General features: G+C 69.6%; 53 protein-coding genes and 1 pseudogene (1 of these 54 running past the window's edge). 22 read left to right on the forward strand and 32 right to left on the reverse strand.

All coding sequences use genetic code 11. From position 1 onward, the window contains the following. Nucleotides 1–197: 197 nt before the first annotated feature. The 4 genes from ACFQ4H_RS24520 to ACFQ4H_RS24535 form a co-directional block, all read right to left on the reverse strand. Nucleotides 198–1,097 (reverse strand): serine hydrolase, encoded by a 900-nt coding sequence (locus tag ACFQ4H_RS24520; RefSeq protein WP_377574579.1) that lies wholly within the window; start codon nucleotides 1,095–1,097, stop codon nucleotides 198–200. 291 nt (nucleotides 1,098–1,388) lie between these two features. Continuing rightward, the gene (locus ACFQ4H_RS24525) at nucleotides 1,389–2,150 is read right to left on the reverse strand and encodes a succinate dehydrogenase/fumarate reductase iron-sulfur subunit (protein ID WP_377574582.1); all 762 of its coding nucleotides are present in this window, start codon (nucleotides 2,148–2,150) and stop codon (nucleotides 1,389–1,391) included. Beyond that, entirely contained in the window at nucleotides 2,147–4,084 is a 1,938-nt protein-coding gene (locus ACFQ4H_RS24530) for a fumarate reductase/succinate dehydrogenase flavoprotein subunit (protein WP_377574585.1), read from the reverse strand. Before ACFQ4H_RS24530 ends, ACFQ4H_RS24525 begins: the two co-directional genes overlap by 4 nt. Before the next feature lie 2 nt (nucleotides 4,085–4,086). Then, nucleotides 4,087–4,764, reverse strand: coding sequence for a succinate dehydrogenase cytochrome b subunit (locus tag ACFQ4H_RS24535; protein ID WP_377574588.1), 678 nt, complete (start codon nucleotides 4,762–4,764; stop codon nucleotides 4,087–4,089). Between the two features lie 80 nt (nucleotides 4,765–4,844). On the opposite strand from ACFQ4H_RS24535, the gene ACFQ4H_RS24540 reads away from it, so the two are divergent. Beyond that, the gene (locus ACFQ4H_RS24540; RefSeq protein WP_377574591.1) at nucleotides 4,845–5,789 is read left to right on the forward strand and encodes a LysR family transcriptional regulator; all 945 of its coding nucleotides are present in this window, start codon (nucleotides 4,845–4,847) and stop codon (nucleotides 5,787–5,789) included. Between the two features lie 5 nt (nucleotides 5,790–5,794). Here the strand turns inward: ACFQ4H_RS24540 and ACFQ4H_RS24545 are convergent, their stop codons facing one another. From ACFQ4H_RS24545 to ACFQ4H_RS24555, 3 genes are read right to left on the reverse strand one after another with little or no spacing between them, the layout of a single operon-like run. Continuing rightward, entirely contained in the window at nucleotides 5,795–6,940 is a 1,146-nt protein-coding gene (locus ACFQ4H_RS24545) for a hypothetical protein (protein ID WP_377574594.1), read from the reverse strand. Nucleotides 6,941–6,964: 24 nt separating this feature from the next. Beyond that, nucleotides 6,965–8,416, reverse strand: a complete 1,452-nt coding sequence (locus ACFQ4H_RS24550) for a nitronate monooxygenase (protein ID WP_377574598.1) — start codon at nucleotides 8,414–8,416, stop codon at nucleotides 6,965–6,967. After that, nucleotides 8,416–9,042: a biotin transporter BioY gene (locus ACFQ4H_RS24555; protein WP_377574601.1), complete on the reverse strand. Its 627-nt coding sequence runs from the start codon at nucleotides 9,040–9,042 to the stop codon at nucleotides 8,416–8,418. The genes ACFQ4H_RS24550 and ACFQ4H_RS24555 overlap by 1 nt, the downstream gene beginning before the upstream one ends. Nucleotides 9,043–9,593: 551 nt before the next feature. On the opposite strand from ACFQ4H_RS24555, the gene epsC reads away from it, so the two are divergent. After that, nucleotides 9,594–10,166 (forward strand): serine O-acetyltransferase EpsC, encoded by a 573-nt coding sequence (gene epsC, locus ACFQ4H_RS24560; RefSeq protein ID WP_377574603.1) that lies wholly within the window; start codon nucleotides 9,594–9,596, stop codon nucleotides 10,164–10,166. Continuing rightward, nucleotides 10,163–11,119: a cysteine synthase A gene (gene cysK / locus ACFQ4H_RS24565; RefSeq protein ID WP_377574606.1), complete on the forward strand. Its 957-nt coding sequence runs from the start codon at nucleotides 10,163–10,165 to the stop codon at nucleotides 11,117–11,119. Before epsC ends, cysK begins: the two co-directional genes overlap by 4 nt. On the opposite strand, the gene ACFQ4H_RS24570 is transcribed toward cysK, so the two are convergent. The 3 genes from ACFQ4H_RS24570 to ACFQ4H_RS24580 all read right to left on the reverse strand — a co-directional run bounded on the left by ACFQ4H_RS24570 (nucleotide 11,079) and on the right by ACFQ4H_RS24580 (nucleotide 13,408). Then, nucleotides 11,079–11,543, reverse strand: coding sequence for a hypothetical protein (locus ACFQ4H_RS24570; RefSeq protein WP_377574609.1), 465 nt, complete (start codon nucleotides 11,541–11,543; stop codon nucleotides 11,079–11,081). The genes cysK and ACFQ4H_RS24570 overlap by 41 nt on opposite strands. Nucleotides 11,544–11,708: 165 nt before the next feature. Further along, complete coding sequence (locus tag ACFQ4H_RS24575; RefSeq protein WP_377574611.1) at nucleotides 11,709–12,248, reverse strand: putative zinc-binding protein; 540 nt, start codon at nucleotides 12,246–12,248, stop codon at nucleotides 11,709–11,711. Then, on the reverse strand, nucleotides 12,245–13,408 hold the full coding sequence (locus ACFQ4H_RS24580) for a TIGR04053 family radical SAM/SPASM domain-containing protein (protein ID WP_377574715.1): 1,164 nt from the start codon (nucleotides 13,406–13,408) through the stop codon (nucleotides 12,245–12,247). Before ACFQ4H_RS24580 ends, ACFQ4H_RS24575 begins: the two co-directional genes overlap by 4 nt. Nucleotides 13,409–13,741: 333 nt before the next feature. On the opposite strand from ACFQ4H_RS24580, the gene ACFQ4H_RS24585 reads away from it, so the two are divergent. After that, nucleotides 13,742–14,164 (forward strand): pyridoxamine 5'-phosphate oxidase family protein, encoded by a 423-nt coding sequence (locus ACFQ4H_RS24585; RefSeq protein ID WP_377574614.1) that lies wholly within the window; start codon nucleotides 13,742–13,744, stop codon nucleotides 14,162–14,164. Between the two features lie 54 nt (nucleotides 14,165–14,218). Here ACFQ4H_RS24585 and ACFQ4H_RS24590 read toward each other — a convergent pair whose 3' ends face one another. The 3 genes from ACFQ4H_RS24590 to ACFQ4H_RS24600 all read right to left on the reverse strand — a co-directional run bounded on the left by ACFQ4H_RS24590 (nucleotide 14,219) and on the right by ACFQ4H_RS24600 (nucleotide 17,040). Next, complete coding sequence (locus ACFQ4H_RS24590; protein WP_377574617.1) at nucleotides 14,219–14,863, reverse strand: hypothetical protein; 645 nt, start codon at nucleotides 14,861–14,863, stop codon at nucleotides 14,219–14,221. Beyond that, entirely contained in the window at nucleotides 14,860–16,266 is a 1,407-nt protein-coding gene (locus ACFQ4H_RS24595; protein WP_377574619.1) for a selenium-binding family protein, read from the reverse strand. Before ACFQ4H_RS24595 ends, ACFQ4H_RS24590 begins: the two co-directional genes overlap by 4 nt. A gap of 327 nt (nucleotides 16,267–16,593) precedes the next feature. Then, nucleotides 16,594–17,040: a hypothetical protein gene (locus ACFQ4H_RS24600; protein ID WP_377574622.1), complete on the reverse strand. Its 447-nt coding sequence runs from the start codon at nucleotides 17,038–17,040 to the stop codon at nucleotides 16,594–16,596. Nucleotides 17,041–17,297: 257 nt separating this feature from the next. Between ACFQ4H_RS24600 and ACFQ4H_RS24605 the strand changes: the two genes are divergently transcribed. Next, nucleotides 17,298–17,669 (forward strand): DUF4190 domain-containing protein, encoded by a 372-nt coding sequence (locus tag ACFQ4H_RS24605; RefSeq protein WP_377574624.1) that lies wholly within the window; start codon nucleotides 17,298–17,300, stop codon nucleotides 17,667–17,669. Nucleotides 17,670–17,695: 26 nt separating this feature from the next. Here ACFQ4H_RS24605 and ACFQ4H_RS24610 read toward each other — a convergent pair whose 3' ends face one another. The 4 genes and pseudogenes from ACFQ4H_RS24610 to ACFQ4H_RS24625 all read right to left on the reverse strand — a co-directional run. Beyond that, nucleotides 17,696–18,448 carry a class F sortase gene (locus ACFQ4H_RS24610; RefSeq protein ID WP_377574627.1) on the reverse strand — a complete coding sequence of 251 codons (753 nt, stop codon included), beginning with the start codon at nucleotides 18,446–18,448 and terminating at the stop codon, nucleotides 17,696–17,698. Between the two features lie 26 nt (nucleotides 18,449–18,474). After that, nucleotides 18,475–19,794 carry an endonuclease/exonuclease/phosphatase family protein gene (locus ACFQ4H_RS24615; protein WP_377574630.1) on the reverse strand — a complete coding sequence of 440 codons (1,320 nt, stop codon included), beginning with the start codon at nucleotides 19,792–19,794 and terminating at the stop codon, nucleotides 18,475–18,477. Nucleotides 19,795–19,944: 150 nt separating this feature from the next. Beyond that, nucleotides 19,945–23,292, reverse strand: coding sequence for an ATP-dependent RNA helicase HrpA (gene hrpA / locus ACFQ4H_RS24620; RefSeq protein ID WP_377574718.1), 3,348 nt, complete (start codon nucleotides 23,290–23,292; stop codon nucleotides 19,945–19,947). 60 nt (nucleotides 23,293–23,352) lie between these two features. Next, nucleotides 23,353–24,126 (reverse strand): annotated as a pseudogene (locus ACFQ4H_RS24625) (DEAD/DEAH box helicase); the annotation flags it as partial. A 147-nt stretch (nucleotides 24,127–24,273) separates the two neighbouring features. Between ACFQ4H_RS24625 and ACFQ4H_RS24630 the strand changes: the two are divergent. The 4 genes from ACFQ4H_RS24630 (at nucleotide 24,274) to ACFQ4H_RS24645 (ending at nucleotide 27,648) form a co-directional block, all read left to right on the forward strand. Next, entirely contained in the window at nucleotides 24,274–24,852 is a 579-nt protein-coding gene (locus ACFQ4H_RS24630) for a MauE/DoxX family redox-associated membrane protein (protein ID WP_377574633.1), read from the forward strand. A gap of 9 nt (nucleotides 24,853–24,861) precedes the next feature. Continuing rightward, entirely contained in the window at nucleotides 24,862–25,398 is a 537-nt protein-coding gene (locus tag ACFQ4H_RS24635) for a TlpA family protein disulfide reductase (protein ID WP_377574636.1), read from the forward strand. Nucleotides 25,399–25,402: 4 nt separating this feature from the next. After that, complete coding sequence (locus ACFQ4H_RS24640; RefSeq protein ID WP_377574639.1) at nucleotides 25,403–27,277, forward strand: ABC transporter ATP-binding protein; 1,875 nt, start codon at nucleotides 25,403–25,405, stop codon at nucleotides 27,275–27,277. Nucleotides 27,278–27,429: 152 nt separating this feature from the next. Next, entirely contained in the window at nucleotides 27,430–27,648 is a 219-nt protein-coding gene (locus tag ACFQ4H_RS24645) for a hypothetical protein (protein ID WP_377574641.1), read from the forward strand. A 158-nt stretch (nucleotides 27,649–27,806) separates the two neighbouring features. Here the strand turns inward: ACFQ4H_RS24645 and ACFQ4H_RS24650 are convergent, their stop codons facing one another. Both ACFQ4H_RS24650 and ACFQ4H_RS24655 read right to left on the reverse strand, forming a co-directional pair. Further along, complete coding sequence (locus tag ACFQ4H_RS24650; protein WP_377574644.1) at nucleotides 27,807–28,367, reverse strand: histidine phosphatase family protein; 561 nt, start codon at nucleotides 28,365–28,367, stop codon at nucleotides 27,807–27,809. A gap of 39 nt (nucleotides 28,368–28,406) precedes the next feature. Beyond that, a complete protein-coding gene (locus ACFQ4H_RS24655; protein ID WP_377574647.1) occupies nucleotides 28,407–28,784 on the reverse strand; it encodes a VOC family protein in 378 nt (125 codons plus the stop codon). Nucleotides 28,785–28,957: 173 nt separating this feature from the next. Between ACFQ4H_RS24655 and ACFQ4H_RS24660 the strand changes: the two genes are divergently transcribed. The 8 genes from ACFQ4H_RS24660 to ACFQ4H_RS24695 all read left to right on the forward strand — a co-directional run bounded on the left by ACFQ4H_RS24660 (nucleotide 28,958) and on the right by ACFQ4H_RS24695 (nucleotide 37,070). Continuing rightward, complete coding sequence (locus ACFQ4H_RS24660) at nucleotides 28,958–30,004, forward strand: FecCD family ABC transporter permease (RefSeq protein ID WP_377574649.1); 1,047 nt, start codon at nucleotides 28,958–28,960, stop codon at nucleotides 30,002–30,004. Next, on the forward strand, nucleotides 30,001–31,068 hold the full coding sequence (locus tag ACFQ4H_RS24665) for a FecCD family ABC transporter permease (protein ID WP_377574652.1): 1,068 nt from the start codon (nucleotides 30,001–30,003) through the stop codon (nucleotides 31,066–31,068). The genes ACFQ4H_RS24660 and ACFQ4H_RS24665 overlap by 4 nt, the downstream gene beginning before the upstream one ends. A gap of 75 nt (nucleotides 31,069–31,143) precedes the next feature. After that, nucleotides 31,144–31,995: an ABC transporter ATP-binding protein gene (locus ACFQ4H_RS24670; protein ID WP_377574655.1), complete on the forward strand. Its 852-nt coding sequence runs from the start codon at nucleotides 31,144–31,146 to the stop codon at nucleotides 31,993–31,995. Next, nucleotides 31,941–32,885 (forward strand): ABC transporter substrate-binding protein, encoded by a 945-nt coding sequence (locus ACFQ4H_RS24675; protein ID WP_377574658.1) that lies wholly within the window; start codon nucleotides 31,941–31,943, stop codon nucleotides 32,883–32,885. Before ACFQ4H_RS24670 ends, ACFQ4H_RS24675 begins: the two co-directional genes overlap by 55 nt. Before the next feature lie 136 nt (nucleotides 32,886–33,021). Further along, nucleotides 33,022–34,311 carry a sensor histidine kinase gene (locus ACFQ4H_RS24680; RefSeq protein ID WP_377574721.1) on the forward strand — a complete coding sequence of 430 codons (1,290 nt, stop codon included), beginning with the start codon at nucleotides 33,022–33,024 and terminating at the stop codon, nucleotides 34,309–34,311. Then, the gene (locus ACFQ4H_RS24685; protein WP_377574660.1) at nucleotides 34,308–34,991 is read left to right on the forward strand and encodes a response regulator; all 684 of its coding nucleotides are present in this window, start codon (nucleotides 34,308–34,310) and stop codon (nucleotides 34,989–34,991) included. Before ACFQ4H_RS24680 ends, ACFQ4H_RS24685 begins: the two co-directional genes overlap by 4 nt. Nucleotides 34,992–35,073: 82 nt before the next feature. After that, nucleotides 35,074–35,967: an ABC transporter ATP-binding protein gene (locus ACFQ4H_RS24690; protein ID WP_377574663.1), complete on the forward strand. Its 894-nt coding sequence runs from the start codon at nucleotides 35,074–35,076 to the stop codon at nucleotides 35,965–35,967. Further along, entirely contained in the window at nucleotides 35,964–37,070 is a 1,107-nt protein-coding gene (locus tag ACFQ4H_RS24695; RefSeq protein WP_377574666.1) for an ABC transporter permease, read from the forward strand. Before ACFQ4H_RS24690 ends, ACFQ4H_RS24695 begins: the two co-directional genes overlap by 4 nt. Before the next feature lie 99 nt (nucleotides 37,071–37,169). On the opposite strand, the gene ACFQ4H_RS24700 is transcribed toward ACFQ4H_RS24695, so the two are convergent. Together ACFQ4H_RS24700 and ACFQ4H_RS24705 are read right to left on the reverse strand one after the other, a co-directional pair. After that, a complete protein-coding gene (locus ACFQ4H_RS24700; RefSeq protein WP_377574669.1) occupies nucleotides 37,170–37,838 on the reverse strand; it encodes a hypothetical protein in 669 nt (222 codons plus the stop codon). 41 nt (nucleotides 37,839–37,879) lie between these two features. After that, nucleotides 37,880–38,575: a TetR/AcrR family transcriptional regulator gene (locus tag ACFQ4H_RS24705; RefSeq protein WP_377574671.1), complete on the reverse strand. Its 696-nt coding sequence runs from the start codon at nucleotides 38,573–38,575 to the stop codon at nucleotides 37,880–37,882. A 76-nt stretch (nucleotides 38,576–38,651) separates the two neighbouring features. Between ACFQ4H_RS24705 and ACFQ4H_RS24710 the strand changes: the two genes are divergently transcribed. Then, on the forward strand, nucleotides 38,652–39,059 hold the full coding sequence (locus tag ACFQ4H_RS24710; RefSeq protein ID WP_377574674.1) for a RidA family protein: 408 nt from the start codon (nucleotides 38,652–38,654) through the stop codon (nucleotides 39,057–39,059). A 127-nt stretch (nucleotides 39,060–39,186) separates the two neighbouring features. Here ACFQ4H_RS24710 and ACFQ4H_RS24715 read toward each other — a convergent pair whose 3' ends face one another. From ACFQ4H_RS24715 to trmB, 3 genes are all read right to left on the reverse strand, one after another. After that, nucleotides 39,187–39,576, reverse strand: a complete 390-nt coding sequence (locus tag ACFQ4H_RS24715) for a VOC family protein (protein WP_377574676.1) — start codon at nucleotides 39,574–39,576, stop codon at nucleotides 39,187–39,189. A gap of 155 nt (nucleotides 39,577–39,731) precedes the next feature. Next, entirely contained in the window at nucleotides 39,732–42,236 is a 2,505-nt protein-coding gene (locus ACFQ4H_RS24720; RefSeq protein WP_377574679.1) for a DEAD/DEAH box helicase, read from the reverse strand. A gap of 250 nt (nucleotides 42,237–42,486) precedes the next feature. Beyond that, a complete protein-coding gene (gene trmB, locus ACFQ4H_RS24725) occupies nucleotides 42,487–43,173 on the reverse strand; it encodes a tRNA (guanosine(46)-N7)-methyltransferase TrmB (RefSeq protein ID WP_377574724.1) in 687 nt (228 codons plus the stop codon). Between the two features lie 79 nt (nucleotides 43,174–43,252). Here trmB and ACFQ4H_RS24730 point away from each other — a divergent pair, with 79 nt between their 5' ends. Both ACFQ4H_RS24730 and ACFQ4H_RS24735 read left to right on the forward strand, forming a co-directional pair. Next, nucleotides 43,253–43,855 carry a hypothetical protein gene (locus ACFQ4H_RS24730; RefSeq protein ID WP_377574682.1) on the forward strand — a complete coding sequence of 201 codons (603 nt, stop codon included), beginning with the start codon at nucleotides 43,253–43,255 and terminating at the stop codon, nucleotides 43,853–43,855. Nucleotides 43,856–43,895: 40 nt separating this feature from the next. Beyond that, the gene (locus ACFQ4H_RS24735; RefSeq protein ID WP_377574685.1) at nucleotides 43,896–44,627 is read left to right on the forward strand and encodes a class F sortase; all 732 of its coding nucleotides are present in this window, start codon (nucleotides 43,896–43,898) and stop codon (nucleotides 44,625–44,627) included. Between the two features lie 88 nt (nucleotides 44,628–44,715). On the opposite strand, the gene ACFQ4H_RS24740 is transcribed toward ACFQ4H_RS24735, so the two are convergent. The 4 genes from ACFQ4H_RS24740 to ACFQ4H_RS24755 form a co-directional block, all read right to left on the reverse strand. Further along, on the reverse strand, nucleotides 44,716–45,048 hold the full coding sequence (locus ACFQ4H_RS24740) for an antibiotic biosynthesis monooxygenase family protein (RefSeq protein WP_377574687.1): 333 nt from the start codon (nucleotides 45,046–45,048) through the stop codon (nucleotides 44,716–44,718). 430 nt (nucleotides 45,049–45,478) lie between these two features. Beyond that, nucleotides 45,479–45,793: a hypothetical protein gene (locus tag ACFQ4H_RS24745; RefSeq protein WP_377574690.1), complete on the reverse strand. Its 315-nt coding sequence runs from the start codon at nucleotides 45,791–45,793 to the stop codon at nucleotides 45,479–45,481. A gap of 222 nt (nucleotides 45,794–46,015) precedes the next feature. Beyond that, the gene (locus tag ACFQ4H_RS24750; protein WP_377574693.1) at nucleotides 46,016–46,819 is read right to left on the reverse strand and encodes an exodeoxyribonuclease III; all 804 of its coding nucleotides are present in this window, start codon (nucleotides 46,817–46,819) and stop codon (nucleotides 46,016–46,018) included. 118 nt (nucleotides 46,820–46,937) lie between these two features. Further along, entirely contained in the window at nucleotides 46,938–47,858 is a 921-nt protein-coding gene (locus tag ACFQ4H_RS24755; protein WP_377574696.1) for a proteasome assembly chaperone family protein, read from the reverse strand. 584 nt (nucleotides 47,859–48,442) lie between these two features. Here ACFQ4H_RS24755 and ACFQ4H_RS24760 point away from each other — a divergent pair. Further along, on the forward strand, nucleotides 48,443–49,267 hold the full coding sequence (locus tag ACFQ4H_RS24760) for a peptidase M23 (protein WP_449289031.1): 825 nt from the start codon (nucleotides 48,443–48,445) through the stop codon (nucleotides 49,265–49,267). 119 nt (nucleotides 49,268–49,386) lie between these two features. Further along, a complete protein-coding gene (locus ACFQ4H_RS24765; RefSeq protein ID WP_377574702.1) occupies nucleotides 49,387–50,265 on the forward strand; it encodes an EcsC family protein in 879 nt (292 codons plus the stop codon). An 81-nt stretch (nucleotides 50,266–50,346) separates the two neighbouring features. On the opposite strand, the gene ACFQ4H_RS24770 is transcribed toward ACFQ4H_RS24765, so the two are convergent. The 4 genes from ACFQ4H_RS24770 to ACFQ4H_RS24785 form a co-directional block, all read right to left on the reverse strand. Continuing rightward, nucleotides 50,347–51,210 carry a GDSL-type esterase/lipase family protein gene (locus ACFQ4H_RS24770; protein WP_377574704.1) on the reverse strand — a complete coding sequence of 288 codons (864 nt, stop codon included), beginning with the start codon at nucleotides 51,208–51,210 and terminating at the stop codon, nucleotides 50,347–50,349. A 137-nt stretch (nucleotides 51,211–51,347) separates the two neighbouring features. Then, nucleotides 51,348–53,447, reverse strand: a complete 2,100-nt coding sequence (locus tag ACFQ4H_RS24775; protein WP_377574707.1) for a hypothetical protein — start codon at nucleotides 53,445–53,447, stop codon at nucleotides 51,348–51,350. 33 nt (nucleotides 53,448–53,480) lie between these two features. Beyond that, entirely contained in the window at nucleotides 53,481–54,875 is a 1,395-nt protein-coding gene (locus tag ACFQ4H_RS24780) for an alkaline phosphatase family protein (protein ID WP_377574710.1), read from the reverse strand. 210 nt (nucleotides 54,876–55,085) lie between these two features. After that, nucleotides 55,086–55,640 carry the 3' portion of an NAD-dependent epimerase/dehydratase family protein gene (locus tag ACFQ4H_RS24785; protein ID WP_377574712.1) on the reverse strand. It continues 372 nt past the right edge of the window, so the window shows 555 of its 927 coding nt (coding positions 373–927); its start codon lies off the right edge, out of view; the stop codon is at nucleotides 55,086–55,088.

Genomic DNA, 55,640 nt, shown 5'->3' on the forward strand with positions numbered 1-55,640 from the left:
GTCCCGGACCGCCCAGACCGCAGCGGCGAGCCCGGCCACGGTCAGCAGCTGCCGGGTGCGCCGGCGTCGGCGGGCCCGTGCCATGCCCGCGCCGAATCCCACCCGCATCGGTGTCACCCCCTGTCGCCCCAACGGTAGTCACCGGGGGCTGGCTGGTCCCGCAGTCGGCCGGACAGCGGGACCGGCCAGCCGTCGTACTAACCGCCGTTGGTCGGGCGGTACACCGTGGCCCGGTGCGCCACGCGGGCGGCGGAGGGCAGGTCGGCGACCGCGGTGATGAACTGGCGTCCCATCGCCGCGCACGCCCGCCGGACCGGGTGGGTGGCACCGTAGTTGTCCGGGTCCGTCTGCCCGTCGGCGAACATCGCGTACGTCAGCACCGGCGCGCCGGCCTGGTTGAAGATGATGCCGGCCTCGTTACGGCCGTCGGCGTACCACCCGGCCTTGGTGGCGACCCGGGCCCGTTCGTCGGACGACATGTTGTGGCGGATGCCGTCGGTGAACGAGATGGGGGAGCGCAGCACGGTCAACAGGTGGTTGGTCGACGCCGCCGAGAGCAGGGTGCCGTCGACCAGCGCCCGCAGCAGGTTGTGCGTCTCCCGGGGCGTGGTGACACCGAGGAAGAACCGGTTGGGGCTGGACCCCGGTTGGACCTGTGTCTGCGGGAAGCCCTTGCCCGCCAGGATCTGGTTGATTTCCAGGGTCGGGCAGACCAGACCACAGATCCGGACGGCGGTGTCGTCCGAGACGGTCAGCAGCGCGGCGAGCCCGTGGCCTACCGTCACTGAGCTGGGGTACGCGCCGTCGAGGCTGAAGATGCCGTCGCCACCCGGGATGACCAGGGTGGAGGTCACGTCGATCCGCTGGTCGAGCGTGATCAGGCCCCGGTCGACCTTGTCCAGCACCGCGGCGGCGACCGCGATCTTGTTCACGCTGTATGCCTGGACCACCGCGTCCGGGTTCTTCTCCACGGTCGGAACGGCCGTGCCCGCCGGATCGGTGATGCTGATGTAGGTCCGCCAGTTGCCGCCCGCCCAACTCGCTGCCTGCTGATAGGCGACCTGTACCCGCTGCGCAGGCGTTGTGTTGACCGGCACTTCGTTTCTCCTCGGGCCGGCCGAGGCCGGCGTTGCTGAGCCGAGCACGACACCCGCGGTCGCCGCCGTACCGATCCCCAGCGCGGACCTGCGGTTGATTCCGGTTGCCAAATCGCCACTCCCGTTCCGGAAGGTTCCCCGTGATGGTGCTGCGGGCGACGATAGGCGAAATGATGGCCGATGTCCGCCCCGGCGGGCGGCCATCGGCCATCGGCTGGCCCGGTACGGCCAGATCAGAGCTATGTGGACGGTCGAAGGTCCCGACCGTGTTCCGGGTGTGTCGTCGTACGGCTACGTCCCGGGCGTGTCGTTGCGGATGGCGGCTGCCTTCAGGAAGTCACGGTTGAGCCGGCCGATGCTGGTCAGCGGGATCTCCTTCGGGCAGGCGACCGCGCACTCGCCGATGTTGGTGCACCCGCCGAAGCCGGCGGCGTCGTGCTCGGCCATCATGCCGATGACCCGGGTGTACCGCTCCGGCTGCCCCTGCGGCAGTAGGCCCAGTTGGCTGACCTTGGCGGCGGTGAACAGCATGCCGGAACCGTTCGGGCAGGCGGCGACGCAGGCACCGCAGCCGATGCAGGCGGCGTTCTCGAACGCGGCGTCGGCGTTGGCCTTCGCCACCGGCTGCGCGTGCGCCTCCGGCGCACTGCCGGTCGGTGCGGTGATGTAGCCACCGGCCGCGATGATCCGGTCGAACGCGTCCCGGTTGACGACGAGGTCCTTGATCACCGGGAACGCCTTGGCCCGCCACGGCTCGATGTCGATCGTCTCGCCGTCGGAGAAGTGCCGCATGTGCAGCTGGCAGGTGGTGGTGGCCCGCTCCGGACCGTGCGGCTCACCGTTGATGACCAGGCTGCAGGCACCGCAGATGCCTTCCCGGCAGTCGTGGTCGAAGGCGACCGGTTCCTCGCCGTCCAGGGTCAGGCGCTCGTTGAGGACATCGAGCATCTCCAGGAACGACATGTCCGGGGAGACGTCCGGGACCTGATAGGTGACCATCTGACCCCGGTCCTCGGGGCCGGCCTGTCGCCAGATACGAAGGGTCAGGTTCACTTGTAGCTCCGCTGAGTGGGGTGGACGTATTCGAAGACCAGGTCTTCCTTGTGCAGCACCGGCGGCTGGTCGGCACCGGTGAACTCCCAGGCGGCGACGTAGCTGAAGTGGGCGTCGTCGCGCTGTGCCTCGCCCTCGGGGGTCTGGCTCTCCCCCCGGAAGTGGCCACCACAGGACTCGGTACGGTGCAGGGCGTCGATGCACATCAGCTCGGCCAACTCGAAGAAGTCGGCGACCCGGCCGGCCTTCTCCAGCGCCTGGTTGAGGCCCTCACCGGTGCCGGGCACCTTGACCCGCTGCCAGAACTGCTCCCGCAGGGCGCGGATCTCGTCCAGCGCCTTGCGCAGGCCGGCGTCGGTCCGCTCCATGCCGCAGTGTTCCCACATGATTCGGCCGAGTTCCCGGTGGAACGAGTCGACGGTGCGGTCACCGTTGATCGCCAGCAGCCGGCTGACCCGGTCCTCGACGTCGGCCCGGGCCTGCGCCACCTCGGGGGTGCTCTCGTCGATCGGCGCGAACGGGCCGGCCGAGAGGTAGTCGGAGATGGTGTTGGGCAGGACGAAGTAGCCGTCGGCCAGACCCTGCATCAGGGCGGACGCCCCGAGCCGGTTGGCGCCGTGGTCGGAGAAGTTGGCCTCGCCGATCACGTAGAGCCCGGGGATGGTCGACTGGAGGTCGTAGTCGACCCACAGGCCACCCATCGTGTAGTGCACCGCCGGATAGATCCGCATCGGCACCTCGTACGGGTTCTCGCCGGTGATCCGCTGGTACATGTCGAACAGGTTGCCGTATCGTTCGGCGACGACCGACCGGCCGAGCCGGTTGATCGCGTCGGCGAAGTCGAGGTAGACGCCGAGGCCGGTCGGGCCGACGCCGCGTCCCTCGTCACAGACGTTCTTGGCGGCCCGGGAGGCGATGTCCCGGGGGACCAGGTTGCCGAAGGCGGGGTAGATCCGCTCCAGGTAGTAGTCGCGCTCGTTCTCCGGGATGTCCTTCGGGGAGCGCTTGTCGCCGACCTCCTTCGGCACCCACACCCGGCCGTCGTTACGCAGCGACTCGCTCATCAGGGTCAGCTTCGACTGGTGGTCGCCGGAGACCGGGATGCAGGTCGGGTGGATCTGGGTGTAGCAGGGGTTGGCGAAGAGAGCACCCTTGCGGTGTGCCCGCCAGGTCGCGGTGACGTTGCAGCCCTTGGCGTTGGTGGAGAGGTAGAAGACGTTGCCGTAACCGCCGGAGGCCAGCACGACCGCGTCGGCGAAGTCGGTGGTGATCTCGCCGGTGACCATGTCACGGACGACGATTCCCCGGGCCCGGCCGTCGACCACGATGAGTTCGAGCATCTCGTGGCGGGAGTTCATCTCCACGGTGCCCCGGGCGATCTGCCGTTCCAGCGCCTGGTACGCCCCGAGCAGCAGCTGCTGTCCGGTTTGTCCCCGGGCGTAGAAGGTCCGCTGCACCTGCGCGCCGCCGAAGGAGCGGGTGTCGAGCAGGCCGCCGTACTCCCGGGCGAACGGCACACCCTGCGCCACGCACTGGTCGATGATCTCCACCGAGACCTCGGCCAGCCGGTGCACGTTGGACTCCCGGGCCCGGAAGTCGCCGCCCTTGACGGTGTCGTAGAAGAGCCGGTGGATCGAGTCGCCGTCGTTGCGGTAGTTCTTGGCCGCGTTGATGCCGCCCTGCGCGGCGATCGAGTGGGCCCGGCGCGGGCTGTCCTGGTAGCAGTAGGACTTCACCTGGTAGCCCAGCTCGCCGAGGGTGGCGGCGGCCGAACCGCCGGCCAGCCCGGTGCCGACCACGATGACGGTCAGCTTGCGGCGGTTGGACGGGTTGACCAGCTTGGCGTTGAAGCGGCGGCGGTCCCAGCGGGTTTCGATCGGCCCGTCCGGTGCCTTGGTGTCGGCGATCGGGTCGCCTTCGGTGTAGAGGTTCATGATCAGCGCACCAATCCGGTGAGTACGGCGAAAGGAACCGCCAGGAAGCCGGCGCAAAGCACGATGGCGAAGACGAGGGCGAAGGCCTTGGCGGTGCGTTGACCGCGTGGGGTCTGCTGGCCGAGGCTGCGCAGCGCGCTGTAGACGCCGTGGCGCAGGTGGAACCCGAGCGCGACGACCGCCAGGGTGTAGAAGAGCGTCACGTACCAGCGGCTCGGGGCGAAGTCCGCGACCACGTTGGCGAACGGCCGATCCGGGTCACCGAGCGGGTTGAGCGTGCCGGTGGTGAGGTCCAGGATGTGGTAGATCACGAAGAGCAGGATGATCACGCCACCCCAGCGCATGGTCCGGGCCGCGTAGCTGGTCCGTACCGGGCGACGGTGGGCATACCGGACCGGCTGGGCGGCCTTCGCGCGTACGGCCAGCGCGGTGGCCGCGGCGATGTGCGCGATCACTGCGACCAGCAGCAGGATCCGCTGGATCCAGATGAACCAGGTGCCGGGCAGGATCGGGGCACCGAGTTGCCGTAGCCAGTGCGCATAGTGATCGAAGGACGTCTGGCCGGCGAACACCTTCAGGTTGCCCAACATGTGCGCGATGAGGAAGAGCACCAGAGCGATGCCGGTCACCGCCATGACGATCTTGAGGCCGATCGAGGAACGAAGCGGCGAACGGGACATGATTACCACTCATCTGACGCTAGGAGAGCTGTAATCAGTCGTCCAATGCATCGTAAGCGTAGTTACGATAGCTATAAGCTATGAAGATGCAACTCCATCAGCTGAGGTACTTCGTAGCGGTCGCAGAACTACGACATTTCACCCATGCGGCCGATGTTGTGGGCATCACCCAGCCGTCGTTGAGTAAGCAAATTCACGCCCTGGAGACCGACCTCGGCACCCCTCTCTTCGAGCGGGTAAGGGGAAACATCACCCTCACCGCCGCCGGCGAGGCCCTGCTGCCCCTCGCCAAACGGATCCTGGTGGACGTGGACACCGCCCGCCGCGAGGTCCAGGAACTCGTCGGACTGCGCCGTGGTCGGGTCCGCCTCGGGGCCACCCCGAGCCTGTGCACCTCGCTGGTCCCCGAGGCGCTGCGCCAGTTCCGGGACGCCCACCCCAACATCGACCTGCGGGTGGAGGAGAGCGGATCGCAGGACCTCGTACGGGCGCTGGTCCGTGGCTCGTTGGACCTGGCCTTGGTCATCCTGCCGACCCACGGACCAGACCCGGCGCTGCGGACCGAAGCGATCCTGCGGGAGAGTCTGGTGGTCGCCTCGGTTGACCGGCTGCCCGCGACCAGTGCGACCGGCACCGTACGCCTCACCGACCTACGGGAGCAGCCGTTGGTCATGTTCCGCGCCGGCTACGACCTACGGGACGTCACGATCCAGGCCTGCCGGCGGGTCGGCTTCGAGCCGACGCTGGCCGTCGACGGCGGTGAGATGGACGCCGTACTCAGCTTCGTCGCGGCCGGCCTGGGCGTGGCCCTGGTCCCGGGCATCGTGACCAGCCAACTGACCGGCCTCCGGGTAACCCAGATCGCGCCTCCGGGGGTCGAGCGCACGATCGCCCTCGCCCGGCGACGGGAGGCCGAACCGACCAACGCGGCGCGGGCCCTTCGTCGGATCCTGCTCGACTACGTGCGTACCTCGGCCGAACAGGGCAGCCTGCCACCCGGGGTGGAGGCCCTGTCGCCGAGCTGAACCGGTCAGCGGAGGCTGGCCCCGGCGACGGCGGATCGGCGTACGGACCCGGCGGACCTGCGTACGGACCGCCGACGCGTTACGGACAGCGCGACGGCGCACGCGACGAAGGTCAGCACCGATGCCACGTTCGCCACCCCGGCCCACCGCCAGACCGGTTCCACGGCGAGCGCGTCACCGAGGCCGATCCGCGCCAGCAACGAGACGTGCAGCAGGACCAGTGGCACGTAGAGCAGCCGGTGGTAGGGCAGGGGGCGGCGTAGCACGGCGGGCAGGATCACCGGCGCGTGGACGAAGATCATCGACATGGTGAAGCCGAGGAAGAGGGCGTGCAGGGTGGCGTCGTACCGGGTGCCGTCGACCGTGACCCCGGCACCGGCCCAGAGCAGGCCGGCCAGCGCCAGCCAGACGTACCCGGCCAGCAGTCCCACGGCCACGTAACGGGGCAGGGCGGTGGCACGCACCGTACGTCGGGCGACGTCGAAGACGGCCAGCCAGGCGACCACGGCGAGGAGCCCCACGCCGAAGAGGTGGGTTCCGGTCGACGGCCACACCGTGGCCGCCGTCGCACCGGTCACCAGCGCGCCCAGGGCGGCGACGAACCAACCCTGCGCGGCACGGTGCCGGAGCGCGACATGGGCCAGTTCCAGCCGCTCACCCGCGATCGTCGCCACGACGAACGTGGCCAGCCACGGCACGATCTCCGCGACCGGGAAGCCGGCCAGCCACAGCAGGGTCGCCGAATACCAGGCGAACGCCCCGGTGGCCTGGGCCAGCAACGCCACGCTCTGCTGCCGACGCCACAGCGCCCGGTAGATGCCGAGCAGGACCACCGATGCGGTCATCAGCAGCGCCTTGCCGGGCAGGGTGGCCCCGGTCACCACCAGGACCAGACCGCCGAGGCCGGAGCAGGCCGGCGCCAGCAACCCCCACCGGGCGCCGAGGGCGACCGCCCGTTCCAGTGCGATCAGGGTGCCGACGAAGCCCAGGACCATGAGCGGACCGTGCACCTGCTCCACCGGCCGCGGAGCCGCCGGCACCGACACACCGAGCAGCAGCAGCGCCGCGTACAGCCCGGTCATCAGCGCGATGCCGGCGGCGGCCAGTACGGGCAGCCGCCACCGGACCGGCACGCCGGTCGACTGGTTCATGGCGGGACTCATTCCGGTACCTCGTCAACACCGTACTTCGCCGAGCAGGTACGCGACGACGTCGGCGGCGCTGTAGTCGTCGCCCGGTCGGGTCAGTTGGGTCAGGAAGGCGAGGTCCTGCCCGAGCGTCACCAGTTGCGGCTCGGTGTAGCCGTCGGGGCGTCGCTGGCCCAGCCCGATCGTGGCGACGAGACCGTTGCACAGACAGTGGCTGCCCGTCGTCTCCTCCACCGACCCGCCCTTACGGACGTACTGGTCGACCGGCTCGGCCGGACAGCGGTAGCCGACCGCACCGTTGGCGCGGCGGTACGGCGTACGCAGGTATCCCAGGTCGCAGTTACGCGGCCGGTCCGCGTAGACGTCCGCGTCGGCGACGGTGCCCGACAGGTGCACCAGCTTGAACGGGAACCCGGTGGGAGAGGCCCGGGCATCGTTGCGTACGACCAGGGCGTCGTGGGCCGCGTCCCGCAGCATCCGGAGGCGCAGGACCGGATCCAGGCCCGATTCACGGCACAACGCGAAGGCCGTGCCCACCTGCACCCCGGCGGCACCGGCTGCCCGGGCCTCGGCCAGCCGCTCCGGGCCGGTCTGGCCGCCGGCCAGCCAGAACGGCAGCCCCAACTTCGCGACCTTTTCCAGGTCGAGGCGGTCCCGTGGCCCGTACACCGGCTCCCCGTCGGCGTTGAGGGTCAGCGGACCCCGGGGTCGGGCACTGTGCCCACCGGCGACCGGGCCCTCCAGGACGAAACCCTCAGGCCGGGTGGCCGGGTCCCGGGCCAGGTAGATGGCCAGCGTGGCGGACGACACGATCGCCAGTAGCCTCGGTCGCCGCAGTACGCCGGGCACCTCACCGAGCAGGTCCGGCGGATCGAGGGCCACGTGGTGCGTCTCGCCCGGGGCGGCGCCGTGCACCGTGACGGACAGCCGGGCCGGGGCGTGGACGCTCAGGGTGTCCAGCAACTGCGGTATCTCGGTGGGCAGGCCGGCGCCCATGAGCACGTAGTCCACCCCGGCCAACATGGCCCCGTACATCGCTGCCGGGGTGGCCAGCTGCATCTTCTCCAGGTAGTTCACCCCGACCGGGCCGTCATGCCCCTCCTTGGCCAGGAAGACCTCGACGAAGTTGGCGACCACCGCCAACTCCTCCTGGTGGCGGCGGTTCCGCAGGCCGATCCTCGGCACCGGCCGGAACGGCTGGTCGTCCGGTATGCCGTCGGGCATGAAGTACCGGTCGAGTACGCGCTGCGCGACGGCCGGAACCGGGAAGTGGGCCAGGGCCCGCCGGATGTGGCCGTCGTCGTCGCCGTGTTGCAACCGGCGGGCCAGCAGTACGTCGAGAGCGACACCGGAGACGACGCCGAGTTGGCCCGTCCGCGCCACCGCCCGGGCGAGCCGCCATCCCGAGATGCCGACACCCATTCCGCCCTGGATGACCACCGGGGGATCGACCATGGCCGGTGCCCCTGCGGCGGACATCAGCGGACCCGCTGGTCGTCGGCGGACTGCCCGGTCAGTCGGTGCATCAGCCGCCAGGCCGACGGCAGCAGACCGGCGGCCAGCAGTGCCTTGGCCGCGTCCCCGATCAGGAACGGAACCAGGCCCAGCGCCAGTGCCCCGGGCAGGTCAGTACCCGTCACGATGGCCAGCCACGGTACGCCGACCAGGTAGATCAGGGCGTTGCCAACCGCCATCAGACCGAGGGTGCGCCACGGCTTCCGGTCGGCTCCGGCTGCCGCCAGCCGGCCGACGAGTGCGGCGGCCAGTACGAAACCGAGCGAGTAGCCGAGGGTGGCGGTGCCCAGTCCGGCGGTGCCGCCAGCGAACCAGGGCACGCCGAGGCTGCCGGCCACGACGTACAGCAGCATGCCGGCTGCGCCACGCACCGGTCCCAGCGCCGCCCCGGCGACCAGCACGGCGAACGTCTGTCCGGTGACCGGAACCGGCGATCCGGGCAGCGGGAGCGCGACCTGCGCGGCAGCTCCTACCAGGGTGGCAGCGCCGACGACCAGGACCACGTCGCGGGCGACGGAACGGCCCCAAACATCCGCCAGCACTCCCTGGGTACGGCCGGGCATCGCCGCGCCCAACACGCCATTCGCCATCCTTGCTCCCCCTGTCGCCGTGTCCCGGGACACGACCACCATGTCTGTGCTGCGGCTGCCCCGCAGACCCCCCACTCGCCGTGTGCAGCGTGCTGGCCCGGCCCCCCGGTGCGGAAGAGTCATAGGTCCCGTCGTCGGATGTCCTTTGGACCGGACCGCGCCCGTCGGCGCACTGATGTCCCTTGGACCGGACCATGCCCGTCGGCGCACCGGACCACCGGGTAGCGGCGCAGGGGACGACCGGTACCGACGCGGCGGCGGGACCTTGGGCCCTGAATCCGGCCGTTGTTTCGCCGTAACGTCACTCGCATGAACGAATCGCGCACCCTGTGCCGGATGGCCGGCTGCCGATTCGCCGTACCGATGAGCGGCTGTCATGTGCGCCGCGTCTTCGACGAGTGGTGTCCTGCCCGCTGACTGCCCCATCCGAGGCCAGCATCGACGCGTCGGCCTGATCTTCGCTGCCGACGGCGTTCCCGTACGCCGATCTCCCCTCGTCACCGCATCCGGCCGCGCGAGCCTCCGCGCGGCCTTTCGCTGAGGAACCCAACATGCTCGACAACCTGCGTTCAGCGTGCCGTCGCGACCCGGCCCTGTACGGCATCGCAGTGCTCGAAGTACTGCTCTACCCCGGTCTGTGGGCGGTGGGCGCGTACCGGCTGGCACATCGTCTGCACCGCTGGCGGGTGCCGTTCCTACCCCGGCTGATCTCCCAACTGACCCGGCTGCTCACCGGCGTCGAGATCCATCCCGGGGCGCGGATCGGTCGTCGGCTGTTCATCGACCACGGTGCCGGGGTCGTCATCGGCGAGACCGCCCGGATCGGCGACGACGTGACCATGTACCACCGGGTCACCCTCGGCGGACGCGGCTGGTGGACCGACGGCAAAGCCAGCCAGCGGCATCCCACCGTCGGCAACCGGGTCGTGCTCGGCGTCGGCGCCACGCTGCTCGGCCCGGTCCACGTCGGCGACGACGCGCAGGTCGGAGCGCACTGTCTCGTGCTCGGCGACGTGCCAGCCGGCGCTCGGATCCGCGTACCCCATGCCTGGACGCCGCCGCGCCATCCCCGCCAACCTGACCGCCCCTACCCGACATCGGTAATCCAGGAGGAATCGCGATGATCTATCAAAATGTGACTGAGTTGATCGGCTACACCCCGATGGTGCGACTGGCGCGCTTCGCCGACGAGCTACCCGCTCGGCTGCTGGCGAAGCTGGAGTCGGCGAACCCGGGCGGCAGCGTGAAGGACCGCATCGCGCTGGCCATCGTCGACGACGCCGAGGCCAGCGGCGAACTCACCCCGGGTGCGTCGATCGTGGAGGCCACCAGCGGAAACACCGGTATCGGCCTGGCCATGGTCGCCGCCGCGCGGGGCTATCGCCTCACCCTGACCATGCCCGAGAGCATGAGCCTGGAACGGCGCAGCCTGCTGGCGGCGTACGGTGCGCAACTGGTCCTGACCCCGGCGGCCGAAGGAATGGCCGGTGCGGTACGCCGCGCCCTGACGATCGCCGACGAGCAGGGGGCGTTCCTACCCCGCCAGTTCGACAACCCCGCCAACCCGCAGGCGCACCGGCGGACCACCGCCCAGGAGATCTGGTCCGATACCAGGGGGGACGTCGACGTCTTCGTCGGCGGCGTCGGTACGGGCGGAACCATCACCGGGGTGGGCCAGGTGCTCAAGGAGAGGAATCCGGCGTTGCGGGTGGTCGCGGTGGAGCCGGCCGAGTCCCCGGTGCTCACCGGCGGTGCCGCGGGTCCCCACGGCATCCAGGGCATCGGTGCGGGTTTCGTGCCCGAGGTGCTCGACCGGAGTGTCTACGACGAGGTGCTGTGCGTCGACGTGGAGCAGGCCCGGAACGCTGCCCGCAGGTTGGCCCGCGTCGAGGGGCTGCTGGTCGGGGTGTCCGGCGGTGCTGCCCTGCACGCCGCCCACGTCGTGGCGCAGCGGCCCGAGTACGCCGGTGCCACCGTGGTGGTGGTACTCCCGGACACCGGCGAGCGTTACCTCAGCACACCACTGTTCGCGACCACTACCCCAGCAGGGCCCAGGCCAGGAACGCCAACCCCGTGATGGTGAACAGCCCGGCCAGGCCGAGGGCCAGCAGGGTGATCTGCCAGGCCTGGTAGGCGCCGAGCAGCGCGCCACGCAGCGTCTGCCCCATGAAGGCCATCTCCCGCAACTTGGCGAGTCGTTCGTCGGTCCGTCCGCTCGTCTTCAACTCGTCGGCGATCTCCGCGTAGGTGCGTCCGCCGGTGGCCTTCGTCACGTGCGCCGCGATGAGGTCCGAGTACGCCTTCGCCTGGTCGCCGGTGCGCACCTGCGCACCGGCGTAGCGGGCCAACCTGTCGGGCAGTTCCTCCCTGGCCGGGAAGGAGATCCGCTGCTCCGCCAGCTCCTGGATGATGGCTCTGCGGCCGGCGAGACCACGGACCGCGATGATCGGACCAGCTACGAGAAGCACTATGCCGGTGATCGTGAGAATGATCGAAACCATGTCGTCAATGGTCCGACCGGGTGCAGCCGGCGGGCAGAGCCCGACGTCCCGGGATCGGCTGGCCACAGGTCCCGTCGTGGCGACTTCTACGGGCAGCCCGGGCTGCCCGTCGTCTCAGGCCACCCGTTCCACGCCGCCCGGTTCAGCCACAGGTCGTCCTCCGGTCTACCGTTCGTCGGGTTCGGGCCGCTGTCCGCCGGCTCCGGGCTGCTGCTCGCCGGGTTCGGGCTGCGGTCCGCCAGGTCCAGGCTGCTGTCCGCCGTGCGTGGAAGCGGTGAGGGCGCTGGCAGCGGTGACCACCACCGGCAGCAGCCGTTGCGCATCCTGTTCGTCGAAGTCGGCGTGTCGACGCTTGCGAATGCCGTACCGGCTGAGGATGACATGGCTGTCCGGTGTGATCCCGTGTCGACCCAGCGTTGCCTGTACGCAGACCAGCGGACAGCCGTCCAGCGCCAGGATCGGTCGGCCGGACCGGGCAAGGCGTAACAGGGAGGGCACGTCCCCGCCCAGGCCCGCTATGCAGGACATCTCTGCGGCCTCCAGTCGATCGAGCCTGATCGCCAGGGCGTTGGCCAGCTGAGCGGCACTGGAACAGCCCGAGCAGGAGTAGACGATCGGCTTGTCGCTGCCCGGGCGCGCGGCCCGGCCGGGCCTTGCACCGGCGTCGGAACCCGTACCGCCGCTGGGGCGATCGTCAGCGGTCACGGCAGCACCTCGGTCAGGTCGGCGAGGTAGGGGAACGACCCGGGGCGGTAGCTACAGGCCGGTTCTTCGGCGTACAGGTCGCCGGTCACCGCGTACGCCCGGGCCCGGGAGCCACCACACACGGTCCGGAACTCGCAGTCGCCGCACCGGCCCTGTAGCCGGCCCGGGTCACGCAGGCTGGTGAAGAGCTCACCGGTGCGGTAGATGTCGACCAGCCGTTGCTGCCGTACGTTGCCGGCGTCCACCGGGAGGAACCCGCTGGGGTGAACCTCGCCACGGTGGGAGATGAAGACGAAGCCGTTGCCGGCACTCACCTGTAGCGGAGCTCGGCGGGTTCGGCGTGGCTGGTCGGTGAGGGCCAACTCGTCGAGTCGACCCCGAAGCTGGTGGTACAGCGGGCCGAGGCCGAGCGCCTCAGCCGGCGGTACGCCATGGCGGGCCAGTACGGCTCGTTGCAGGCAGACCCGCCGGAAGTGGTGCGCCTCGGTGGTCTTGACCGGCACGTTCTCGCCCAGGTCGTACAGGACGTTGAGCACATCCTCGGTCTCGTTGGCGTCGAGCGCCAGCAGGGCCCGCCCCCGGCCGGTGGGGACCAGGAAGAACACGCTCCACAGCAGGGCGCCTCGGTCGCGTACCTGGGCGGCGATGTCGGGCAGATCCCCGACGTTCTGCCGGGTCACGGTCGTGTTGATCTGGACCTTCAAGCCCAGCGCGATGGCGTCCTCCCAGGCCCGGGTGGTCAGGTCGTACACGCCGTCGACGCCCCGGAAGCCGTCGTGGGCCGACGCGCCGGCCGCGTCCAGGCTCAGCGAGATGGCGCGGGTGCCGGCCTGATGCAGCTCGGCGAGCGCCGCTCTGGTGAGGGTGGGCGTGCCGGACGGGGAGACCGACATCGGCAGCCCGAGTTCGGTGCCCCGGCGTACCAGCGTCATCAGGTCGGGGCGCTGGAAGGGGTCACCGCCGGTGATGACGAACAGGGGTGACGGACGGCCGAACTCGGCCACCTGGGCCATGAGGTCGGTCGCCTCGGCAGTGGTCAGCTCGCCGGGGTCGCGGTCCGGCCGGGCCGAGGCCCGGCAGTGGCGGCAGGCCAGCGGGCACGCCTGTGTCGCCTCCCAGATCACGATGAACGGCCGGTCGGCGGTGTCCCGCTTCGGCACCCGTACGCTGCGGGTGGACGTTCCTGGGCTGCCGCTCGACGCTGGTACCTGGATGCTGGTTCTGGCAGTGTGCACCGCTGATCTCCCACTCGCTGGCGAACCGGTGGCCCTGCTCATCCACCCGTTGCTGGTTGTTACGACTGAATGGTCACTCGCTGACTCGCCGCGCAGGGTGTGGGCCACGGGACCTTTGGCCCGTCCGATCGGGCCCTTCGGCCTTTTCTGCGACACCTCGTCCCGGCAGTCTGGAAATCGGATTCGACTGTCCGGACACGTCCTTCGCCCTTGGTCGGCGGGTCGAGTCTTCGGTAGGCGGCGTGGCGAAGGAGTGCGATGCACGATCGGCGGATGCTGGAGGAACTGCCTCGACAGGAGGCCCTACGGCTACTGGCCAGTGTCCCCATGGGGCGGGTGGTGTTCACCCAGCGGGCGTTGCCGGCGATCCGGCCGGTGAACCACATCCTGGACGGGGGAGAGGTCGTAATCCGGACCAATCTCTCCTCGTCGGTCGCCACCACGGTCGGCCACCAGCCCGAAGCGGTGGTCGCCTACGAAGCCGACGACATCGACACCGACAGTCGTACGGGGTGGAGCGTGGTCATCACCGGGGTCGCCCGCCTCGTCCGGGACCCACTGGACCGGGCACGCTACGAGTCGTTGCTGCGTCCCTGGGTGGAGAACCGGGGCGACTGTGTGTTGCGTATCCGGCCGGACATCGCCACGGGCTTCCGGGTGACGCCGTACCAGGGGAACTGACCGGGCAGCCACGACGAACTGATCCGGGACCACGGCTGCGGGCCGGGCCACCGGTCAGAGGGTGGTGGCCAGGGTGACCAGCCCGGCGGCGACCAGCACCCCGGCCCAGAGCCGGTCCACGTTGAACCAGGCCCGGCGCAGCACCCCCACCCCGACCACCTCGTAGACCAGCAGCGCCAGCACCAGTGCGGTGCCGAACATCGCGACGGTGTGCAGACCGGCGGCGGCCAGTCCGGTCAGCGCACCGGCCGGTGCCGCCGCCAGATGACCGACGTGCCCCGTGTCGGCCGAAGCCGGTGCCGGGCCGGTCAGCAACACCGGCAGCAGCATCAGTCCGGCACCGTGCACCGAGGACATCAGGAACGACCAACCGCCGAGCTGGACCAGCGACAGGCGCATCCCGGCCCACCGGAAGTGCCGCTGGGAGAGCAGCCGCCACAGGCCGAAGCCGACGAGTACGAGCCCACCGCCGACCGCGACCGCCGTACTCGCCCCGGCCGAGCGGGTGGCCGTGACCAGGCTGGCCACGACCGCCACCGAAGCGAGGTGACCGATCGCGATCGGTGGCAGCGAGCGCAGCAGCGCGCCCCGGCTCCGTTCCTGTAGACCACGGGCGACCGCGAACAGCCAGCCCATCGCCGGGTTGAGACCGTGGAACGCCCCGAGCGCGGCCAGCGCGACCAACTGACTCCAGGTCACGGGAAGCAGTACGAGTCAGACGACGCATCGCCGCCCTGGAGACGCGTCTGGTGCACCCGCAGCCCCCGGAAGTCCTCGCCGTGGGGGAAGAACCGGTGGTCCAGGGCCAGCCCACCCTCGGCCGGGTCCACGTCGAGCTTGGCCTGCCACGCGCCGACCCCGTCCGGATAGAACTGGTCGTCCCAGGAGCCGTAGAGGGAGTTGGTGACGTAGACCCGTCGACCGTCCCGGCTGATCTCGACCATCTGCGGCCCACCGGAGAGTGGCTCGGTGGGCGCGGCCGGGTGCGGGGTACGCCGGACGATGCCGCCGAGGCGTACCGACCCGGTCTGCACGGGGTGGAACGGATCACTGACGTCGTACTGCCGCAGTTCTCCGGTGCCCCAACAGGAGACGTACAGGAACCGGTCGTCGACCGAGAGGTCGATGTCGGTCACCAGGGGTGGTACGGCCCCGAACCCCTTGAGCAGGTCGGGCAGGTCCGCCGGGTCGGCCGGCTCGGCCGGAATGTCGATGACCCTGGTGGCGGCCCAGCGTTCGCCGTCGCGGTGCCAGAGCCAGACCGAGGCGGAGAGGTCCTCGACGTTGACCACGACACCGGCGAAGCCGTACGTCTTCGTCGGGTCGTGTGCGGGTCGCAGCTCCAGCGTCATCTGGTACTGGTCACCGAGGTCGACGGTCTGCACATGACGGCGACGGGCCAGGTCCCAGAAGTGCAGGGCGTGGCCGTACCGGCGACCGAGGAGCAACTCCGGGACGATCCCGTCCTCGACCATGGACGGCGTGCCCCACTCCGAGGTGACCAGCACGTCGTGGTTGAGGTGCCACCACATGTCGTACGCGAGGAACTGCGGTCCCCGGTCGGCCTCCCACGCCCCACGGACCTCGAACGAGGTGTGGTCGAGGATGGCGATGCCGCCCGGACCGTCGCGGCCGTCGGCGCCACCCAGCGCGGAGACGTAGATGCCGTCAGGGCCACAGTGGATGGTGTGCGGGCGGGAGTAGCCGGCGCGGTCGGCCAGCTCCTCCGGCTGGATCACCTTCACCACCTCGGGCTTGCGGGGATCGGCCTTGGTGTCCAGCACGTAGATTCGCGACGAACGCAACCCGGGCACGATCAGGTAGCGGCGCTCGACGTGCGGGTGCGGGGCGGTCGGACAGAGGGCGCTGCTACACGCGTTCCACCCGAAGTGGTGCAACTCGTCGCCAAGGTGAGGTAGGTCCGTCCAGCCGACCACCTGCCCGTAGGAGGTGGAGTCCGGGTCGGTGTCCACGACGGCGATCGCGTCGGGTCGACCGGCGGTACGGTCGAACGCGGCGACGTAGGCGAGCTTCTCGGGTGGCGCGCCCGCCGCGTCCCGAGGCGATGGATAGAAGGTCGGATCCGGGGTCCATCGGGTCATCCGGGCTCCTCGGTAGGGTGGGGAGGGCGTCCCGTCGCATCGATCATCGTCAGCGACTGAGGATATCCTAGTGAATTGATAGGCTATTCCGACAGTCCTGGTGGCGGACCGTTTCGCCCGACCGTCAAGATCTCCGTGACCGGGGAGTACGTCTCGCGTGTCGCCGGTGCGTCGGCAGGCGCATCCCTGATCACGGGGATCCGCGCAAATCGGGTACGGCGTGCCAGCGCGCTCCGACGCAGTCTCAGGCGGCACACTGGCCGGTTCGTTCCGCCGAGTCCTCAGGCCTCACCGGCACACGAACAACTCGGGTGCCCCGGGAGGGGCCTACCGGCCGGCCCGGGGCGGGTACGACACACCGGTGGTCGGCCGTCTCCGGAGCCGGCTCCAGCAGATACCGACGAACAGGGCCACCGCGATCGAGCCGAACAACGCAGGTGTCGTCGCCCAGCTGAGCCGGCTGGTGGTGGCCATGTCGTCGACCGCGAAGACGTCGACGGTGCCTCCGACGTCCTCGCCGCCGACACCGCTGATGGTTCCCGCCCCACTGCCTCCGTCGTCGAACACCCAGGAGCCTCGGCAGACGTTGTACTTGCCCTCCTTCGCGCAGCGCTCGACCTGGGCCGTCGCCGGTTGCCCGGTGACCAGGCGCGACACGTCGTCCATCGGGATGGTGCAGAAGACCCCGAGCAGGACGACCAGTAGCGCGGCCGGGAAGAGGGTCCGCCGCCAGAACGAACCGCCACCAGCGTCGGGTCTGCCTCTGTGGATCATGGCAGCCATGTTAGCCAGCACCGTCCAACAGCTGGTCAACCGGTTGCATGCCGCCTGATGACGAGTCGTGATCAGTACGCCATGGGCCCTACGTTGCCCGGCTGGCGTACCCGGTGCCCTGATCACCGAGTCTGCTGCGAAAGGCGGCAGCCACGAGGAGGTGTCAGGGTGGGATCGGGGGACCCGTTTCGTGAGTGGTCGAGGCCGGTCCGGGGCGAGGTACGCGAGACTGTGTCGATGAATCTAAAGTGCTCGACATGACTGAACCCGGTCCCAGTCCTGATCCAGCGCCGACCCCTGACCTCGACCCGGTTCCGGTTCCGGTTCCGGTTCCGCGTCCGCAGACCTCGACTGTCGCCGTCGTGAGCCTGATCGCCGGCATCTTCAGCGCGGTGGGCGGCTGCCTGCTCTGTGGGCTCCCGCCGATCGTGGCCATCGTTACCGGACATCTCGGCATCGCCCACACCCGTCGCGGCGAGAGCAGCGGATTCGGGATGGCTCTCGCCGGGCTGATCCTGGGGTACGTGTTGGTACTCCCCACCCTCCTGTTGCTCTTCACCGGCCTGTTCTCTGCGGTTGACTACGCGGGGCTACCGCACTTCGTCGACGACTTCTTCGACAGCTTCTGATTGGGTTCTGAGCGTCGGATCCGTCCTCACCGTGGCCGGGCGACGACTACTCGATTGGACTCGTAGCCGACCTCACCACCGAGCCACCGACCGCCGCAGGTGACGAGTACGAGCCGGTGCGGACCCTCCTGCCCGAACAGGTCGGGTGCCCGCTGCGGCAGTTCGTTCTTGGACAGGGTGTGCACCTCGCTGATCCGGTACCGGTGGGCACGTCCACGTTCGTCGACGACCTCGACGTTCCCACCGGATTCGGCCCGCCAGAGTTCGGCGAACGGGCCGGTGGTCGACTGCCAGGTCACGTGGCCGGCCAGCACGACTGCCCCGGCCCTGGCGTTCAGGGCCGCCCCCCACCAGGTGGCCTCACGTACGCCATCGGGTACGGGCAGTGTGCCGTCCGGGCCGATCTCCCGGCGTACGAGTCGGGCCGTACCGCCCTGCGGCAGCCGTACGGCCGGGCCGGGCAGTTGCTGGGTTTCGTCCGGTGGGCCCCGGAAACCGGCCTGCCCGGCGCTTGCCGGGGCCTCGCCGGTTGCCACCGCGCGGTCAGGGTGCCCCACGTTCGAGCCGGCGGTGGCTACGGCCCGAGCGGTGGCACCGGCCGGAGCGGTGGATACGGCCCGAGGGGCGGCGGTGGCTACGGCCCGAGGGGCGGCGGTGGGCGGCTCGGGGCCGGACGCGACCAACACCAGGATGGCTGCCCCGGCCAGGCCCGTCACCGCCGCGACGAGTGAGCGGGCCGGGCGGGTGACGGGCCGGGAGCGGTTCAGCCGGACGTTCATCGGCGGCCTTCGGGCCGTTGTCCGGCTCAACGGTCGGTGGGTTTCCGCCGTGGGCGCGCGGGCCAGCGACGCCACCCGGTCAGCACCAGAGCGGACAGCGTGAGGGCCGAAGCGGCGAGGGCGGCGGCAATGGGACCGGCCGAGTGCCGGGTTTCGCTGGCCGCGCCTGCCCACGCCCCGGTTGGCTCCTGACCGACGGCGGACTGCCCGTCCGGGGAGGAGGTACCGGTCCCCGAGTCGCCGAGCGTGCTCTGCGAGGGGTCGTCGCCCTGGTGGCCGGCCGGGACCTTGGTGGGCACCCCCGGCTTGAGGCGTAGCGCTGCCACCAGGCCGGCGTGATCGGAGGGCCAGAGCCCGTTGGGCGTACGGTCCCGCACCTGGTTTCCGATCAGGTGGGCGGAGACCGCCGACAGGGGTGTCCGCTGGTAGAAGACGTAGTCGATGCGTCGGTCCAGTTTGGATGGCAGGTTACGGAGGTCGGGGTCCTGAGTGGCGGTGAACCCGTCGCCGGGGCCGTGGACGGTCTGCCAGGCGTCGGCATAGCCGCCGTTGGTGAACGTGCCGTACGGGCCCGTCGCGTCGGTGGGCGGGGAGTTGAAGTCGCCGATCGCGACGACCGGCAACGGCGACTGCGCCAGTGCCGCGTACAGCTCCTGCCCCTGGGCGTTGCGGATGGCCGGCGCCTGGGGCTCCAGGTGCGTGGTGGCGACCCGGACCCGGGTTCGCTGGTAGGCCAGACCGACGTCCACCGCCGACCAGCCGCGCGGGATGGTGAAGGTGATCCCGGCCGGGGAGTTGACCACGAGTTTCGCGGTGTAGAGGTGCGACTGTGCGTTCGTCACCCGGAGTCCGTCCTGTACGAGGATCGCATCCCGGTCCGTGAAGCTTGCCTGTTCGGTGGCGCTGATCGGCACCGCACCACTGAACGTGGTGTCGATCGCGGCGGCCCGGTAGTGCAGACCGGCCCTGCGCAGCTCACGCAGCAGGATGTCCAGGAAGTCGTAGGTGACCTGGAGTTGGCCACCCAGCGGCCCCTTCTTCCACAGCGCCACCTCCTGTAGGCCGACGACGTTGGGGCGGTCCTTCCTGAGCAGGCGAGAGATGGCCCGGGCGCGGGCGGGGAAGTCGGTGGCGACCACCTGGGCGTAGGCGATCCCGGCCCGCCTGACGAGTTCCTGTTGCGTCGGTGCCGTGACCAGGGGCGTCAGGTCAGCGCCCTGGTAGATGTTGTACGTGGCGACCTTGAGCTGCTGCTTGTCCCGGGCCTGGGCCGGTGTGGCCGGACCCAGCGCTGCGGCGACGGCCAGTCCTGCGGCGGCGAGTAGCGCCGTCAGTCTCCGTGTCATCTGCTTCTCCTCGCACCGCTTCCGGCTCCGCGTGATGCGGGGACACCGGGGGAACGTTGGGCACGATGACCGTAACGTGAAATAACCTATCTGTCCGATAAAGGTAGACAGGGTAGACGTTAGTGTTGAATTGGAAGTATTGCCCTTCGGCTATCGCCCTTCGGCCAGGTCCATCGCCCGGTAGATCCGTTGCTCCGAGACCGGATACGGGGTGCCGAGTGCCTGGGCGAAGACGTTAACCCGCAGTTCCTCGATCATCCACCGGATCTGCCGTACGGCGGCGTCGCCGCGACGGGACTGGGGGAGCGCGGCCAGCATCTCCTGGTATTCCTTCTGCACCTGCTCGATCCGGGACTGCTGCTCCCGATCCCGCTGCGGATTCTGCGGCAACCTGTCCAGCCGGCCTTCGATGGCGGCCAGGTAGCGGGGCACGTCGGCCAGCCGGGCCCAGCCGGTCTCGGTGACGAAGCCCCGGTGCACCAGCCCGGTGAGCTGCGCCCGGATGTCCGCCAGCGCCGCCACCATGGTCAGGCTGTTGGTCCGCCCCAACCGCTGCTCGACGGCGTACGCGGCCGACAGCACCCGTCGTACCCGGTCGACCACCTCGACCACCGTGTCCACCAGGTCGGCGCGTACCCGGTCCCGCAGGGCGGCGAATCCCTCCGCGTCCCAGGCCGGGCCACCCGCGTCGGCCACCAGCTTGTCGATCGCCGCACCAGCGGCGTCGTCGAGCAGATCGACGACGCTCCGATGAGGATTACGACTCAGCGCCAGCTTCGCCTCGTTGGAGAGCCGGCCCTGGAGGAACTTCGCCGGTGAGGCGACCGTGAGCCGGAGCAGTCGACGGGTACCCGCCCACATCGCGGCCTGCTGCTCGGCCTCGGTCTCGAAGGCCCGGACCCCGACGCTGTCCCCCTCATCCACCAGCGCGGGATAGGCGGTGACCAGGTAACCGGCCCGGTTCTGCTCCACCGAGCGGGCCAGGGTGCCGATGCTCCACTCCCGCAGCCCGGTGCGCTGCACGTCCGGTGCGGCGGCGGCCACGACCTGCCGTACCTCTGCCTTGAGCTGCTTCTGGAGCGCGGCCAGGTCCTTGCCCTCGGCGACCGGCTGCTGCTCGTCGTTGACCACCCGGAAGTTGACCCGCAGATGGGCGGGCAGCCGGTCGAGATCCCAGGCGTCCCGGGGTACGGTCACGCCGGTCATCCGGCGCAACTGCCGGGCGAGGGCGTCGAGCAGCGGTTCCTGACCCGGCTGGATCGCCGCCAGCGCCGCCCGGGCGAAGTCTGGCACCGGGACGAAGTTGCGGCGTACGGCCTTCGGCAGCGACCTGATCAGCGCGATGACCAACTCCTCGCGCAGCCCCGGCACCTGCCAGTCGAAGCTCTCGGCCGGTACCTGGTTGAGCAGCGGCAGTGGGATGTCGACGGTCACCCCGTCGGTGACGGTGCCCGGCTCGAACCGGTAGGTCAACGGCAGGGCGATGCCCTCGGAGTGCCAGGAGTTGGGGTAGTCGGCCGCGTCGACCGCGCCCCTACCCTGATTGATCAGCATGTCCCGGTCGAAGGTGAGCAGGTCGGGCTGCTGGCGGCGGGCCTTCTTCCACCAGGTGTCGAAGTGCCGTCCGGAGACCACGTCGGCGGGGACCCGCTGGTCGTAGAACTCGAACAGGGTCTCGTCGTCGACCAGGATGTCCCGGCGTCGGGCCCGGTTCTCCAACTCGCCGACCTCGTCCAGCAGGGCCCGGTTGTCGTGGAAGAAGCTGTGGTGCGTCTGCCAGTCGCCCTCGACCAGTGCGTGCCGTATGAACAACTCACGGGAGAGCGCCGGATCGATCCGACCGAAGTTGACCTTGCGGCCGGTGACCAGCGGGATGCCGTACAGGGTGACCCGCTCGTACGCCAGCACCGCGCCCTGCTTCTTCTCCCAGTGCGGCTCGCTGTAGCTGCGCTTGACCAGATGTCCGGCGAGGGCCTCGACCCACTCCGGTTCCACCCGGGCAGCGACCCGGCCCCACAGCCGGGAGGTCTCCACCAGTTCGGCGGCCATCACCCAACGCGGTGGCTTCTTGAACAGGGCAGAACCGGGGAAGAGGGCGAACCGGGCGCCACGGGCACCGAGATACTCGTGCTTCTGTGCGTCCTTCAGGCCGACGTGGGACAGCAGCCCGGCCAGCAGCGACTGGTGGATCCGCTGGGTGTCGATCTCGCCATCGCCATCGGCCTGGTCCGCCTCCAGCCGCTTGGCTCTGCTCTCACCCCGCGGTGCACGGTCCGCCCGCCCCCGTTGCGGTCCGTCGTCGAGGGTGCGCAGCACCTGGCGGAGTTGGCTGAAGACGTCCTGCCACTCGCGTACCCGCAGGTAGTTGAGGTACTCGGCCTTACACATCCGGCGGAACGCGCTGGAGGAGAGGCTCTTCTGCTGCTCCTGCAGATAGCGCCAGAGGTTGAGCAGCGCGGCGAAGTCCGACTCCTTGTCGGTGAAGCGCGCGTGGGCCTGGTCGGCCTGCGCCTGCCGGTCCGCCGGACGCTCGCGCGGATCCTGGATCGACAGGGCGGCGGCGATCACCGCCACGTCGGTGGCGCAGCCGTTGCGCTCGCCCTCCAGGACCATCCTGGCCAGCCTCGGGTCGACCGGCAGCTGCGCCAACCTGCGTCCCAGCGGGGTCAGCGTTCGAGCCGCGTCGCCGGTGGCCGGCTCCAACGCGCCCAGCTCGTGCAGCAGGTTCACCCCGTCGGCGATGTTGCGCCGGTCCGGCGGGTCGATGAACGGGAACGCGGCGATGTCACCCAGCCCGATCGCGGTCATCTGGAGGATGACCGAGGCGAGGTTGGTACGCAGGATCTCGGGATCGGTGAACTCGGGCCGGGACAGGAAGTCCTGCTCGTCGTAGAGGCGGATGCAGATGCCGTCCGAGGTACGCCCGCAGCGGCCCTTACGTTGGTTGGCCGACGCCTGGGAGACCGGCTCGATCGGCAGCCGCTGCACCTTCAACCGGTGGCTGTACCGGGAGATCCGGGCGGTGCCCGGGTCGACGACGTACTTGATGCCGGGCACGGTCAGGGAGGTCTCGGCGACGTTGGTGGCCAGCACCACCCGGCGGGCGGTGTGTGCCTGGAAGACCCGGTGCTGCTCGGCGGTGGAGAGCCGGGCGTACAGCGGGAGGATCTCGGTGCCGCGCAGCGCGGGCCTGGCCTGGACCAGTTTGCCGAGCGCGTCGGCGGTGTCCCGGATCTCCCGTTCCCCGCTGAGGAAGACCAGGATGTCACCCGGCCCCTCGGCGGCCAGTTCCTCGACCGCGTCGCTGATCGCCTGCACCTGATCGCGGACGATGTCCCCGTCGTCCGACTCGCCCTCCTCGCCCTCGACGTCGAGCACGAGCGGCCGGTAGCGGACCTCCACCGGGTACGTCCGCCCGGACACCTCGATGACCGGTGCGTTCCCGCCGGCGAAGGCCCATGCTTCCCCGCTGACGGCGACGGATGCGTCCCCGTCGATGGTGGCCGGTGCGTCTCCGTCGACCTGGCTGCTCGGTGTCCCACCGCTGTGCTGGCTGTTCGGTGTTCCACCGCTGTCCTGGCTACTCGGTGTTCCACCGAAGTGCCGGGAGAAGCGCTGCGGGTCGATGGTGGCCGAGGTGATGATCACCTTGAGGTCGGGCCGGCGGGGGAGCAGCTGCTTCAGGTAACCGAGGATGAAGTCGATGTTGAGGCTGCGCTCGTGGGCCTCGTCGATGATCAGCGTGTCGTACTGGCGCAGCATCCGGTCCTGCTGAAGCTCGGCCAGCAGGATGCCGTCGGTCATCAGCTTGACCAGCGTACGGTCGCTGACCTGGTCGGTGAAGCGCACCTTGTAGCCGACGACGTCACCCAGTTCGGTGCCCAGCTCCTCGGCGATGCGGTTGGCCACCGTACGGGCAGCCAACCGGCGAGGTTGGGTGTGCCCGATCAGCCCCTGTACGCCCCGGCCCAGCTCCAGGCAGATCTTGGGAAGCTGGGTCGTCTTACCGGAGCCGGTCTCACCCGCGACGATCACCACCTGGTGGTCGCGGATCGCGGCCAGGAGTTCGTCCTTCTTCTCACTGACCGGCAGCCCCGCCGGGTAGGTGATCACCGGTACACCGGCCCGACGAACAGCCAGCCGCTCCTGCGCGGCGGTCAGCTCCGCGTCGATCTCGACTAGGGCCGACTCGCGCCGCTGCGGGTCGCGGATCTTGCGGATGCCGTCGAGTCGGCGCTGGATTCGGCGCTGGTCACGGAACGTCAGCTCGGCTAGCCGGGAGCGAACGTCGGCAAGGTCGGTACGGGCACTGGAGGCGGGCGGCGTCTGCATGTCGTGGCAAGGATAGGCACAACCGATCTCCAGCTGCCTCCGAGTTACCGCGTCGACCCGGCCGACCGTACCGGTTCAGTCACCCAGGTGCCCGGAGCAGTGGATCGTGGGTAGCGCGTACATATAGATGTTCTCTAACCTGATCAAGTGACGTACGTGGTTGTAGTCGCCCGTTGTCTGCTGCTTGTCGTGTTCCTCGTATCGGCCTTCAGCAAGCTGCGCGGTCGGGAACGGTTCACCGAGTTCGTCAGCTCGGTGCGGGCCTTCGGCATCCTGCCGGCCGGTGCCGTCCGCCCGGTGGCGGCCCTGGTGGTGCTGGCGGAGGCGGCCATCGTGGTGCTGGTGGCGGTTCCGGTCACGGCGGTGGCCGGCTTCGGCTTGGCGGTGGGACTCCTGCTGGTGCTGACCGGTGCCCTGGCCGTCGTGGTGCGCCAGCGCCAGCGGGTGACCTGCCGCTGCTTCGGCCCGGGATCGGCGCCGGTGAGCCGTCGTCACCTGGTCCGCAACGGTTTGTTGATCGTGATCGCGCTGGTGGGTGCGGCCGGTGCGCTGCTGGCCCCCGCCGGTGCGCTCCACCCAGCGGGTACGACCTTGGCGATCATCGGTGGCGCGACCGCGGCGCTGCTGGTCGTTCACTTCGACGACATCGTCGATCTCTTCGACTTCCGGTCCGGCGGGCCAGACCGGCCCGTCAGGTCCGTGGGTCACAAGCCGAGTTCGCGTTAGGAGCGGAACATGTCGTACGTGTTGGTAGCGATGGTCATCGTCGGCCTCATCGGTCTGTTCAACCTGTTACTGACGTTCGGGGTGATCCGCAGGCTACGGGAGCACACCGAGCAGCTGTCCGAGTTGCGCCACGGCTCCGACATCATCCTGCGGGCCGGTGCGACGGTCGGCGAGTTCGTGGCCGACACCACCGACGGTACGCAGGTCTCCCTGGATTTGCTGACCGGCCGTACGGTCGTCTCCTTCTTCTCCCCGCACTGCGCCCCCTGCAAGGAGCGGATGCCGGAGTTCATCCGGTACGCGGGCACCGTGCCGGGCGGCCGGGCGCAGGTACTGGCGGTGGTGGTGGGCACGCCGGAGGACGCCGCCGAATCGGTCGCCGCGCTCACGCCGGTGGCCCGGGTCGTCGTGGAGCCCGACGGGGGCGCGGTCTCCCGCGCGTTCGCGATCAACGGCTTCCCCGCACTCTGCCTGGTGGACGAGGGCGGCACGGTGCTGGCCAGCGGTTCCACCCTGGACGACCTGCCGTCGACCGTTGCCGTCTGAACAGGTGACCGTGGACGACAGCGGGCCGGTCAGCGCCCGGCCCGGGCGTCGCGAACTGCTGGTCGCGGCAGCCATGGCGGCCCGCCTGACCTGGCGGGCCGCGCCCCTGGCCACCATCGCGTACGGACTGGTCGCACTGACCACGGCCGGGGTCCCGGTGGCGACCGCCTGGCTGTTGAAGCTGGTCATCGACCGGCTCACCGCCGACGACGCCGGAGCGGGGGTGGCCGGTCCAGCCGTGCTGATGGCGCTGGCCGGGGTGGCGATGGCGATGCTGCCCCAGCTCGGCAACTATCTGCGAGCGGAGATCGATCGGGCCGTCGCGCTGGCCGCCGAGGACAGGTTGTACGGGGCGGTGGAGCGGTTCGTCGGGCTGGCCAACTTCGAGGATCCGGTCTTCCTGGATCGGCTGCGGCTGGCCCAGCAGGGGGCCGCGACACCCGCGCAGGTGGTGGAGGCCGGCTTCGGCCTGCTGCGGGGCGCGGCCACGCTCGTCGGCTTCATCGGCTCGCTGAGCCTGCTGAATCCGATGATCACGGTGTTGGTGCTGCTCACCGCCGTACCCGTGCTGGCTGCCGAGTTGGCGCTGGCCCGGCGGCGGGCCGGGGTGCTGTGGCAGATCGGACCGGCCGAACGCCGGGAGATGTTCTACCGGGGCCTGTTGGACAGCGTCCACGCGGCCAAGGAGATCAGGCTGTTCGGTGTGGGGGGATTCCTGCGCGGCCGGATGCTGGCCGAGCGCCGTACCGCCAACCGTGCCCGGCGGCGGGTCGACCGGCGGGTGCTGGTGGTCCAGGGGGGCCTGGCGGTGCTCGGAGCGGCGGTGTCGGGTGCCGCGCTGATCTGGGCCATCCACGCCGCCCGGTCGGGTCAACTCAGCATCGGTGACGTGTCGATGGTGATCGCCGCCGTCGCCGGGGTGCAGAGCGGGGTCAACGCCCTGATCAACTCGGTGGCGCAGGCGCACGAGCAGTTGCTGCTGTTCAACCACTATGTGGCGGTGGTCGACGCCGCGCCGGACCTTCCGGTGCCGGCCCGGCCGGTCGAGTTGCCGGTGCTCAGTGAGGGGATCGAGTTCCGCGACGTGTGGTTCCGCTACGGAGACGAGCATCCCTGGGTGTTGCGCGGGCTCGACCTGCGCATCCCGGCGGGGGTGGCGACCGGCATGGTGGGGCTCAACGGTGCCGGCAAGAGCACCATCGTGAAGCTGCTGTGCCGCTTCTACGACCCGACCCGGGGCTCGATCACCTGGGATGGCGTCGACCTCCGTACGGTGGACGCCGCCCAGCTGCGCCAGCGCATCGGTGCGGTCTTCCAGGACTTCATGGAGTACGACCTCACCGCGCGGGAGAACATCGCCCTGGGCGACCTGTCGGTGCTCGACGACCCGGAACGCCTGCACACCGCCGCGCGCCGGGCCGGGGTCCACGACCTGCTCAGCTCGCTGCCGCGCGGCTACGACACCCTGCTGACCCGACTGTTCTTCGGGGAGTCGGACCAGGGCAACCCGGAAACCGGGATCCGTCTGTCGGGGGGCCAGTGGCAGCGGCTGGCGCTGGCCCGGGCCTTCCTGCGGGACCGGGGCGACCTGATGATCCTCGACGAGCCCAGTGCGGGACTGGACGCGGAGGCCGAGCACGAACTGCACACCCGGCTGCGCCAGCATCGGGCTGGCCGTACCAGTGTGCTCGTCTCGCACCGGCTCGGTTCGTTGCGGGACGCGGACCAGATCGTGGTGGTCGTCGACGGGGTCGTGGCCGAGCAGGGTACGCACGCGGTGCTGCTGGCGGCCGAGGGGGAGTACGCCCGCCTGTTCCGTCTCCAGGCCTCCGGCTACCAACCCGAGGGGGAACTGGTGCTCGAACCGGGGCGAGGGTGAGACGGGTCGGTGGTCGATCCGGCGGGGAGCCCGGAGCCGGACCCGAACAATGATCAAGATTCGATAACTATGAATTGATCGCGTGTTACGAAGGTTAATAGATCGTTTAGCGTGGATGGATCGTTGGCACTCTCTTGGAGTGGAGGAAGGCCATGTTTCGACTTGTCGGAGCACTCAGTGACCGGGTGCTGGGGGCGATCGTCCCGAAGGTGACGGCGGCGGCCGCCACCTGTAGCCCCAACTCGTTCTGGTGGGGCTCCTACTGCTACTGCTCGGGTGAGCGGCCCTACTACACGCGGTGCGTGTGCAACTCGACCGGCAACAGCTACACCTGCACCTGCACCTACCGGTCCGGTATCGGTACCTGCTGATATCGGCCCCGATCGAATCGTCGCCGGCGGTGATCGCGGCCAGAAACATGGCCGTGGTCACCGCCGGTGGTCGATGCGGACGTCCGCCGCGACGGTCGGTGCCGCGTCGGGATCAGCGCCGACGGCCGACTCCGCCCGATGCTCGGTGCCGTGCCCGGTCAGCGCCGACGGCCGACTCTGCCCGACGGTAGGACGTACCGCCAGCCCTCCTGCCAGGTGAACGGCGCACCGACCAGCTCCGCCAGGGGCACACCGTCGAGCAGATGGTCGAACGCCCACCGGTTGGCCGTGTGGGCGACCACCAGCACCCGCCTGCCGTCCCAGGCGGCAGCCAGATCACGCAGGAACCCCCGGGTCTGGTCGACCACCTGGCGGTAGCTCTGCCCACCGGGGAAGGGGCGGTCTATGTGCCGTGGGCGAAGGGCGGCCAGCTCGGTGACCGCGATGCCGTTGAGATCTCCGTAGTTGCACTCGCGCAACCGGGTGTCCTGATGGATGGGGAGACCCCGCCGGGGAAAGGCGATGTCCACGGTCTCCACCGCCTGGGCGAGATCGGAACAGAACACCCCGGTCAGGCCGTCGTCCCGGTGCCGCTGGCCGAGTTGCCGGGCACACTCCCGGCCGTACGCGGAGAGGACCGCCGGCCGCCACCCGGTGGCCCGTCCAGCCTCGTCGTCCGTGGTGACCGAAGAGGTCTCGTACACGATGTCGACCGCCACCCCGACAGCTTGCCCTGCCGACGGCCGGCCCGCTGTCGGTTACTCGCGGACCAGGCAGAACGGGTGCCCCGCCGGATCGGCGTAGACCCGCCATCCCCGGGTGTCGTCCCCCGATTCGAGCAGCGTGGCGCCGATGGCCAGCACCTCCCGTTGGGCCGCATCGAGATCCGGCACCCCGAGGTCGAGGTGGAACTGCTGCGGGTGGGCCGGGTCGGGCCAGCGGGGTGGCCGATGGTCGGTCACCCGCTGGAAGGCCAGCACCAGACCGGAGCCGGTGTGCAGGGTCGCCCAGCTGTCGTCGACGGTCCACCGCCGATCGGGCTGGTTGACCGTGCCGCCGAGCAGGGACCGGTAGAACTCCGCCAGCTCGGTGACGTCAGGGCAATCCAGCACCACGCACTGCACGTTACCGATCATGGCTGTCCCTTCGTGAGGCGCGTCCACGATATCCCTCGATCGGCATCCGGTGGGCGGGATCGTCGGCCGATCGTCGGCTGATCGGCGGCCGTGAGTTCCGTCATCCCCGGTTAACCAGTGCGCTGACCAGGCCGTAAGGTTAGCCGAACCTAATCCGAGGGGTACGAGATCAAGTGACCACCGTTGCGGCCCGGCCGGTCGGCCTGAAGACCCGGCCGACTCGGCGTGGCACCCGGCGGGTGGCGGTCGCCGTCGGCGCGCTGCTCCTGCTCGGGCTGGCCGTACTGGCCAGTTTCGCGCTCGGTAGCAAGCCACTGGCCCCGACCCAGGTCTGGCACGCCCTGGTGGCGCCGGATGGTGGCGAGGCCACCACCATCGTGCGGGAGCTGCGGATGCCCCGTACGATACTCGCCCTCATCGTCGGGGCCTCCCTCGCCGTTGCCGGGGTCCTGCTCCAGGCACTGACCCGCAACCCGCTGGCCGAACCCCGGATCATGGGCATCAGCGCCGGTGCCTCGTTCGGCGTGGTGGTCGCCATCGCCTCCTTCGGTGTCAGCAGCCTGGCCGGGTACGTCTGGTTCGGTATCGCCGGCGCGCTGCTGGCCGGACTGCTCGTCTTCGGCATCGCCAACCGCACCCGCGACGGAGCCAGTCCGGTCACCCTGGCGCTGGTCGGTGCCGCCCTGGACGCCAGCTTCGGCGCGGTGGTGGTCGGCCTGCTCAGCATCGACGCCCGCACCTTCGAGGAGTACCGGTTCTGGGTGGTCGGCGGGGTGGCCGGACGGGACACCTCGGTCGCCGCCCAGGTCGTACCCTTCGCGCTGGTCGGCCTGCTGCTGGCCGCCGTGGCCGCCAGAGGGCTGGACGCCCTCGCGCTCGGTGACGACGTCGCCCGGGGCCTCGGCCACCGGGTCGGGTTGGTACGCCTCAGCGGCGGAGCCGCGGCCGTACTGCTCATCGGTGCCGGCGTCGCGGCGGCCGGGCCGATCGCCTTCGTCGGGCTGGCCGTGCCACACCTGGCCCGGGGCCTGGTCGGTGCCGACCACCGGTGGACCCTGGGCGTCTCCGCGCTGCTCGGCCCGGTGCTGCTGCTCACCGCCGACGTCATCGGGCGGCTGATCGCGCCACCCGGAGAGATCCCCGCCGGCATCGTCACCGCCCTGGTCGGTGCTCCGCTGCTGGTGTTCCTGGTACGTCGGGCCCGGGTGGTGACCGCATGACCGAGACCCGTGACCGTCACCCCGACACGTCCGGACGGCCGGCGAACCGCGCCCTGGTCCGCCTCGGCGGGGCCAGCCTGCTCATCCGACGCCGCTCGGTGTTCGTGGCGGTCGGGTTGACGATCGTGCTGGCCGCCGCCCTGGTGCTGAGCCTCTCCCTCGGGACCCCGTACGTGGCACCGGTCGACGTGTTGCGTTCACTCTCCGGTGCCGGTACTCCGTACGACCTGGTCGTGCTCGACCTGCGGTTGCCCCGCAGCGTGCTGGCCGTGGTGGCCGGGGCCGCCTTCGGGGTCGCCGGGACCCTGATCCAGAGCGTCGCCCGCAACCCGCTGGCCAGTCCCGACGTCATCGGTATCACCCAGGGTGCCGGACTGGCCGCCACCATCGCGCTGACCACGGGGGCGGCTGCCGCCCTGGTCGCGCCGGCCGCACTGGCCGGTGGGCTGCTGGCAGCGGCGGCGCTGCTGCTGTTGGGCTCCCGGCAGGGGCTGGCCGCACAACGGTTCGTCCTGGCCGGCGTCGCCGTGGCGATCGCACTGCGGGCGTTGACCGAGGTCGTGATGCTTTCCGCCGATCCGATCGACGGAATGCGGGCACAGGTCTGGCTGATCGGCACGCTGGCCGGCAAGGGCTGGACCGAGGCGGCGTACATCGCGGTCACGCTGGCGGTGCTGCTACCCGTGCTGCTCTGGGCCGGCTGGGCACTGAACAGCAGCGCGCTCGACGACGACACGGCCCGGGGGATCGGTCTGCGCCCCACCGCCCGGCGGATCGGCCTGGCCACCACCGGTGTGCTGGCGGCTGCCTCGGTCACCGCCCAGGTGGGCGCGGTGGACTTCGTGGCCCTGGTGGCGCCACAGGTCGCCCGGCGGCTGGTCCGGGCGGAACGTCCGCCGATGTTCTGCGCCGCGCTGGTCGGGGCGGTGCTGGTCGTCCTCGCCGACCTCGCCGGACGGCGGCTGTTCGCCCCCACCCAACTGCCCGCCGGGGTACTCACCGCGGCCATCGGCGGCCCGTACCTGCTCTTCCTGTTGGTACGGGGCCGACGGAAGGCCACCTGATGACCTCGCCGGCTGGGAAGGCGCACATCGGCCGGACCTCCCACACCCCTGCGTCCTTCGCTGGAGGAACCCGTGATGCTCTCCACGCGTGAACTCGTCGTCGGCTACGACGACCGGGTGGTCATCGACGGACTCGACGTCGAACTGCCGCCGGACGCGTTCACCGTCATCGTCGGGCCGAACGCCTGCGGCAAGTCCACCCTGCTGCGCACGATGGCCCGGCTGCTCACCCCCAACCGGGGGACGGTGCTGCTGGACGGTACGGCGATCCGGGACCTGCCGACCCGGGAGGTGGCCCGGCGTCTGGGCGTACTGCCGCAGAGCCCGCTGGTCCCCGAAGGGGTCACCGTCGCCGACCTCGTCGGCCGGGGCCGGCAGCCGTACCAGCGGTGGTGGCGGCAGTGGTCGACCCAGGACGGGGAGGCGGTGGCCGAGGCGATGAACCTGGCCGACGTGGCCGCGCTCGCCGACCGGCCGGTGGACGCCCTCTCCGGCGGCCAGCGGCAGCGGGTCTGGATCGCGATGACTCTCGCCCAGGACACCGATGCGCTGCTGCTCGACGAGCCCACCACGTTCCTCGACCTGGCCCACCAGGTGGAGATCCTGGACCTGTTGCACCGGCTCCGGGTCGAACGTGGTCGTACCGTCGTCGCGGTTCTGCACGACCTCAACCAGGCAGCCCGCTACGCCGACCACCTGATCGCCATGCGCGACGGTGCCGTGGTCGCCGCCGGTGCGCCCCGCGAGATCCTCACCGCGGAGCTGGTCCGCGAAGTCTTCGGGCTCGACTGTGTGGTCGTGCCCTGCCCGGTGACCGGGGCACCGATGGTCGTCCCCGCCCTCACCACACCATCCCTGATGAAAGGAACATCATGCGCCGTCTCGTCACCGCCCTCGCTGCGGTCGTCGCGGTCGGTGTCGGCCTGACCGGATGCGCCGAGAGCGATCCCGTCCCCGGGGCCGACGCGGCGGAGACCCATTCGATCACCCACGCCATGGGCACCACCCCGGTGCCGGTCAGCCCCAAGCGGGTCGTGGTGCTCGACACCGACAAGATCGACACTGCGCTGTCGTTGGGCGTCGTGCCGGTGGGCGCGGCTCGTGCCGGCGAGGCCAAGGGCTGGCCGACCTACTTCGGAGACCAGCTCACCCCGATCAAGGAGGTCGGTGTCCTCACCGAGCCCGACCTGGAGGCGATCTCCGCGCTGAAGCCGGACCTGATCCTGGGCAGCAAGTTCCGCCAGGAGAAGTTCTACGACGAGCTGTCCAAGATCGCGCCGACGGTCTTCACGGAGAAGGTCGGTATCACCTGGAAGGAGAACTTCCTCCTCGACGGTAAGGCGCTGGGCAAGGAGCAGCAGGCCCGTGACCTGCTGGACGCGTACGAGAAGCGGGCCAAGGACCTGGGCACGAAGATCGGCGACCCGGGGGCGAAGAAGATCTCCATCGTCCGGTTCATGCCGGCCGAGATCCGGGTGTACGGGCCGGACTCGTTCTCCGGCATCGTGGTCGGTGACGTCGGCCTCGGCCGTCCGGAGCGCCAACTGCTGGCCAACAAGGAAGACAAGCGGATGGACAAGGTCAGCCCCGAGCGGATCTCGGAGGTCGACGGCGACATCATCTTCGTGGCCGCGTACGGCGAGAAGGCCGCCGCCGAGCAGGCCAAGGTCACCGGCGGCACCCTGTGGAAGGGCCTGTCCGCGGTCAAGGCCGGCAAGTCGCACGTGGTGCCCGACGAGATCTGGATGACCGGTATCGGCGTCACCGCCGCCGGGAAGATCCTCGACGACCTGGAGAAGTACGTAACCGCAGCGTGACCCGGACTCCCGGAAGCCATTGGGGTCCTCAAGATTACGGAACGAGTGGTCGTCCCATCCCCGGGACGACCACTCGTTCCGTGTTGGTGACCCGGTGCCCGATGGGAGATCGTTGGTGGGTGCCCTCGTCGGAGGAGTGGAGTTGGACAGCAGCCAGCAGTGGAGTCGGCCGATGCCGACGCGGGAACAGCAGCGCATCGACATCGTCGTCGGAACGGCGGTCGCCGCGGTGGCGCTGCTGCACCTCACCCTGACCGCCAGCGCCGGCAGGTTCATCCTCGGTCCGCCGCCGTCCTGGCCGGAGCAGCTCTTCTGGTCGGTGGCGGTGACGCTGCCCCTGGCCTGGCGTCGCCGGTGGCCCGAGGCCACCGCCGTGATCATCGCGGTGGCGTTCATCGGTGGTCAGGTCCGCGCCGCACCGGAGGTGCAACTGGCGTCGGGTGCGATCTGCGCTGCCATCTACACGCTCGTCGGCTGGGGGCGGAACCACCGGCTGGCCCGCCGGATCGGGGTAACCGTCATCGCCGCGATGTTCGCCTGGATCGGCGTCGCCTACTGGAATACGGTGGCCGACCTTCCGGAGGATGCGTTCGTCGAGGCTGCCGGACCGGTGCCGCCACTGCTGGCCGCGATCTTCAGCACCGTACTGACCAATGCCCTGATCTTCGGATTCGCCTACTTCTTCGGGGAGACCGCCTGGGTCGCTGCCCGGCGGGAACACCTGCTTCAGGTGCAGGCGGAACAGCTGCGCCGGTCCCAGGCGGAAGCGGGCGAGCGGGCGGTGCTGGGCGAGCGGGTACGCATCGCCCGGGAACTGCACGACGTCGTCGCCCACCACGTGTCGGTGGTCGGGATCCAGGCTGCCGCCACCCGCCGGGTCATGGACAAGGACCCGGCCCGGGCCCGTACCGCGCTCTCCGCGATCGAGCAGAGCGCCCGTACCGCCATCGACGAACTGCGTCGGATGCTCAACCTGCTGCGCCAGCCCACCGCGACCGGCGACAGTACGGAGGCACCCGCCACCGTTGGCGTCGAACGGGTCGACGACCTGCTGGCCAACGTCCGGGACGCGGGGCTGACCACCTCCTACGGCGTGTACGGCGACCCGGTGCCGCTGCCCGAGTCGCTGTCCCAGGCGGCGTACCGGATCACGCAGGAGGCGATCACGAACACCCTCAAACACGCCGGGGCTACCATGATCGACGTGCGGATCCGCTACCTGGCCAACGAGTTGGAGATCGACGTGCTTGACGACGGCCGAGGGAGTGGAGGTGGGCCGAACAGCGGCGCCGGTGGACTGGGCCTGATCGGCATGCGGGAGCGGGTCGCTGCCCACGACGGGCACCTGGAGGCCGGTCCACGCGGTGGCGGTGGGTTCCGGGTACGGGCCCGTTTCCCGCTGGCCCGGGTGGGAGCGGAGGCATGACCGACACGACCTTCGGCCCGGACCGGCCGATCCGGGTCCTGCTGGCCGACGACCACCATCTCGTCCGTACCGGATTCCGGGTCATCCTGGAGACGGAGGACGACATCGAGGTGGTGGGTGAGGCGGTCGACGGCGAACAGGCCGTTGCGCTGGTGGCCCGCACCCACCCCGACGTCGTACTGATGGACGTGGAGATGCCCAGGCTCGATGGTCTGGCGGCGACACGGCAGATCGCTGCGGCGAAGTCCGGCCCGGCGGTGCTGATCCTGACGACGTTCGACCGGGACGACTATCTCTTCGCCGCCCTCCAGGCCGGGGCCAGTGGTTTCCTGCTCAAGAACGGCACCCCGGAGGACCTGATCGACGCGGTACGGGTGCTGGCCAGCGGTGACGCACTGCTGGCACCGGCGATCACCCGCCGGGTGATCGCCACGTTCGCCCGACCGGAGGCGGTGCCGAGGAACGACGCGCGGTTGGCGGAGTTGACCCCACGGGAGCGGGAGGTGCTGGTGCTGCTGGCCGGCGGTGCCACCAATGCCGAGATCGCCACCCAGCTGTACCTGGGCGAGACGACGGTGAAGACCCACGTCAGCCGGGTACTGGCCAAGCTGGGGCTGCGTGACCGTACGCAGGCGGTGGTGTTCGCGTACGAACACGGCGTCGTTACCCCTGGCGGATGACCTGGGTCCGCCGCGCGGCGGACCCAGTTGATCAATCGTCGGCCGGACGCCGTGGGACCGGGTGAGACCTAGCCTTGACGCCATGACAGAGGTGCTCCGGGTCGAATCGATCAACCGCAGTTTCGGGGACAGACAGGTACTCAGGGATGTCTCGTTCGATGTGACCGCCGGCCGGATGACCGGCTTCGTCGGCGGCAACGGGGCCGGCAAGACCACCACCATGCGGATCATCCTGGGTGTGCTGGCCCCCGACTCCGGTGAGGTGCGCTGGCAGGGTGCCCCGCTCACGAGACAGCGCCGGCAGCGTTTCGGCTACATGCCGGAGGAGCGTGGCCTCTACCCGAAGATGTCCGCCCGCGAGCAGTTGGTCTATTTTGGTCGGCTACACGGGTTGAGCCGGGAGGCCGCGCAGCGCAACACCGCCGACCTGCTCGACCGGATGGGCATTGCCGAACGCGCGAACGACCAGTTGGAGACGCTGTCGCTCGGTAACCAGCAGCGGGTGCAGATCGCTGCCGCGTTGGTGCACGACCCGGACGTACTCGTACTGGACGAGCCGTTCTCGGGCCTCGACCCTCTGGCCGTGGACACCGTCCTGACCGTGCTGCGCGAGCGCACCGCCCGGGGCGTACCGGTGTTGTTCTCCAGCCACCAGCTCGACGTGGTGGAACGGCTCTGCGACGACCTGGTGATCATCTCCGACGGCGTGATCCGGGCCGCCGGCAGCCGGGAGGGGCTGCGCTCGGCGTACGCCCTGCCCCGGTACGAGCTGCGGGTCGACGGCGACGCCGGTTGGCTGCGCGACCAGCCCGGGGTGACCCTGGTCGACCTGGACGGTGCCCACGCCGTCTTCGACCTCGCAACCGGTGCGGATGACCAACAGGTTCTCCGTGCGGCCCTGGCCCGTGGTCCGGTGCGGGCCTTCGGCCCGGTCGCCCCCTCCCTTGTCGAGATCTTCCGAGAGGTGAACCAGTGAACTCCTTCGCCGCCATTCGCCTGGTGACCGTCCGGGAGATCCGGGTCAAGCTCCGGGACAAGAGCTTCCTTTACAGTACGGTGTTCTTCCTGCTCTTCGCCGCTGTCGGCACCATCCTGCCGTCGCTGGTGGACGGCGGTCCGTCCACAGTGGCTGTCTCCGAATCGGTCGCCGGTACGTTGGCCGGCACCGACCTGGAGGTGCGTACGGTTGCCGACGACCAGACCGCCGAGCAACTCGTCCGCGACGGCGAGGTGGATGCGGCGGTGGTCAGCGGCCCGAAGGTGCTGGCCATGGACGAGGCCCCCAGTGACGTGGTGGGTGCGCTGAGCGTCGCGCCGCCGGTCAAACTGCTCGACCCGGACGCGGTGGACCCGATGGTCGCCTTCCTGGTGCCGTTCGTGTTCGCGTTCGTCTTCCTCTTCGTCTCCATGACCTTCGGGGTGCAGATCGCCCAGAGCGTCACCGAGGAGAAGCAGACCAGGGTCGTGGAGATCCTGGTGGCGAGCATCCCGGTCCGGGCCCTGCTGGCCGGCAAACTGCTGGCCGGTGGCCTGCTGGCGATGGGGCAGGTAGCCCTGACCGCAGTGGTGGCGCTGGTCGGAATGCGGTTCGCGGACAGCGGCGGTAGTCTTCTGTCTATCCTGGCTCCGGCCATCGGCTGGTTCCTGCCGTTCTTCGTCGCCGGGTTCGTCATGTTGGCGGCGCTGTGGGCCGCCGTCGGTGCCCTGGTGAACCGGCAGGAGGACATCGGGGGCGCCTCGATGCCGCTGCAGATCGTCGTCATGCTGCCGTTCTTCGCGGTGATCGCCCTGCACGACAACCCGTTCGCGATGACGGTCATGTCGTACGTGCCGTTCACCGCGCCCACCGCGATGCCGCTACGGATGTTCACCGGGGACGCGGCCGGTTGGGAGCCGATCCTGTCCCTCGTCCTGCTGATCGTCACCGCAGTCGGCATCCTGCTGGCCGGGACCCGGCTGTACGAGGGTTCGCTGATGCGTACCAACGGCAAGGTTTCGTTGGGCGTGGCGTGGCGGGACCGCGAGATGCGGCGGGTGAACCAGGGCAGCGGCGACCGGGTCGGCGTGACGAGTCGCTGAGCTTCTGCCGGACGTCCGAGCTGTTGCAGCAAGTCGATGGGGGCCACCTCCAACCGGAGGTGGCCCCCATCGACTGTGCGGGTGTGTTGTCGGGAAAGGTCAGGCGGCGGTCGACCAGATGGCGGCGAAGGCAGCCGCTTCACCGGCCAGCCACTGCTCGACCTGGGCACCCTTGACGCCGGGAGCCGGGCGGTGTGCCACGCCGCGACGCAGGTCGACCAACACCGGCTCGGCGTGCGGGAGCACCTGGTCCATGTGCCGGCCCATCAGGTGCAGGGTGGCCAGGACGGTCTCCTCGCTCGGGGCCGCCTCGTCGAAGTAGAGGCGTACCGCCTCGGCGCGACCGTCGTCGTAGCGCAGCCCGAGGTGGGGGTTGATCTTCACGGGGAGGCCGCCGAGCAGGCCGAGCGCGTCGCGGGTCTGGGCGAGCTGGACCTTGGCCGGATCGCCGAGTGACTCCAGGTAGCGGGTCGCGCCGGGGGTCAGCGCCGAGTAGAGCGCCCGCCACCTGGGCTTGACGACGTTGACGACCGCGGCCAGGTTGGTGCCGCCGGTGTGGAACGCGATGTCGGTCTTGAGCGCCTTGACGAACTGACCGTGCGGATTGAAGCCCGAGCGGGAGGCTCGCTGCTTGCGCAGGCCGCCGACGAAACTGGCCTTGGCCGGGCCGGTGCGGTCGACGTAACGGGTGAAGCCGAGCAGTGTGGCGTAGGGCAGCGGGGCGGCAGCGGCGGGGGAGGTTGGGGCGGCGGAGGTGGTCGCGGTCACGGCTGTCCTCCCAGTTCAGGAGCCGGATTAGTACATACATTCTAATCGACTGGCACCGCTTCGCCCAGCCCAAAGGGGACGTTGCGGGCTGCGGTTTTCGCCGAAGATGGAGCGCTATCCGCCGGGCGGCGCAGCTGCTGCCAGCCGTTCTCGACCGATGTGTGGCACCTGTCGGGCTGGTCGCCCATGCCGACGAACAGTGCCGTCAGCATGGGGGCACCGTGGTCGAGTGTCTGGCGGGGCAGCGGGCCGTTGGCGACCAGGGAGACCAGCCCGTGGCCGATGGCCCAACTCTGGATCGCCAGGTCCAGCGGGTCGGTCTCGGCGCGGAAGCGCCCGGTGTCCCGGGCGCGTCGGGCGGCCTGGACCAGGTACTCCAGGGTGGCGTCGGCTGCCCTGAGGTCCTCGAGGTCGAAGCTCGCGTCGAACATGACCCGGTACAGGTCGGGGTGGTCCAGCGCGTTGCCGAGGTAGGAGGCGACCAGCGCGGTCAGGTCCCGGACCGGGTCCTCGGAGGCGGCCACCGTCGCGAACCTGGCCGCCAGGCGGGTGAAGCCCTCCTGGCGTAGGGCCTTCCACATGCCGTCCATGCCACCGAAGTAGGTGTAGACGGCCATCGTCGACACGCCGGTCCCGGCCACCAGCGAGCGCAGGGTGACCGGCTCGCGGGTGCGGAGCATGTGTGCGGCACGTTCGATGAGCAGGGTGCGGATCGCGGGATCCTTCGTCCTCGCCATGCCACCACATTACATAGCATAGCTTTGCTATAGTTTCGGGGCCCGGAACTCATGGGCACTCAGGTAAGGAGTCAGCATGGCCATTACTCTCGTGAACCCCGAAGGACTGCCGAAGGTCGACATCTACCGGCAGGTGTCGGTCGCCACCGGATCGAAGCTGGTCTTCCTCGCCGGTCAGGTCGCCGTCGACGCCGCCGGGGCCACGGTCGGTGTGGGCGACCTCGCCGCCCAGGTCGAGCAGTGCTACCTCAACGTCGCCACCGCCCTGGCCGCGGTCGGCGCGTCCTTCGGGGACGTGGCAAAGCTGACCGCCTACGTCGTCGACTGGACTCCCGACAAGATGCCGCTGCTGATGGAGGGGATCACCCGGGCAGCCGCGAAGCTGGGAGTCACCCCGGTCCCGCCGTTCACCGGGCTGGGCGTCAGCGCGCTCGCCGGCCCCGATCTCCTGGTGGAGGTCGAGGCCACCGCGGTCATCGACTGAACGTAGGGCGACGAGGTGGCCCGGACCCGCACAGCAGCTGCCATTCGAGGCCTCGGGTCCGGGCCGGTCCCCCGTGGTGCACCTACCCCGCCGGGTGTCTCGGTACCTCGTCGATCCGGTGCCGGCGTCAGCCGGTGAGGGCGACGACTCCGGCAAAGGTCCAGCGGTTTCCTTCCGGATCCTCCGCCGTGAACAGGCAGTCGCCGAAGATCTCATCATCTTCGACGTGCAGGATCCGGGCACCCGCCGCAGTCGCCCGTTCCACGAGCGAGCTGATCTCCCAGTGGTTGTTGCCGATCGTGAACCTGAGGTGCGCGCCGCCGGGTGGTGCGACACCCTCGGTGTCGGCACCCGCCCGGCCGATTGTGATCCGGATGGTGCCGCGGGCGAGATCGACACGCTGGACGGTGCCGGCCGCATCGGTATGGACCGCCGTCTCGCGAAAGTCGAAGGCCTCGGCGAGAAAGTGTCGAGCGGCTTCGATGTCCCGGTAGCTGATCATAATCACTCCTGGCATCGGGGAATGACAGTCCGGATTCGCCAATGGCTCGACACGACGGTACGGGGACGACGCAACCGTCGTCACCGCCCGGCGAACGCGACGTCGGTACCGTCGTCACCGCCCGGCGACAGCACACCGCAACGTCGGCCGGGCGGGACGGGTTCCGGACGCTAGAGTTGCCCCACCTCGGTGATCCGTAGCACGGCCGCGCCGGCCTCGTCGGAGGCGGCCAGGTCGACCTCCGCGCTGATGCCCCAGTCGTGGTCGCCGTCCGGGTCGTCGAAGATCTGCCGGACCGTCCACCGGTCCCGCTGCTGGTCGATCATCAACAGCGCCGGGCCGCGTGCCGCCGGACCGGTGCCGATCTCGTCGTACGCCTCGAAGTACGGCTCCAGCGCGTCCGCCCACGCGTCGGTGTCCCAACCGGACTCGGCGTCCAGGGTGCCCAACTCGTCATAACGCCGTAGCGCGGCAAGCTCGACCCGACGGAACAGGGCGTTGCGGACCAGCACCCGGAAGGCACGGAGATTCTTGGTCACCGCCGGTGGCCGATCGTCGATCACGACGGTCTCGGGGTCGACGTCGGTCGGGTTGCGCAGCCGTTCCCACTCGTCGATCAGGCTGGAGTCGACCTGGCGGACCAGTTCGCCGAGCCATTCGATGAGGTCGACCAGTTCCTCGGTCTTGGCGTCCTCGGGCACGGTCTGGCGCACCGCCTTGTACGCGTCGGCGAGGTAGCGCAGGACCAGACCCTCCGACCGGGACAGTCCGTAGAAGTTGACGTACTCCACGAAGGTCATCGCCCGCTCGTACATGTCGCGGACCACGGACTTCGGTGAGAGTTGGTAGTCGGCGACCCACGGGTGACCCCGCCGGTACATCTCGTAGGCGGCGTCCAGCAGTTCCGCCAGCGGCTTGGGGTGGGTGACCTCGTCGAGCAGTTCGAGCCGGGCCTCGTACTCGATGCCGTCGGCCTTCATCTGCGCGACCGCCTCGCCGCGGGCCTTGAACTGTTGCGCCGACAGCACCTGCCGAGGATCGTCCAACGTGGACTCGATGATGGAGAGCGCGTCGAGTGGATAGGTCGGCGACTCCCGGTCGAGCAGTTCGATGGCGGCCAGCGCGAACGGCGACAGCGGCTGGTTGAGTGCGAAGTCGAGCTGGAGGTCGACGGTGAGGCGTACCCGCCGGCCGTTCTCGTCCGGCTCGGGCAACTGCTCCACCACGCCGCCGGCCAGCAGCGCCCGGTAGATGGCGATGGCCCGGCGGATGTGCTTCCGCTGCGCCGCCGGCTCCTCGTGGTTCTCGGTGAGCAGGTGCCGCATCGCGGCGAACGCGTCGCCGGGCCGCCCGATCACGTTGAGCAGCATCGCGTGGCTGACCTGGAAGCTCGACGTCAACGGTTCCGGCTCAGCCTCGATCAGGCGCTCGAAGGTGGGCCGGCCCCAGCCGATCGACCCCTCCGGTGGCTTCTTGCGTACGACCTTGCGGCGCTTCTTCGGATCGTCGCCCGCCTTGGCCAGCGCCTTCTCGTTCTCGATGACGTGTTCCGGGGCCTGCACCACCACCGTGCCGATGGTGTCGAACCCGGCCCGCCCGGCCCGCCCGGCGATCTGGTGGAACTCGCGGGCCTTGAGCAGGCGGGTCTTCACCCCGTCGTACTTCGACAGGGCGGTGAAGAGCACGGTCCGGATCGGTACGTTGATGCCGACGCCGAGCGTGTCGGTGCCGCAGATGACCTTCAGTAGTCCGGCCTGGGCCAGCGTCTCCACCAGGCGGCGGTACTTCGGCAACATTCCGGCGTGGTGTACGCCGATACCGTGCCGGACGAGCCGCGACAGGGTACGCCCGAAGCCGGCGGTGAACCGGAAGTTGCCGATCGCCGTGGCGATGGCGTCCTTCTCGGCCCGGCTGCACACGTTGACGCTCATCAGCGCCTGGGCCCGTTCCAGGGCGGCAGCCTGGGTGAAGTGCACGACGTAGACCGGTGCCTGCCGGGTGCTGAGCAGCTCTTCGAGGGTCTCGTGCAGCGGGGTGGTCGCGTACGAGAACATCAACGGCACCGGCCGTTGCGCGGACTTCACTACGGCGGTGGACCGACCGGTACGACGGGTCAGGTCGTCGACGAACCGGGTGACGTCCCCCAGGGTGGCCGACATCAGTACGAACTGCGCCTGGGGCAGCTCGATCAGTGGCACCTGCCAGGCCCAGCCCCGGTCCGGCTCGGCGTAGAAGTGGAACTCGTCCATGACGACCTGCCCGACATCGGCACGGTCACCCTCGCGCAGTGCGATGTTGGCCAGGATCTCGGCGGTGCAGCAGATGATCGGGGCGTCCTCGTTGACGCTGGCGTCGCCGGTGAGCATCCCGACGTTGGCCGGACCGAAGATCTCGCACAGGGCGAAGAACTTCTCGGACACCAGGGCCTTGATCGGCGCGGTGTAGAACGTGGTGCGATCGTCGGCCAGCGCGGCGAAGTGCGCGGCGATGGCCACCAGGCTCTTACCGGAGCCGGTCGGCGTATTCATGATCACGTTGGCGCCCGAGACGATCTCGATCAGCGCCTCGTCCTGATGGGGATAGAGGGTGAGTCCCTGCTCAGCGGCCCAGCCGGTGAACGCGTCGTACAGGGCATCGGGGTCGGCGCTGCGCGGCAGCTGATCAGTGAGCGTCATGGCTGATCCATCGTGCCTGGATGATCGCGTCAGCGCCAATCCGATTCATGATCCTGTTCACCCGTTCCGCCATGATCTGCGTGATCGGGGACCAACTCACGCATGTCGCCAGGGTTTCGTCACTCAGCCCCCGATCAACAGGATCATCAGCGGTCGGGACGAGGCAGGGGCGAGGCGGGCCGGGGGCGAGGCGGGCCGGGGCGGTCGGTCAGCGGCGGCCGGTCGGCGGCGATCCGTCAGCGGTGGTCGGTCAGCGCCGGTGGAAGACCAGGTCGAAGATCGTACGGCCGGCGGCGATGCCGCGCTGCTCGAACTTGGTCACCGGTCGGTGCTCCGGGCGAGGGGCGTATCCCGGGAACGCGTTGACCAGCTCCGAGTCGGCGGTGAGCGTGTCCCGCATCGCCTCGGCGTACTCGGCCCAGTCCGTCGCGCAGTGCAGCGTCCCGCCGGGGACCAGCCGGGACCGTAGCAGCGCGACGTGGGCGGGCTGGATCAGCCGGCGCTTGTGGTGGCGGGCCTTCGGCCAGGGATCGGGAAAGAACGCGTGTACGGCGTCCAGGGAGTCCGCCGCCAGCATGTGCCGGACCAGGGCGAGCGCGTCACCCTGGGCGACCCGGACATTGGTCAGCCCGAGGCGCTCGACGACGGCGAGGAGGTTGGCGATTCCGGGGGTGTGCACCTCAACTGCGAGATAGTCTCGGCCAGGGTCGGCGGATGCCATCGCTGCGGTGGCGTCGCCCATCCCGGAGCCGATCTCCAGGACCACCGGGGCTCGGCGACCGAAGAGGGTGACCAGGTCCAACAGTGCCTCAGGTTCGTCCGGGACGGTCAGTCCGTAGACGGGCCAGAGACGCTCCAGAGCGTCGACGTGCCGCCCGCTGAGACGGCCGCGGCGTGGATGGAAGGTGCGGACCCGGGCGGGATGCCGGGGCGGCACCGTGGCGGTCTGGTCCTGGTGGGTGGAGGTCACAGGGACATGAGCCTACGCGACCGCCAGGGTCGGTCACCTGTGAGCCATGACCCACGAAGAGAAGATCCGGTACGGGCGGCAGGGGCGACACCCCGGCCGGCGGCGCAGGAAGGGGCGGGTGATGTCTTGCCTGAGCCATGGCGCCCGGCTACTGGCCGCAGTCGCCGTAACCGCGTGGGTGTTGCTCGGGGCAGTTCCGGCCCGGGCGGCGGACATCTTCGTCGAGGTCACACCGAGCACTGTCGAGGCCGGGCGGCCGGTCGACATCCGGGCCAGCTGTCGGAGCAACAACCAACCGGCAACCGTGGAGTCGCCCGCGTTCGGATCGGTGACCGTCCAGCCGAGGGCGGGGTTCCTGATCACGACCGCCCGGGTACCGCGCGACACGAATCCCGACGGCTACCGGGTCCGACTCAGTTGTCCGGACGGTGGTACGGCCACCACCCGGCTGATCGTGGTCGCCGGTGACCGACCCCAGCACGGCCCGGCCACCGGCTTCGGGGGTGCGGCCGGCGACGACTTCGGCGGTCTGCTCGTAGCCGGTGGGCTCGGCAGCACGGTGGTCGGGCTGACGATCGGGTTGGTCGTGCTGCGCCGCAGAAACCGACATTCCGCACCTCGGCCGGTGCGTGGCCGGGCCGGCGGTTGACGAATCGGCCATGGTCCGCGCGTCAGCCGGGAACGGTCCGATGTCCCGTCGCTCTCCGCGAGTCAGCCGTGCCAGCCGGAACGGCGGGCAGCGCCGGTTGGTGGACAGCGGGCAGCGTACGCCCAGCCATCGCTCACGGTCGCCGGTAGCGCGACGTGGCCGACGGCGCTGGAGCGGGGTCCTGGCCGTCGTCCTGGTGCTGGCCGGGGTGTTCGCTGTCGGGGCCGGACTCGGCCAGTCGGGAAACTCGCCACTGGGTTGGCTACGGTTGGGTCAGCGACCGCCACCGTGGGACTTTCCGGTGCTGGAGCCGAGCCGACCGGTCCGGATCGTGGTCAAGTCGATCAAGGTGAACGCGCCGGTGCACCAGGTCGGTCTTGCCGCCGACGGCTCCATCGCGGTGCCCGCGCTCGAACGGCACAACGAGACCGGCTGGTACGACCGTGGCCCGACCCCGGGCCAGTTCGGCCCGGCGATCATCGTCGGCCATGCGGACACCCGTACCGGTCCGTCGGTCTTCCACAATCTGAGCAAACTGCGTCCCGGGGCCCGGGTGGAGGTGACGCGGGCGGATCAGTCGGTGGCGGTCTTCGAGGTCAACTCGGTTGAGCGGTTCGACAAGTCGGGACTCCCGGCCGACCGGGTCTACGGCGATTTTGCGCGGCCGGGACTTCGCCTGATCACCTGCGGTGGCCAGTGGGTCGGCGGCAGCATCGGGTACGCGGACAACGTGGTCGCCTTCGCCTCGCTGATCAAGTCGCGTGGCGCGTGACGCGTCACACGGCGCGTGGTGCGACGTGACGTGCGTGGCCCGAAGCGGCGTGTCCGACGGGAAGGGGTGCCCGCCTCGCGGTGTCCGTCTACGGTGCGGGTGGCCCGACGTGCTGGACGACCTCGAACTCCAGCAGACTGGCGCGCGAGGCGACCGGCTTCGGCCGGGCACCCTCGCCAGCTTCTCCGCCATGGGCGTGTGCCTGCCGAGCGGGTCCCTGAGCCCAGGCCTGGTACGCCTCCTCGCTCTCCCAGCGGGTGTAGACGTAGTACCGGCTTTCGCCGGCTACCGGCCGGAGCAGTTCGAATCCGAGAAAGCCGGGCGAGTTCTCGACCGCGCCCTGCCGGGCGGCGAAGCGGCGTTCCAGCTCCTCGCCGGCTCCGGGTGGTACCTCGATCGCGTTGATCTTTACGACTGCCATGCCCTCACCTTAGATCAGCGGCATCGGGCGGTCGGCCGCTCCAGGCAGGAGACAGGAGAGCGGTGTTCCAGAGAACGAGAACCGTCCCGGGACCATCGCCGGGGCACAACGGCAACGAAGCCCAGGGCGGGCCGGTCCAGGGTTACCGAGACGCGGTGCGTCTGGAAGCGGGCTGTGCCGGGGGACGCCGAGGAGGCGAGGCGGCTGGTCGAGCCCCACGTGGCGAGCTGCTGGATCGAACCCCTCGGGGTTGTGCTGTAGCAGAAAGGCTGATTCGAGTAATCGAGTTGGGGCCCCGCCCGGCGTACTCGGCCTGCCGGCGGTCTCCGGCCGACATCGGTCGGCGCGGCGCGCTGCAGCAGTATCGCGCCTCGCCAAACAATCAGGTCTGGTCGGGCAATGCGTCAGCAACTGCGATGAAGGCCGATTCCTACGACATGTCAAACGTCGCTACGGCTATGGCCCGCAACCGGCCGTAGTATGCCCGCTCTTGGTGGCCGACCAGGATCGGTAGGACGCGGTCAAGATCGGCTATGCGACGGGTGGTAAGAGTCCTCTGGCGTCTTCCGTCCAGGCTGCCTCGATTACCCAGCCAGGTGCTGACGCAGCCCGCGAGGTCGGCGTCGAGCATCACCATGTCGATGCCAAGCAGGTCTACGCCCCTCAGGTGTTCCGGGAAGTCAGCCTGCAAATGGGCTTCCCACAGCCGCACCACGGCTTCGAGTTCTTCGCTCTCTGTCCGCATCTCCCGATGATTCCAGCTGCGGTAGCGTCGCCTAATCGTTGTCGCTTTTTCCAAGATCGGATTTGAGTGCCTGACCAGGCGGTGGCTGGCCTTAGCCAGGCCTCAGCCTGTTGCCCTGAGCATCCTGATGAGCTGGGCGCACAGGCGGGGCAGCTCGACAGCCCCGCAGTTGGCTCCCTGACCACAACCCCCAACAGGTAAAGGGACCTCGATTACCCGACCCTAGGCCTCCCGCGGGCCGACCGGGACGGCAAGTTCGGCGTCGACCACGATCGGCGCATGGTCGGAAGGACCCTTGCCCTTGCGGGCCTCGCGGTCGACATAGGCCGACTGCACCGCGTCGGTGAAGGAGCTGCTTGCGTACACCAGGTCGATCCGCATGCCCTTGTTCTGATGGAACATGCCGGCCCGGTAGTCCCAGTAGGTGAAGGGATGGGGGCCCTTCATCGGTCTGGGGATGACGTCCAGCAGGCCCAGGGCGCGTAGGTCGGCCAGCGCCTGCCGCTCCAGTTCGGTGACGTGCGTCGATCCGATGAACAGGGTGGGATCCCACACGTCGGCGTCGGTCGGGGCGACGTTGAAGTCGCCGCACACCGCCAGCGGCATCCCCGAGCGCAGCTGGTCGCGAAGCGCCTCCCGCAGGGCCGCCAGCCAGGCCAGCTTGTACTCGTAGTGGGGCGAATCCAGGGACCGACCGTTCGGCACGTACACCGACCAGACGCGCAGGCCGGCGCAGGTTGCGGAGATGGCCCGGGCCTCCGGTTCGGGGAAGCCCGGTTCGCCGGGAAAGCCCACCATGACGTCCGTCAGGCCGATCCGGGACAGCACGGCCACCCCGTTCCAGCGGCCGTCGCTGTGGCTGGCGACCGAGTAGCCCAGCTCGCCCACCTCAGCTACCGGGAATGCGCCATCCGGGCATTTCGTCTCCTGTAGGCAGAGCACGTCCGGGCGGGTGGCGGCCAACCAGTCCAGCAGCCGGGGCAGCCGGGCCTTCACCGAGTTGACGTTCCAGGTCGCCAGGCGCATGTGCCCAGCCTGCCGCACGACAACGGATGGTGCCAGGCGCGCCGCGCCGAACCAGGCCACCGTCGCGCCGCACCGGGCCTGGCCGGGTACGCGGTGCGCGCGGCCAGGCCCCGGCCGGTCACCGACCCGGTTGGTCCCCGGGACGGCCCTGCTCGGCGAGGAAGCGTTCCAGCTCTGCTCCGAGTTCGTCGGCGGTAGGCAGTGGTCCGGACTGGGTGGCCAGGAGGTTGGGTTCGCCCCGGCCCCGGGCAAACGCGTCGTACTGCTCCTCCAGCGCCTGGACGAGCGCGCCCGCCTCGTTGGTTTGGGCCACCTGCCGATCGATGTCGGTACGGACGAGTTCCGCCGCGGACCGCAGTCCCTCGTTGGGCAGTAGGAGTCCGGTGGTACGGGAGATCGACGACAGCAGTAGCTCTGCCGCAGCCGGGTATTCGCTCTGTGCGACGTAGTGCGGAACATGCACCGCGAAGCCCAACGCGTCCCGGCCCTGCTGGCCCAGCCGGTATTCCAGCAGGTGCCCGGCGCTGGCCGGCACCTGAACCCGTTGCAGCCAGGGTTCGTAGCCGGCGATCAGGTCCCGGCGGGTGGCGTGTGCGGTGACCCCGGTGGGGCGGGTGTGCGGCACCGCCATCGGAATCGCGTTCAGCCCGGCGGTGAGGCGTACGTCCAGGCGGCGGATCAGTTCGATCACCGACGCGACGAACCGCTCCCACTGAAGATCGGGTTCCGGGCCGGTGAGCAGGAGGAACGGTGTGCCCGCGTCGTCGTGCAGCAGATGAAGCTCAAGCTGGGGTTCCTCGTACCTCTCCCAGTGGTCCTCGACGAACGTCATGACGGGCCGGCGGGACCGGTAGTCGACCAGTTGATCGACGTCGAAGGTGGCGATCAGGCGTCCTTCAAGCGTGGACAGCAGGTGCTCACGAGCCAGCCGGGTCGCGCTGCCGGCGTCGACGAAGCCGGTCAGCGCCTGGATCAGTACCGGCTGACCCAGGTCGGGCAGGTCGTCGGTGAGCTCGTAGAGCTCGTTCGGATCGAGCACCGGTCAAGACCTCCTCAACGGAATGCGTCGAGACGTGTCCGGGACAGACAGCGCCTCGATGTAGCAAACGCCCCCGACATCCTTCCGCATTCCATCCCGCCCGGCTGTCGTCCCCGGGACGAAGATCACTACTTGGACTGGGTCGGTTGGCCGGTGGCCGTGGGCCGGGCGTCCCCACAGGCATTGACCGAACGGTGGATGGTGACACTGGGTGATCATTTTCCCGTTGATTAGAAAGTAAATGCCTGCTTGGTCCGCCATAGGTGCGATAACCGAATTGCCAGTCTTGCTCTGGTTGGGTGGTGCGCTCAGCGCCTGTGAGCTGCTGACCGATTAATCAGTCAGCAATTGTGGCGAGCGCCACAAAATGACTCTATGTAGTTTCGGGGGTGGCTGTTTAGCCTCGTCGAATGCGTGACGACGACAGATTTGACGACGAGTACGCCGCCGCTACCCCCACTGTCCGAACGGATGATGTCCCCTCATCCGGGTCGGTTGACGAGGAGCCGGGCAGCGCCTCCCGGTTGACGGACCGGATCGCCGTACTGGCGACGCGGTCCAGGCGCGGGTTCGCCGGTCTGCGGATGGCCTCCCGGGCCCGCATCACCGAGCTGGCCTCCGCGGAGTCCCGGATCAGGGTCCGCGAGACACTGGGTCGGCGTGGTTCCGCCCGACTGACCGTGGCCACCGGGGTCATCGTCTGCCTCGGTCTCGCCGTATTCGCCGAGACCCCCACCGGTACGGCTGAAGCCACAGCCACCATCGACCCGGTCGCCGTACAGCAGCGGGCCCTGGCCGACCAGGCCGCTTCCCGGGCGACCAGGAGCGCCGACGAGGCGAAAACCGCTGAGAGCGCACCGCAGGACGAGGCCGGAACCGCCACCGCCGAGCCGGTGCCACCTGCCGAGCCGGTTGCGCCGGCTGAGCCTGAGCCGCCGGCGGAACCCGCGCCGCCGGTCGATCCCGGCCCGGTTGCCGGGCTGTCCCTTGCCCAGATGAACAACGCGAAGGCGATCGTGCGGACCGGACGTGACATGGGCATGCCGCGTCGGGCCCTGGTCATCGCGGTGGCCACCGCCATGCAGGAGAGCAACCTGCTCAACCTGGCCAGTGGCGTACTGCCGGAGTCGATGAACTACCCGAACCAGGGCGTCGGTTGGGACCACGACTCGGTTGGGCTGTTCCAGCAGCGGAGCAGCACCGGCTGGGGCCCGGTGGGCAAGCTGATGGACCCGGCGTACGCGACCACCCGGTTCCTCGAGGCACTCATGCAGGTGCCCGGCTGGCAGTGGATGCGGCTCACCGAGGCGGCGCAGGCAGTGCAGGTCTCGGCATTCCCGGAGCACTACGCCAAGCACGAGGGCCGGGCGACCATCGTGGTCGACGCCATCGTGCCTGGTTGGAAGTGATCGCCCCGGGCGATCGATGAGGGGTTGATCCGGCCCGCCAGAATGGATCGGCCAGGCCGGTGCGTCGACACCGGCCTGGCCGTACACCTGGCAACCCGTCTCATCCCTCGGAGCATTCCTTGACCGATCCGGTCCCGACCACCGGTGAGAGTGCCGACCCGGTCCCGCCTGCCGGCCGCGCGGCACCGGCTTCCGTCCCGACCGTGGACGGGGCCAACGACGATGCTCCCGACGACATCGCCGATGGAGACGTCGCCGAAGGAGACGTTCTCGACGACAGCGCACCCGACATCGACATGGCGGCCGATCCGCCGAGGCGGCTCTGGGAGCAGATGAAGGGCGACCCGCAGTACGCCCCGGAGTATCTCGCCCTGGAAGCGGTCCGGCGGTTGGGACCCGAGGCCCGCAACTGGGTCGCCCGCAATCGTGCGCAGTTCCCGGGCATCCCCCCGGAAGGCCTGGCGCAACTGGCAGCGAAGAAGTTCATCACCCGCGCCCGCCTCTCCGGTGCGGTGTCCGGTGCGGCCGGTCTGCCCGGCGCGATCGTCGACGTCGGAGTCCTGGCCTGGACCCAGGCCCGGATGGTGCTGCACATCGCCGCCGCGTACGGCCGCGACCCGGCGCATGTGGACCGGGCGACCGATCTGCTCGTGCTACAGGGCATCCACAAGGTCGCCGAGACAGCCCGGCTGGCTCTCGGGGTGGCAGCGGGACGGGAGCGGGCCGCCAAACTACTACGGCAGTCAGGCAGTCCGTTGCAGCAGACGATGCTGCGACTCGGCGTCAAGCTCGCCAAGATGGCGGGGGTCCGGGCCGCGAAGCGGGCGTTCGCCAAGGTGGTGCCGGGTGCGGCGATCATTCTGGGCACCTGGGCCAACTCCTCGGCGACCAAGGACCTGGCCAGCCGGGCACAGACCCTCTACCGGCCGGCGGCACCGTACGGGCCACCAGCGCTGTACGGCACGCCCGGAGGGTATGCGCCGCCGGCGATCCGGTAGACCAGCGGCGGACCCGGGTGGAGGTGAAGACCGGGAACCCGGTCGGGCATTACGGATCGGGTGGCCGACCGGCTACGCGGATCAGCCGACCCGATCGGCAAAGCCGGACTTCGCCCAGGTCACCTCGGCGAGCTTGCTCTGCCCGGCGGCGTTCGGGTGGAAGTAGTCGAGGCTGTTGAGCATGTCCAGGGTGAACCGGGCCTGGTGCGCGGCACCGCCGTCGTAGCGGCAGCGGGAACCGTACGCCCGGCAGGCAGCGGAGAGTTGGTCGTTGTAGGCGGCGATCCGGGCCCGGAACTCCGCCCGCCGACGGACATCGGCCTCGGCCGTCGAGGTCGGGTTGGCCAGCAGCGCCGGGCAGATGCCGCGCCCCCACGCCCGGGTCACCCGCTCCTCGGGGTGCCCGATCTCCCACAGCCGGTAGAGGTTCGGGATGCTCACCACCAGCACCCTGGCGCGTGGCCGCCCCTGCTTCAGGGTCGACAGTGCCCGGTCGACGCCGGACCGGAAGTCGGCGACGCTGGTCATCGCGTCGATCCGGCTGCGGCACGCGTCGTTGGCACCGATCAGGACGGTGACGTAGTCCACCTTGGCCCGTACGGCGGCTGCGGCCTGTTCGGAAAGTGCCGCCACCCGTGCCCCGGACGACGCCTGGTTGTGGGTGTTGCCGTCGATGGCCGGGTTGGCGGCAAGCAGCCGTCGATAGTGGCTCTCCACCCGTTGTCCGTCACCGGTGGACCACGAGTTACGGCGGCAGGCGGCCAGCACCAGACAGGAGCCGAACCCGTTGGTGATGGAGTCGCCGAGCGCGGCCATGGCGGACGGCAGGCCGGGGCGTGGTGAGTTGGGCGGAGGCGTGGGCTCCCCGATCCCGCCGCCACCCTCGCAGGCCAGCGCGAAGATGGCGAGAACGGCGGTGACGGCGACCGTCCAGCGTCGGGTCATGCGTCCCCCTGCGATTGCGGAGAGCTACGGTATCGAAACTGTACGCCGCTTCACCGTGATGGCGACAGCGGTCGATGATGCCACTTGGAAACTGCCCGGAATGGCAGCTCGGTGGGTGTCCGGCCAACCGGGACGGGTCATGCCGGTACGTCGTCGCGATCGGTCCGGTCACCGCTCTCGCGATTCCAGACAAGTTGCGCGGCGTACCTGCCGAAGATCAGCTCGACCACCCGGCGGGTCAGGTTCTGGACGGCACGTCCGAGTGGACGGACGACGTCGGAAAGGGTGACCTCCATGTCCGCCACACAGGCATGGCGGAAGTAGAGGTAGCCGAAGCTGGCCAGCGCGAGGGCGAGCCCGGCGCTGACTCCGGTTTCGGTCGAGGACAGGATGCCGAAGATGAGGCCGGTGCTGACCGCGCCGGTGACGGCGACCAGCGGGGCGGAGAGTCTTCGACGTGACGTTCTGGCGGAGTCGGCAGCGCCGGAGCCGTAGGACCGGACGACCGCGTACTGGATCGTGGTGCCGAGCAGCAGCGCCAGCCCGAGAAGCGATGCGTGCCCCTCGGGGGCCACCACGGCGACGGTGCCCAGCGCGCAGGCGGTGGTGATCAGCGAGGCGATGTTCCAGATGGTCATCCCGGCGACGGGTTCGAGGAACCGCTGGTGACGCAGCGACTCCTGCTGGCCGGGGTCGAGGGCCATGTGGTTGACGTACTCGATCTCGCCGGGCGCGATGAGACGTGCCTGGACACCCAGCGGTCCGAGGTGGGTCATCTTCAACAGGGTCCGGCTGCACCTGTCGCTCGGCACCCGGTCCGTTGTCGGGACCACCTGGGTGCTGACACTGAGCGCCCACGCCATGGTGACGGACATGACGCCGAAGGCCAGCATGGCCAGGACCGGCAGGACGATCGCCAGCGCGCCGAACTGACCGAGGCCGCCCAGGGCGAATCCGATCCATGCGCGTAGCGCATATCCGAGTCCGACGACCAGGTAGATGGCCAGTTTTCCGGGGGACAGGAGGGTCGTCGGCGTACCGGTGGAGACGGACACCCGCTCCCGTAGCGCCTCGTAGATCGTCGCCTGTACGGCCAGGGCCGCGATCGCCACCAGGAGGATCCGGTCCGGACCGGAGGGCAGTATGCGCAGCGATATCCACACCGCGAGACCGACCCGTACGACTATGGAGAGGATCGCCCACCGGACCCAGGACGGCTTGACCGGCCAGGGAAACCTGTTCCTCCTCTTGTAGGACGAGTATTCGTCGTCTATTCCGATGCCGCGTAGGTCGTTGGCGACATAGCGCCCCTGATAGACGACGAACTCGAAGACGGCCGCCACCACCAGCGCCGTCACCAGTTGACGTCCGCCGAGGGAATCGCTGAGCAGCGCGGCCAGGAGCCAGGAGAATGGAACTATCCAGAAACGGACCAGCAGTTCATGTGGTCTGGGTACGAACAGGTAGGCCCTGATCGATCTCGTGATGCGCGTCGGGGTGGTCCTGGCTCCGGGAAGCTGTTCCGTGTCGTGGACCGCCCAGGAGAAGGGCATCGTGGCGTCCTTCCACAGCGTCCGTGAACCGAAACTGCCCAGCCAGGTGATGCGTATGATCACCGCGGTAATGAATGCGTAGACGAACAGCATCGTTATCTGGAGGTCTATCGGCCGGGCGATCCACAGACTCAGTCCGGTGGTGAAGGCGTAGAGCGAAGCGACCGATACGTAGAGCAGGAGCAGGGTGAGGCGGTAGCGGGGACGGCCCCGACGCTGACCGAAGAGTCCCACCGAGAGATGGCCGTACGCGGGCAGCCGGATCGGGTAACCCTCGGCAAAGGAGATCGAGGGCGCGTTGGTCACCCGCATCAGCTCTGCCTCCACCGCACGTGTGTAGTACATCCGGAGGGTCTTCGCGTTTCCCATGTCGGCGAAGAGCAGCATGGTCGCGAACGGGGCCAGCGGTAGGAAGGCGTACAGCGGTGCCCAGGTGCGCGGGGTGCAGGTGAAGGACGGGAGGTTGCAGGAGTCGAGCAGAAAGGCGCCGAAGGCGGCGGTGAGTGTGACGGCGACGGCCAGGAGGCCCGTGCTCGTCTGGTCGAGGCGGTCGAATGTGCCACGCAGGGACTGGTAGTCGGCGGCCAGCGCCTCCAGATACTTCTGCTCCTCCGTTGTCCCTGTCTTCGCTTTTGGCTTCGGCTTCGGGTTCGGCTGCGGTGCGATTTCCGGGGGCGTCTCCATGTCTCGCTACCTCGATGCAGTTTGCGTCACGAATCAGGAAGGTCCGTCGAGCAGCGGCAGGATGCCGCAGAATCTGAGCAGGTCGCGTGACCGGACGGGACCGTTCGGCATCTCGCCGGCCCGGGCTTCCGCGCGTTGCACGATGGCCGAGACGAGCACCTCGTCGGCCAGCGGGCCGCCGTGGCTGCCCCGGTGGAACCCGAACCGCCAGGCCGGTCGGGGGCCGGTCGTGAAGTAGCGGTTCGGCTGCGCGAACGCCAGTATCGGCGCTGACCGGCCGGGAACGATCGAGCTGAGGTACTGGGCGACGAAGTCCGGGTACGGCTGGTCCAACCGTGGCGTGTCGAGGTCGATGGTTCCGCTCTCGTCGAGAGCCAGACGGAGTGGATCGGACCCGCTGGTCACCGTGTAGTGCGCGTCGGTCTTCCCGTCCTGCCACTCGAGGCGGGCCGTACCGTCGGCGGAGGCCACGAGATGTGACGAGTCGGTCAACTGTCCGACGACGAGCCCGAACTCGCCGCATCCGCTCATCGCCTCGATCAACTCACCGGCGCCCCGGGGTCCCAGGTGATCGGGCGGATAGACGTGGAGCGAGGAGCCACCGCTGGTGAGGGCCACGACATCGTCGGGCGCGGTGGGGCCGAGTGCCACCACGGGATTCACCCGTACGTCCCAGGTGGGCGCCACGTCCCGCAACGCATTCTGCACGCGTTGCAGCGGAGTGGACGTCAGTGACCTTCGATGGCCATGGTCCGGCACCAGTACGAGTGAGGTCCGCTGGCGTACGCCCAGCTTCTGTAGTTCGTCCAGCAGTTCGCCGACCGCGGTCGAGACGGTCCGCATTTCCCGGGCCACCTCGACCGAGTCCGGGCCGAAGCGATGTGCTGCCGTATCGCCTGCCGGAAGCCAGCAGACATGTAGTCCCCAGGGGGTCCGGCGGAGTTGGCTGGTCATCCTGCGGAGTAGTCGCAGGGAGTTCTGGGTGGCGAGCCTGGTGACACTGCTCGCCCCTCTGGTGACCAGGGTCTGTGTGGCGGTGCTGTCCGGGTAGTACTCGAACACCGTTGCGGTGTCCGGTGTCAGATCGGAATTGAGTCGACGGACGGCCCGGGTCTGGTAGTTGACGACCTGTCGACTGACGGGATGCATCCACAGATGCGCGGGAATCCCGTGTCTTCTCGGCGGCTGTCCGGTCAGCAGTGTCGCGTGTGAAGCGAGACTCACGGATGGGATAACAGAAATCACGTCATGAATGAGCTCTCCTCCTTGCCCCAGCCAATCGGCGAGTTCAGGCAACATTCCTTCGTCGAGCAGACTTCTGAATGTGGAGCGTGTCCATCCGTCAACGATGATAACGATGGCGAGTGATGGAGGTTGCCATCCGGGCGAGGTTCGCGCGGTACGCCGGCTGGACCTGGGAGCGGGCATCCGACGATGGTATCGAGGGTCGTCGACATGCGTTGACCGGATTGTCGATCATGACGGGTCCGATTGATGATCACGCTGAACGGCTGAACCGGAACAATCGGTTTGGTGGGGGATAGCGCAATTTGAGATTAGGTAACCGATCGGCTGGAATGGCGAAGGCTCTGTCACCGGGCACTCTGGTCACCGGGCATTCTGGTCACCGGGCTCTGGTCACCGGGCAGCGGCCAGGTCGGTCAGGAAATCGCTGAAACAGCGGCGGGGCTGGAAGCCCTCGGCCCGTGCCCTGGTGGTGTCCAGGACCACGCCGTGGGCAAGCTGGTCGACCGCGTACCGGGTCAGGCTGGGCGGCCCTGCCCAGGGCAGTCGGGAGCGGGCCGTGGCCAGCGCGGCTGCCGCAACGGCCAGGCCAACCGGCACGTGCGTCACCCGCGCCGTCCGTCCGGTCGCCGTCAGGGCCGCCCGGGCCACCGCATCCCGGGAGTACGGCTGCTCGTCGGCGATGTTGTAGGCGCCCGCCGGCCAGGCGACCGCGGCCAGGCAGGCGTCGGCGAGGTTCTCCACAGCGGTCAGGGACAGCGACACATCCGGGCCGGGCAGGAGCAGACGCTCACCCCGCACCGCCGCCAACAGCCGGGGCAGCAGATGTGGATCACCCGGCCCGTAGACCGCCCGGGGACGCAACACCACGGCCCCCGCCGCCAGCGCCAGTCGCTCGCCGGCCGCCTTGGTACGTCCGTACCCGGTCAACTGGCCGCCGATCGGATG

This window comes from Micromonospora sonneratiae (assembly GCF_042679305.1).
GTDB classification, from domain to species: Bacteria; Actinomycetota; Actinomycetes; order Mycobacteriales; family Micromonosporaceae; genus Micromonospora_H; species Micromonospora_H sonneratiae.

Coding starts and splice junctions, on each gene's coding strand:
- ACFQ4H_RS24735 (WP_377574685.1), top strand. CDS start 43,896: ATGTCCCGTCGCTCTCCGCGAGTCAGCCGTGCCAGCCGGAACGGCGGG.
- ACFQ4H_RS24715 (WP_377574676.1), bottom strand. CDS start 39,576: ATGCCAGGAGTGATTATGATCAGCTACCGGGACATCGAAGCCGCTCGA.
- ACFQ4H_RS24540 (WP_377574591.1), top strand. CDS start 4,845: ATGAAGATGCAACTCCATCAGCTGAGGTACTTCGTAGCGGTCGCAGAA.
- ACFQ4H_RS24740 (WP_377574687.1), bottom strand. CDS start 45,048: ATGGCAGTCGTAAAGATCAACGCGATCGAGGTACCACCCGGAGCCGGC.
- ACFQ4H_RS24545 (WP_377574594.1), bottom strand. CDS start 6,940: ATGAACCAGTCGACCGGCGTGCCGGTCCGGTGGCGGCTGCCCGTACTG.
- ACFQ4H_RS24780 (WP_377574710.1), bottom strand. CDS start 54,875: ATGCCCGCTCCCAGGTCCAGCCGGCGTACCGCGCGAACCTCGCCCGGA.
- ACFQ4H_RS24600 (WP_377574622.1), bottom strand. CDS start 17,040: ATGATCCACAGAGGCAGACCCGACGCTGGTGGCGGTTCGTTCTGGCGG.
- ACFQ4H_RS24585 (WP_377574614.1), top strand. CDS start 13,742: ATGCACGATCGGCGGATGCTGGAGGAACTGCCTCGACAGGAGGCCCTA.
- ACFQ4H_RS24670 (WP_377574655.1), top strand. CDS start 31,144: ATGCTCTCCACGCGTGAACTCGTCGTCGGCTACGACGACCGGGTGGTC.
- ACFQ4H_RS24530 (WP_377574585.1), bottom strand. CDS start 4,084: ATGAACCTCTACACCGAAGGCGACCCGATCGCCGACACCAAGGCACCG.
- ACFQ4H_RS24635 (WP_377574636.1), top strand. CDS start 24,862: ATGTCGTACGTGTTGGTAGCGATGGTCATCGTCGGCCTCATCGGTCTG.
- ACFQ4H_RS24745 (WP_377574690.1), bottom strand. CDS start 45,793: ATGCGGACAGAGAGCGAAGAACTCGAAGCCGTGGTGCGGCTGTGGGAA.
- ACFQ4H_RS24760 (WP_449289031.1), top strand. CDS start 48,443: ATGGCCTCCCGGGCCCGCATCACCGAGCTGGCCTCCGCGGAGTCCCGG.
- ACFQ4H_RS24705 (WP_377574671.1), bottom strand. CDS start 38,575: ATGGCGAGGACGAAGGATCCCGCGATCCGCACCCTGCTCATCGAACGT.
- ACFQ4H_RS24555 (WP_377574601.1), bottom strand. CDS start 9,042: ATGGCGAATGGCGTGTTGGGCGCGGCGATGCCCGGCCGTACCCAGGGA.
- ACFQ4H_RS24615 (WP_377574630.1), bottom strand. CDS start 19,794: ATGACACGGAGACTGACGGCGCTACTCGCCGCCGCAGGACTGGCCGTC.
- ACFQ4H_RS24595 (WP_377574619.1), bottom strand. CDS start 16,266: ATGACCCGATGGACCCCGGATCCGACCTTCTATCCATCGCCTCGGGAC.
- ACFQ4H_RS24685 (WP_377574660.1), top strand. CDS start 34,308: ATGACCGACACGACCTTCGGCCCGGACCGGCCGATCCGGGTCCTGCTG.
- ACFQ4H_RS24570 (WP_377574609.1), bottom strand. CDS start 11,543: ATGGTTTCGATCATTCTCACGATCACCGGCATAGTGCTTCTCGTAGCT.
- ACFQ4H_RS24535 (WP_377574588.1), bottom strand. CDS start 4,764: ATGTCCCGTTCGCCGCTTCGTTCCTCGATCGGCCTCAAGATCGTCATG.
- ACFQ4H_RS24610 (WP_377574627.1), bottom strand. CDS start 18,448: ATGAACGTCCGGCTGAACCGCTCCCGGCCCGTCACCCGCCCGGCCCGC.
- ACFQ4H_RS24655 (WP_377574647.1), bottom strand. CDS start 28,784: ATGATCGGTAACGTGCAGTGCGTGGTGCTGGATTGCCCTGACGTCACC.
- ACFQ4H_RS24750 (WP_377574693.1), bottom strand. CDS start 46,819: ATGCGCCTGGCGACCTGGAACGTCAACTCGGTGAAGGCCCGGCTGCCC.
- ACFQ4H_RS24730 (WP_377574682.1), top strand. CDS start 43,253: ATGACCCACGAAGAGAAGATCCGGTACGGGCGGCAGGGGCGACACCCC.
- ACFQ4H_RS24665 (WP_377574652.1), top strand. CDS start 30,001: ATGACCGAGACCCGTGACCGTCACCCCGACACGTCCGGACGGCCGGCG.
- ACFQ4H_RS24690 (WP_377574663.1), top strand. CDS start 35,074: ATGACAGAGGTGCTCCGGGTCGAATCGATCAACCGCAGTTTCGGGGAC.
- ACFQ4H_RS24720 (WP_377574679.1), bottom strand. CDS start 42,236: ATGACGCTCACTGATCAGCTGCCGCGCAGCGCCGACCCCGATGCCCTG.
- ACFQ4H_RS24710 (WP_377574674.1), top strand. CDS start 38,652: ATGGCCATTACTCTCGTGAACCCCGAAGGACTGCCGAAGGTCGACATC.
- ACFQ4H_RS24645 (WP_377574641.1), top strand. CDS start 27,430: ATGTTTCGACTTGTCGGAGCACTCAGTGACCGGGTGCTGGGGGCGATC.
- cysK (WP_377574606.1), top strand. CDS start 10,163: ATGATCTATCAAAATGTGACTGAGTTGATCGGCTACACCCCGATGGTG.
- ACFQ4H_RS24775 (WP_377574707.1), bottom strand. CDS start 53,447: ATGGAGACGCCCCCGGAAATCGCACCGCAGCCGAACCCGAAGCCGAAG.
- ACFQ4H_RS24605 (WP_377574624.1), top strand. CDS start 17,298: ATGACTGAACCCGGTCCCAGTCCTGATCCAGCGCCGACCCCTGACCTC.
- ACFQ4H_RS24675 (WP_377574658.1), top strand. CDS start 31,941: ATGCGCCGTCTCGTCACCGCCCTCGCTGCGGTCGTCGCGGTCGGTGTC.
- epsC (WP_377574603.1), top strand. CDS start 9,594: ATGCTCGACAACCTGCGTTCAGCGTGCCGTCGCGACCCGGCCCTGTAC.
- ACFQ4H_RS24770 (WP_377574704.1), bottom strand. CDS start 51,210: ATGACCCGACGCTGGACGGTCGCCGTCACCGCCGTTCTCGCCATCTTC.
- ACFQ4H_RS24550 (WP_377574598.1), bottom strand. CDS start 8,416: ATGTCCGCCGCAGGGGCACCGGCCATGGTCGATCCCCCGGTGGTCATC.